A 55,700-nucleotide genomic window follows, 5' to 3' on the forward strand; every position below is an offset into this window, starting at 1 on the left:
GCGGGGTGCGGCCGCCCTCCCCGGCCCGGGCGCCGGGCGCGGGGCCGCCGCGGCCGGGGCGGCCCCGGCGGCGCCGGGGGGGCGGGCGGGCGCCCCCCGGGCCCGCCCACGCCGACGCCCTCAGGCCGTCGTCCCCGCCCCGTCCAGCTCCGCGCGCATCAAGGCGCGCAGGTCCAGCGTGGCCACCAGGCGCTGGAACGCCTCGGACCAGTAGGCGCCCGCGCCCGGCGAGGTGTCCTCGGCGTCCGGCACCGTCGCCGCCAGCGACTCCAGATGGCGCGCCGCCGCGGGGGAGAGGCAGCGCTCCGCCAGCCCCATCACGCCGCTGAAGCTCCACGGGTAGCTGCCCGCGTCCCGCGCGATGTCCAGGGCGTCGATCACCGCCTCGCCCAGCGGATCCGCCCACGGCACCGCGCAGACCCCGAGCAGCTGGAACGCCTCCGACAGGCCGTGCGCCGCCACGAAGGCCGCCACCCACCCGGCCCGTTCCGCCGGATCGAGCGTCGCCAGCAGCTGGGCCCGCTCGGCCAGCGACGAGGTGCCGGGGCCCGTGGCCGGCGGGGTCGAGGGGGCGCCCAGCAGCGCCCGCGACCAGAGCGCGTCCCGCTGCCGCACCGCCGCCCGGCACCAGGCCGCGTGCAGCTCCGCCTGCCAGTCGTCGGCGACCGGCAGCGCCACGATCTCCTCCGGCGGCCGCCCGCCGAACCGGGCCGGCCAGCAGGACAGCGGCGCCGCCTCCACCAGCTGCCCCAGCCACCAGGACCGCTCGCCCCGGCCCGACGGGGGCACCGCGGTCACGCCGTCCCGCCGCATCTCCTCGTCGCACTCGTGCGGCGCCTCCACGACGACCGTCGGCACCGCCGCCGTCCGGTCCAGGCCCACACAGGTGACCGCCCGGCCCGCCATGCGGCCCGCGAGCGCCGAGCCGGGCAGCGCGGAGAGCAGCTCGGCGGCGGTCGCCCGGACGTTGCGGCTGCGGTCGGAGAGCGCCGCCTCCAGGAACTCCTCGTCCGCCGCCGACAGCCCCGCCCGCAGCGAGTCCAGGAACATCAGCCGGTCCTCGGCCCGCTCCCCGGACCAGCTCCCCGCGAGCAGCGCCCGCCCGGCCGCCGGGTCCTTCGCCCGCACGGCGCCGAGCAGCGCGACCCGCTCCGCGAACAGCCCCTCCTCCCACAGCTCCCGCACCGCCGCGGCGTCCCCGAGGTCCCCCGGGCCCGGCAGCGGGCCGCCCGCGCCGCCGGCCCGCAGCGCGAACCGCCAGTCCGGGTTGAGCCCGGCCAGCCACCGCCCGCGCGGCCCGGCGAGGGCCAGCGCCCGCGGCCGCAGATCCGTCCGGGCCCTGGCCGCGTCGAGCAGCGCCGGCAGCGCGGAGGGCGGTGCCTTGAACCCGCGCTCCCCGGCCAGCGCCAGCCACTGCGGCAGCAGCTCGGCGAGGTCCGGCGCGGGGCCCCTGCGGCCGCCCGCCGGGGCGGGCGCGGCCCGTCCGGCCAGCAGCCCTTCGAGCCGCCGCCGGGCCGCCTCGGGCAGCGGGGGCCGGGGGTCGTCCGGAGCCGGCGCGGGCGGCCCCGCGGCCGGTCCGGGCCGCAGCCCCGCCCGCCGCCGCAGCGTCCGCCGCGCGGCGGCGTCCAGCAGCTCTCCGGCGGCCCCGGCGCCCCGCGCCCCCGCGGGCGGTCTCCGGTCGGTGCCGAGCAGCGCCGACGTCACCAGCGCCTCCCAGCCGGGGTCGCCGGACGCCCCGCCGGGCGCGGGCTCCGGCGCGGCGGCCGGGCGGATCTCGGTCTGCGGGTCGGGCGTCGGCACGGGCACTCCTCGGGCACGGTCTCGTCCGCGGGCGCGGGCATCGGGCGGGCGGGGGCTGCGGCGGGCGGTCACAGGAGCGGGACCGTTTCCGACGGGTCGTCCGGGGACCAGGCGGACAGCGGGGTGAAACCGCGGTGGCCGCACTCCCCGAAGACCGTCACGGGCCCGCCGCCCGACAGGGCCAGCAGCCGCCACAGGCCGGGACGCGACCGGTCGCCGCCGGTCAGTGGCAGCGCCTCGCCCCCGTCCGCGTCGGCGAGCTGCCAGCCGTACTCCGCCCGCGCGGGCACGACCCGGGCGAGCGTCACCGGCCAGGAGTCCAGCCACGGGTCCTCCCGCAGCGCCCGCCCGTACGCGTCCAGCGCCGCACCCACCGGGCCGCCCGGCGGCGGCGCGGCGGGCCCGGCGACCGGGAGCAGCCGCGCGCCGGGATCCGCGCGGAGCTGCCCGGAACCCGTGTGCGGGGTCAGCTCGCCGTCCACCACCGCCCCGACCGGCAGCGCGAGCGCGGGCGCGCGGCCCGCCGCCCCGAAGGAGAGCAGCAGGGCCGTACGGCCGCTCTCCGCGCCGTACAGCCAGAAGCGGCGGGTCGTCAGCCGGCCGTCCCCGGTGTCGTACCCGGCGAGGACCAGCCACCGGTCCCGCACCGCCGCGCCGCCCGGCACCGAGGGCAGGCCGACCCGGGTCCGCACCGTCGCCGCCAGCGGGGCGGGCAGCCGGTCGGCGGCCAGCCACGCGCGGTCCAGGAGGTGGGTGAGCGCGCACTCCTCCAGGAGCCGCACCGGCCAGTCCGGGCCCGAGCCCGGCAGGGCGCCCAGCTCACGGACCCGGGCCGCCAGCCCCGGCGCCTGCGCGTCCACCATGCGGGCCGCGGTCTCCTCCCACAGGCCGTACCCCCGCTGCCCGGCCGCGGCGAGCCCGCCGCGCACCAGGTCGGCGAGCCGCCGCTCCAGCTCTTCCGCGCCCGCCGTCACCCGGGCCGCCCGCCGCTCCGCCCGCCGGCGGGCGGCCTCCGGGTCGGCCGGCGTCCCCTCCGCCTTCCGTGCGGCACCCTCGGTCCGGGCCCGCCGGGCCGCGAGCCAGCGCGCGGCCCAGTCCGGCGGCTCGGCCCCGTCCGGCACGGCCGAGGCGTCCGCCGCCCACAGCAGCAGCAGTCCGAGCGCGTGCTCGCACGGGGACGTGCGGCTCGGACAGGTGCACGAGCAGGCCGGCCCGGCCGGGTCCACGACCGTCCGGTACGGCGCCCGGCCGCTGCCCTCGCACTGCCCCCAGACGACCCCCTCGCCGCCGCCCGCGCCGCTCCACGGCCCGGCCGCGCCGAGCCTGCTCCCCGCTCTGCGCGACGCCTCGTCAGGAGCCAGTGCCAGCACCTGCTCAGCCGTCCAGCGCACCCCCATGGCATTCATGTACTTGACGGTATTCTCCGCCACTGACAACGCAGTTGACCTGCACAAATGCCACCGGTGGCCGCCCCGGCGACGCGTCTGTTTTACCGGTCCTTTACGGTGCTCTGCGAGGTCGCTCGAACCAGCGTGCGACCTTACGTCCGCACCACCGTGCAGGGGGAGTACCACCATGAACCGCACCGTCCGCACCGCCGTCTCGGCCCTCGCCGTCACCGGCCTCGCGTTCGGGCTCGGCGCCTGTTCCGCCGCGGCCGACAAGGCCGCCGACGAGGTCGACAAGGCCGTCGCCGAGAGCTACGAGGTGACCTACGAGGTCACCGGCACCGATCTGCTGTCCATCGACTACCACGCCGGCGACGGCAGCGCGATGCAGCCGCAGGTCGAGACGGAGAAGAAGCCCACCGCGCCGTGGACCAAGACCGTGAAGCTGCACGGCATCATGCCGCCCGCCGTCATGCCGGTCTCCACCAAGCCCGCCGACCTCGTCTGCAAGGTCGTCTACCAGGGCAAGGTCATCAAGGAGGCCAAGGGAGAGCAGGCCATGGCCGGCGGCTGCGTCGCCGCTTCCCCGGTCTTCAACTGACCTTCACCGCCCCGCCCTTCGGGCCCCCGCGCCCGCCCCGACCGCGGCGACAGCCGATTGTCAGTGGCGTGGTGCACCGTGGATCGCACAACAGGTCGAACGATCTGGAGGGGGATCCATGACCGTGCCCGAAACCATCCCGCAGCCCGGCGCCGGTGCCGTGACGGACACCGGCCCTGGCCGGCCGCGGCCCGCCGCCGAGGCCCTCCGGCCCCACGCCGAGGCCCTCCGGCCCCACGCCGAGGACGCCTTCGCCCACGAGCTCGCCGCGCTCGCCGCCGCCGACGACCGCCCCCGGCCCGCCCGCTGGCGCCTCTCGCCCTGGGCCGTCGCCACCTACCTCCTCGGCGGCACGCTCCCCGACGGCACCGTGATCACACCCAAGTACGTCGGCCCCCGCCGCATCGTCGAGGTCGCCGTCACCACGCTCGCCACCGACCGGGCCCTGCTGCTCCTCGGCGTCCCCGGCACCGCCAAGACCTGGGTCTCCGAGCACCTCGCGGCCGCCGTCAGCGGCGACTCCACCCTCCTCGTCCAGGGCACCGCCGGCACCCCCGAGGAGGCCATCCGGTACGGGTGGAACTACGCGCGGCTGCTCGCCGAGGGCCCCAGCCGCGCCGCGCTCGTCCCCAGCCCCGTGATGCGGGCCATGGACCGGGGCATGACCGCCCGCGTCGAGGAGCTCACCCGCATCCCCGCCGACGTGCAGGACACGCTCATCACGATCCTGTCCGAGAAGACCCTGCCCGTCCCCGAACTCGGCGAGGAGGTCCAGGCGGTCCCCGGCTTCAACCTGATCGCCACCGCCAACGACCGCGACCGCGGCGTCAACGACCTCTCCAGCGCGCTCCGCCGCCGCTTCAACACCGTGGTGCTGCCGCTGCCCGCCACCCCCGAGGACGAGGTGGACATCGTCGCCCGCCGCGTCGAACAGCTCGGCCGCTCCCTCGAACTGCCCGCCCTGCCCGAGGGCGTCGAGGAGATCCGGCGGGTCGTCACCGTCTTCCGCGAACTGCGCGACGGCGTCACCGCCGACGGCCGCACCCGGCTCAAGTCCCCCTCGGGCACGCTCTCCACCGCCGAGGCCATCTCCGTCGTCACCGGCGGACTCGCGCTCGCCGCCCACTTCGGCGACGGCGTGCTGCGCCCCTCCGACGTCGCCGCCGGCCTCCTCGGCGCCGTCGTCCGCGACCCGGCCGCCGACCGCGTCGTCTGGCAGGAGTACCTGGAGACCGTGGTCAGGGAGCGGGACGGCTGGAAGGACTTCTACCGCGCCTGCCGCGAGGTGAGCGCATGACGGCCCTCGCCACGGCACCCGCCGCGGCGCACCGCCGCGAGCGGCCGCCCGGGCCCCTGCTGCTCGGGGTGCGGCACCACGGGCCCGGCTCCGCGCGCGGGGTGCTCGCCGCCCTGGACGCGGCCCGGCCCGCCGCCGTCCTGATCGAAGGACCCGCCGAGGCCGACGCGCTCGTCGCCCTCGCCGCCGACCCGGCGACGCGGCCGCCCGTCGCCCTCCTCGCCCACGCCGCCGACGACCCCGGCCGCGCCGCCTTCTGGCCCTTCGCCGCCTTCTCGCCCGAGTGGACCGCCGTCCGCTGGGCCCTCGACCGGGACGTCCCCGTCCGGTTCGTCGACCTCCCCGCCGCCCACACCCTCGCCGCGTCCGACCCCACCTGGGACGACAGCGAGGAGGCCGACGGCGCCGGCCGGATCGACCCCCTCGCCGAACTCGCCCGGGCCGCCGGACACGAGGACCCCGAGCAGTGGTGGGAGGACGTCGTCGAACTCCGCGGCGACACCGACCCCCTCGCCCCCTTCGACGCCCTCGCCGACGCCATGACCGCCCTCCGCGAGCGGTACGGCCACGGAGGACACCCGCGCGACCTCGTCCGCGAGGCCCACATGCGACTGCGGCTGCGCGCCGCCCGCAAGGAGTTCGGGGACGACGTCGCCGTCGTCTGCGGCGCCTGGCACGTCCCCGCCCTCGCCCGGCGGACCACCGTCGCCGCCGACCGCGCCCTCCTCAAGGGCCTGCCCAAGGTCAAGGCCGAACTGACCTGGGTCCCCTGGACCCACCGCAGGCTCGCCCGCCGCTCCGGGTACGGCGCCGGGATCGAGTCCCCCGGCTGGTACGGGCACCTCTTCGCCGCCCCCGACCGGCCCGTCGAGCGCTGGATGACCAAGGTCGCCGGACTGCTCCGCGAGGCCGACCACCCCGTCTCCTCCGCCCACGTCATCGAGGCCGTCCGCCTCGCGGAGGCCCTCGCCGCCCTGCGCGGCCGGCCCCGTCCCGGCCTCGGCGAGACCACCGACGCCGTCCGGGCCGTCCTCTGCGAGGGCTCCGACGTGCCGCTCGCCCTCGTCCGGGACCGGCTCGTCGTCGGCGACGTCCTCGGCGAGGTCCCGGCCGCCGCCCCCGCCGTCCCGCTCCAGCGCGACCTGAACCGCCTCCAGCGCTCCCTCCGCCTCAAGCCGGAGGCCGCGGAGCGCGAGCTCGACCTCGACCTGCGCGGGGAGACCGACGCCGCCCGCAGCCGGCTCCTGCACCGGCTCCGGCTCCTCGGCGTCGACTGGGGCGAGCCCGCCGCGGGCCGCGCCGGCACCGGCACCTTCCGCGAGTCCTGGCGGCTGCGCTGGCAGCCAGAGCTGCACGTCCGGGTCGCCGAGGCCGGCGTCTGGGGCACCACCGTCGAGGCCGCCGCCACCGCCCGGGCCGCGTCCCGGGCCCTCGCCGCCGGCACCCTCGGCGAGATCACCGCCCTCGCCGAGCGGTGCCTGCTCGCCGGCCTCGGCGACGCCCTGCCCGCCGTCCTCGGCGCCCTCGCCGACCGGGCCGCGCTCGACACCGACGTGGCCCACCTCGCCGACGCGCTCCCCGCCCTGGCCCGCTCCCTGCGCTACGGAGACGTGCGCGGCACCGACACCGCCGCCCTCGCCGGCGTCGCCGCCGGGCTCGCCGAGCGGATCTGCGTCGGCCTCCCGCCCGCCTGCGTCCACCTGGACGCCGACGCCGCCGCGCAGATGCGCGACCGCCTGGACGCCGTCCACACCGCGATCGCCCTCCTCGCTGATCCCGGTCCCGGCCCCGGTCCCGGCCCCGGTCCCGAACCCGATCCCGATCCCGATCCCGATCCCGAAGCCGATCCCGAAGCCGAACCCGATCCCGCCGGCGCCGCCGGGCCCGGCTCCCTCGCCTCGCGGTGGACCGGAGTGCTGCGGCGGCTCGCCGGGGCGGAGCGCGTGCCCGGCGTCGTCCGCGGGCGGGCGGCGCGGACGCTCCTCGACGAAGGCGGTCTCGGCGACGAGGAGACCGCCCGCCTCATGGGGCTCGCCCTCTCGCCCGGCACCCCGCCCGCCGACGCCGCCGCCTGGATCGACGGCTTCGTCGGCGGCTCCGGCGGCGGGCTGCTTCTCGTCCACGACGAGCGGCTCCTCGCCCTCCTCGACGCCTGGCTCGCCGGCGTCCCCGCCGAGGCGTTCACCGACGTCCTGCCGCTGCTGCGGCGCACCTTCGGCGGGTACGAGCCCGGGGTGCGCCGCACCCTCGGCGAGCTCGTCGCCCGCGGGCCCGGGGCCGGCGCCCCGGGCACCGCCGCCCTCGTCCCCGGCTTCGCCGCCGACCCCGACGCGGAGCGGGCCGACGGAGTCCTGCCCCTCCTCCACCTCGTCCTCGGCACGGAGGCACCCGCATGAGCAGCAGCCCGGTCACCGCCACCGTCCCCGCCCCCGCCACCGTCCCCGCCGCCGACGAGCGGCTCCGCCGCTGGCGCCTCGTCCTCGGCGGCGCCGCGGCCGAGGGCACCGGCCGCGGCCTGTCCGGGGCGGACGCCGCCATGGACGCCGCCCTCGCCGCCCTCTACGACAGCCGGGACGGCAGGGAGGCCCGGGAAGGCGGTGGTGAGCGCGGGGGCGGGCTCGGCGGCTCCGCGCCCTCCGTCGCCCGCTGGCTCGGCGACATCCGCACCTACTTCCCCAGCTCCGTCGTGCAGGTCGTGCAGCGCGACGCCATCGAGCGCCTCGGTCTCGCCGAGCTCCTCCTGGAGCCGGAGATGCTGGAGGCCGTCGAGCCCGACGTGCACCTCGTCGGCACCCTGCTGTCGCTGAACAAGGCGCTCCCGGAGACCACCCGGGAGACCGCCCGGGCCGTCGTCCGCAAGGTCGTGGCCGATCTGGAGGCCCGGCTCGCGGCCCGTACCCGGGCGACCGTCACCGGCGCCCTGGACCGCTCCGCCCGGATCGACCGCCCCCGCCACCGGGACATCGACTGGAACCGCACCCTGCGGGCCAACCTCGGGAACTATCTGCCCGAGCACCGCACGGTCGTCCCCGAGCGGCTCGTCGGCCACGGCCGCGCCTCCCGCGCGGTCCGCAAGGAGGTCGTGCTCTGCGTCGACCAGTCCGGGTCGATGGCCGCCTCCGTCGTCCACGCCTCCGTCTTCGGCGCCGTCCTCGCCTCCCTCCGGGCCGTCGCCACCCGGCTCGTCGTCTTCGACACCTCCGTCGTGGACCTCACGGACGCGCTCGACGACCCCGTCGACGTCCTCTTCGGCACCCGGCTCGGCGGCGGCACCGACATCAACCGCGCCCTCGCCTACTGCCAGTCGAGGATCGGTCGCCCCGCCGACACCGTCGTCGTCCTGATCAGCGACCTGTACGAGGGCGGGATCCGCGACGAGATGGTGAAGCGGGTCGCCGCGATGAAGGCGTCCGGGGTGCAGTTCGTCGCCCTCCTCGCCCTCTCCGACGAGGGCGCCCCGGCCTACGACCGCGACCACGCCGCCGCGCTCGCCGCGCTCGGCGTCCCCGCCTTCGCCTGCACCCCCGACCTCTTCCCGGAGGTGATGGCCGCGGCCCTGGAGAAGCGGCCGCTGCCGATCCCCGACACCGCCTGAGCCGCGGCGGCCCGGCCGTGCGGAATCCGTCGTCGCCCCGCCACCCGGACGGGCGTCCGCGGGCCCACTGAGGCCCATATCACACTCGGCGCCACGCGCCCCTCACCCGCCGCGCCGGCGTGGCGTGAGGGGCGCAAACCCCGCTCCCCGCCTGCCCGGTGGGCCCGGGGCGGGGGTGGGGGTCCGCCCACGGACAGCCCCGTCACCCCTACGTTCTGTGACCCGTATCACCGCTCGGTTGTGATCTGCGATTTAGGGACCCACGGCCCACGGGGATAACCTGCGAGACGGACATGCCGCGTCCACGGACACCGTGTACGCCTCCCTAGTGACAGCGCAGTCACGTTGCCCTCCGCGGCACGCCCACGCAGACAACGAACCGCGATCATCTAGAAAAGGGACGCGCGTGGACCTGTTCGAGTACCAGGCGAGGGACCTCTTCGCCAAGCACGGTGTACCGGTGCTGGCCGGTGAAGTCATCGACACGCCTGAGGCGGCGCGCGAGGCCACCGAGCGTCTTGGCGGCAAGTCGGTCGTCAAGGCCCAGGTGAAGGTCGGCGGCCGCGGCAAGGCCGGCGGCGTCAAGCTGGCCGCGAACCCGGACGAGGCCGTCGCCCGCGCGACGGACATCCTGGGCATGGACATCAAGGGCCACACGGTCCACAAGGTGATGATCGCCGAGCTGTCCCCGGAGATCGAGGCCGAGTACTACGTCTCGTACCTCCTCGACCGCACCAACCGCACCTTCCTGGCCATGGCCTCGGTGCAGGGCGGCATGGACATCGAGGAGGTCGCGGAGAAGACCCCCGAGGCCCTCGCGAAGGTCCCGGTCAACGCCAACGACGGCGTCACCCTGGAGAAGGCCCGCGAGATCGTCGCCCAGGCGAAGTTCCCGGCCGAGGTCGCCGAGGGCGTCGCCGAGGTCCTGGTCACCCTGTGGGACACCTTCGTCGCCGAGGACGCCCTCCTCGTCGAGGTCAACCCGCTGGTGAAGACCAAGGACGGCCGCATCCTGGCCCTCGACGGCAAGGTCTCGCTCGACGAGAACGCCGACTTCCGCCAGCCGGAGCACGAGGCCCTGGAGGACAAGGCCGCGGCCAACCCGCTGGAGGCCGCCGCCAAGGCCAAGGGCCTCAACTACGTCAAGCTCGACGGCGAGGTCGGCATCATCGGCAACGGCGCCGGCCTGGTCATGTCGACCCTGGACGTCGTCGCGTACGCCGGTGAGAACCACGGCGGCGTGAAGCCGGCCAACTTCCTCGACATCGGCGGCGGCGCCTCCGCCGAGGTCATGGCGAACGGCCTGGAGATCATCCTCGGCGACGCGGACGTCAAGTCCGTCTTCGTCAACGTCTTCGGCGGCATCACCGCCTGTGACGAGGTCGCCAACGGCATCGTGCAGGCCCTGGAGCTCCTCGCCTCGAAGGGCGAAGAGGTCACCAAGCCGCTCGTCGTGCGCCTCGACGGCAACAACGCGGAGCTGGGTCGCAAGATCCTGTCGGACGCCAACCACCCGCTCGTGCAGCGCGTGGACACCATGGACGGCGCGGCCGACAAGGCCGCCGAGCTCGCGGCTGCGAAGTAAGGGACGAGACACAGCCATGGCTATCTTCCTCAACAAGGACAGCAAGGTCATCGTCCAGGGCATGACCGGTGCCACGGGCATGAAGCACACCAAGCTCATGCTGGGTGACGGCACCAACATCGTCGGTGGCGTGAACCCGCGCAAGGCCGGCACGACCGTCGACTTCGACGGCACCGAGGTCCCGGTCTTCGGCTCCGTCGCCGAGGCGATGAAGGAGACCGGCGCCAACGTCTCGGTCCTCTTCGTGCCGCCGGCCTTCGCGAAGGCCGCCGTGGTCGAGGCGATCGACGCCGAGATCCCGCTGGCCGTCGTCATCACCGAGGGCATCGCCGTCCACGACTCCGCCGCCTTCTGGGCGTACGCGCAGGCGAAGGGCAACAAGACCCGCATCATCGGCCCGAACTGCCCCGGTCTCATCACCCCGGGCCAGTCCAACGCCGGCATCATCCCGGGCGACATCACGAAGCCGGGCCGCATCGGCCTGGTCTCGAAGTCCGGCACGCTGACGTACCAGATGATGTACGAGCTCCGTGACATCGGCTTCTCGTCCGCCGTCGGCATCGGTGGCGACCCGGTCATCGGCACCACCCACATCGACGCCCTCGCGGCGTTCGAGGCGGACCCCGACACCGACCTGATCGTCATGATCGGCGAGATCGGCGGCGACGCCGAGGAGCGTGCGGCCGACTTCATCAAGGCCAACGTCACCAAGCCGGTCGTCGGCTACGTCGCGGGCTTCACCGCGCCCGAGGGCAAGACCATGGGCCACGCCGGCGCCATCGTCTCCGGCTCCTCCGGCACCGCCCAGGCGAAGAAGGAGGCCCTGGAGGCCGCCGGTGTGAAGGTCGGCAAGACCCCCACCGAGACCGCCAAGCTGGCGCGCGCGATCCTCGCGGGCTGAAGCACCACGGCGAGACCGTAAGCGAGTGGGCCCCGCCCCTCCCGGGAGACCGGGCGGGGGCGGGGCCCACTCGCGTGTGCCAGAGACGGCTCCGTCGTGCCGGACGCCTACTCCGCGGCCGGGATCAGCCGCTCCGGGCCCGGGTTCGGCTCGGACCGCAGCTTGTCGCGCAGCTCCACGTCCTCCTCGCCGAGCTTCTGCGGCCCGCCGCGCACCGGGACGCCGTTCACGGTCTGGCCGGGCGCCACGTCCGGGATGTAGCGGGTCGGCGCCGTCGCCGCGCTCAGCGCCGTGACGCCGATGAGGACCGCCGTCACCCCGGCGACCGCCCGGGTCATCCGCCGGGTCCGCCGGTCGCTGCCGCCGCGGACCGTGCGCGCCCCCGGGAGCGCCGCCCCCGGCGCCTCCGCGACCAGCGCGCTCAGCCGCCGCTGGAGCGCCTCGGGGTCGGCCAGCTCCGGCACGGCCCGGCCGATCGCCGCGTGCGCGTACAGCAGCCGGTTGGCGGCGGCCGGGGTGCTGGCCTCGGTCTCGGCGGCCGTCTCCGGCAGGTCGAGCCCGAGCCCGTCGTAGAGCAGCACGGTCCGCCGGTACGGCGCGGGCAGGTCGAGCAGCGCGCCGAGCAGCGCCCGCCGTCCGGCCTCGGCCGGCGGGGGGTCGGGGTGCTTGTGGGTGCGGCGCAGCCGGTGCCAGGGCGAGAGGGCGTACTCGTACGCCGCGGCCCGCACCCAGCCGACCGGGTCGGCGTCCACGGCCACCTCGGGCCAGTGTTCCCAGGCGTGCTGGAAGGCGTGCTCGACGGCCTCCTGGGAGAGCGCGCGGCGCCCGGTCAGCAGAGAGGTCTGGTGGACGAGCCCGGGTGCCGCGTACGCGTAGAGCGCGTCGAACGCCTGCTCGGGGGTGAGTCCGGACGGTGTGCGCTCCGGCGTGTGCGCCATCTCCTGCGCCTCCTGCTCCGGTGCGGGGTCCGCTCCCGGGTGCTCCTCGGGCCGCGCCGGGCCGCGCCGGCCGGGGCCGGAGGCGGCGATCGCGGGCGCGGGGGAGGGGGCCCTGGGGGGTCTGGCGGCGCGCTTGGCGGCGGCCTTGGGCCGCACGTTGGCGGTGGGGGCGGGCGTCGGAGCGGCGGCCTTCGGGGAGGCGGCCGGAGCCGGAGCCGGAGCCTGAGCCGCGGCGGGAGCCGGAGCCGCGGCCTGAGCGGTGTCCGGAGCCGCCTGGTCCCGGTCTCGGGCCCGCTCCCGGTCCGGGGGCCGCTCCTGGTCCGCCGGCGGGCCGGCGAGCAGCTTCGCGTACGTCTCGCGCTTGCGGCCGCGGGGGGAGGAGCGCCCGGTCTCCCATGCCTTGACCGTGGCCTTCGTGACGCCCATGGCCTCGGCGACCTGCTCCTCGCTCAGGGCGAGCGCCTCGCGCAGCCTGCGCCGCTCCTTCGGTGTCGGCAGCGATGGGGCGGTGGAGGGGGGCGCGGTGTCGCCGCCCCGGCTCGTCTGGCTCATCGGAGTCGACCTCCCGCTGCGTACCTATGGGCGGAAAAGTACATAAACGTATATTGGGCGACACAGCGGATGTTTGCCTGTTACGCCGTGAAAGCGCGTGTCGTTGGCAGCATGGCCCCGTGACCCACCTGACCGAGCACTCCCTGGTCCAGGGCGGGCGTTCCGCCGCGTTCGCCACCGCCTGCGTCCGCGGCGGGGTCGCCGCCGGACTCGGCGCCGGCGCGCTCGCCGTCCTGGTGATCGCCGCCTGGATCGGCTCGCCCCACCCCGACAGCGGCGCCGGCGGCGCCCTCCACCTCGCCGCCGGGCTGTGGCTGCTCGCCCACGGCGTGGACCTCGTCCGCACCGACACCCTCAGCGGACTGCCCGCGCCCCTGGGGATCGTGCCGCTGCTGCCGGCCGTGCTGCCGCTCTGGCTGGTCTTCCGGACCGCCCGCTCCACCCTCGACCCGGCCGACGCGACCCGCCCGCGGCCCTCGCCCGCGGGTGCGCTCGGCGCGATCTCCGGGGGATATCTGCTGGTCGCGGCCGTGATCGTGGTCTACAGCGAGAGCGGCCCGCTCCCCGCCGACCTCGTCACCGCCGGGCTGTGGCTGCCCGGCGTCGTGCTCGGCGCGGCCGGCGCCGGCGTCTGGACCGCCCTGGGCAGGCCCCTGCCGGGCCGGGAGGAGGCCGCCGCCGCGCTGCGCGGGGCCGGGACCGGCCTGGTGACGCTCCTCGCGGGCGGGGCGGTGCTGGCCGGGACCTCGCTGGCCTGGCACGCGGGCGCGGCCCGGGCCTCGTACGAAGGACTCGCGGGGGAATGGTCCGGACGGGTGACGCTGGCCCTGCTCGTCGTCGCCCTGCTGCCGAACGCGGCGGTGTGGGCGGCGGCCTACGGGCTCGGGCCCGGCTTCGCCCTCGGCACGGGCGCCCTCGCGACCCCGCTGGGTCTCGTGGGCGACCCGGCCGTCCCGCCCTTCCCGCTCCTCGCGGCCCTGCCGCCGGACGGGCGCGGCGGCTGGCCGCAGTGGGCCGCGGTGGCCGTGCCGCTGGTCGCGGCGGTGGCCCTGGGCCGCTCGGTGGGCCGGTCCACCGGCACCGGCCGGGCCCGGGAGACGGCGCTCGCGGCACTGGGCGCGGCCTGGGCCTCCGGCGCGGTGGTCGCCGTCCTGGCGGGCGCGGCGGGCGGCCCGCTCGGCTCGGGCCGGCTGCTCGCCTTCGGCCCGGTGTGGTGGCAGGCGGGCGCGGCGGCGGTGCTGTGGGGGGTGGGCGTCGGTCTGCCGGCGGCGCTGGCGGTACGGGCCTGGGGCCGCCGGGTGCCCCGCGTGCGGAAGCCCAGGACCCCGAAGCCGCCCAAGCCGCCGAAGCGGCCCAAGCGGCGGAAGGCGCCGGAGCCGGCCCTGGCCGGGGCGGTCACGGGCGCGCAGGCCGCCGTCCCCGAGCCGGAGGATCCCCTGGGCCCCGGCTTCGACTTCTCCCTGGAGGGCGACGAGGGCTACGAGCCGTACGACTACCTCCCGGCGTCCTGGGAGACCCCGCAGACCCCGCAGACCCCGCCGACCCCGCCGACCCCATAAGCCCCGCAGAGCCCGCGGACCCCGCAGAGCCCATAAACCCCGCAGAGCCCGCGGACCCCGCCGGTCCCCTCCGCCCCGGCGGCCCCGAGGACGGAGCCGCCCCGGCCGTCGGGGACGGCCGGGGCGGAGCGAGGGGAGCCGGGGAGGCGGATGCGGCTACTCGCGCACCCCGAAGCCGTCCCGCAGCGGCTTGGGCAGCAGGTCGTTGCAGGAGAGCGCGCCCGCGTGGGTGAGGGCGTCGTCCCGGCACTCGTAGAAGTCCTTGTAGACCAGCTGCATCGTGAAGCCGAAGCCCACGATCAGCAGGGCGACGGCCGAGGCCACCAGGCCGCTGATCGCGGCCGTCCGCATCGAGCGGACCGGGTTCGGGGAGCCCGGCGCCGCGGACGGCCGTCCCGAGGGCTGGGACGCGGCCTGTGATTCCGGCGACACCTCGGCCGGGGCCTTCGGCTTCGCGCGCAGCGAGCTGATCGACCAGTACAGCGAGAGGGCGCCGAGCAGGAGGGCCAGCTCCGGGATGTCGAAGATCGCGAAGAAGAAGGCCCACATGCCGCCGAGGATCGCGTACCGCGCCCGCCGCTGGGCCGGGTCCGTCGGGTCCCAGCGCAGCCCCTGCCGCTCGGGCCCCTGGCCGCCGGAGCCGCCCTGGCCGCCCTGGCGCTCGGGTCCGCGCCCGAAGCCGTCCGACGAACGGCCCGGCTGGCGCGGGCTCCAGCGCCCGTCGGACGAGCCGGTCACGGGCGACGACGGCGCGTCGTCCTCCCCGTCCGGCCCGCCCCGGCCGTCCTGGCCCTCCGGGCGGCGCGGCTGCCACGGCTCGTCGGGCTTGCCCTCGGGCGGCGGGGCGAACGGGTTGTTGTCGTTCGTGGACTGGCGATCCGGCATCTGCTGGACGTCTTCCCTCTGTCGTCGTGACCGTCGTCGCACCGGGTGGCACACCGGCGTCGGACCCTGACGCTACCCCCCTGCTCCGCCCCCGTCCCGTGGGGGCCGTCCGGTGTGCCGGTATCGTTGCTGACGGTCGAGCCATTCGTAGGGTTCCCCGTATCGACGGGCACGATTCGTTCGTAGGACCGTACAAACACCACGGAAAGAGTGACCCAGTGGCTGCCGCCCGACTTGTCGTCCTGGTCTCCGGGTCCGGTACCAACCTCCAGGCCCTGCTCGACGGCATCGCCGCCGACCCCGAGGGCTACGGCGCCGAGATCGTCGCCGTCGGCGCCGACCGCGAGGCCATCGCGGGTCTGGAGCGGGCCGAGCGCGCCGGGCTGCCCACCTTCGTCTGCCGGGTGAAGGACCACGCGACCCGCGAGGAGTGGGACCGCGCCCTGGCCGAGGCGACCGCCGCGTACGAGCCGGACCTCGTCGTCTCCGCCGGGTTCATGAAGATCCTCGGCAAGGAGTTCCTCGCCCGCTTCGGCGGCCGGGTCGTCAACACCCACCCGGCGCTCCTCCCCAGTTTTCCCGGTGCCCACGGGGTGCGTGACGCGCTCGCCCATGGCGTGAAGGTCACCGGGTGCACCGTCCACTTCGTCGACGACGGCGTCGACACCGGCCCGATCATCGCCCAGGGCGTGGTCGAGGTGCGGGAGTCGGACGATGAAGCCGCGCTCCACGAGCGCATCAAGGAAGTCGAGCGCTCGCTGCTCGTCGACGTCGTGGGGCGCCTCGCCCGGCACGGCTACCGCATTGAGGGACGAAAGGTTCAGATCGGTGAACACGGACACCGTTAAGCCCATCCGCCGCGCGCTGGTCAGCGTCTACGACAAGACCGGTCTGGAGGAGCTGGCCCGCGGTCTGCACGAGGCCGGTGTCGAGCTCGTCTCCACCGGCTCCACCGCCGGGAAGATCGCCGCCGCCGGCGTCCCGGTCACCAAGGTCGAGGAGCTGACCGGCTTCCCCGAGTGCCTCGACGGGCGCGTCAAGACCCTGCACCCGCGCGTGCACGCCGGCATCCTCGCCGACCTGCGCCTGGAGTCGCACCGCGAGCAGCTCGCCGAGCTGGGCGTGGAGCCCTTCGACCTGGTCGTCGTGAACCTCTACCCGTTCCGCGAGACCGTCGCCTCCGGCGCCACCCCGGACGAGTGCGTCGAGCAGATCGACATCGGCGGCCCGTCGATGGTCCGCGCCGCCGCCAAGAACCACCCGTCGGTCGCCATCGTCACCAGCCCCGAGCGGTACGCGGACGTCCTCGCCGCCGTCAAGGCCGGCGGCTTCGACCTCACCGCCCGCAAGCGTCTGGCCGGCGAGGCGTTCCAGCACACCGCCGCGTACGACGTGGCCGTGGCCTCCTGGTTCGCCGACGACTACGCGGCCGCCGACGACTCCGGCTTCCCGGACTTCCTGGGCGCCACCTACGCGCGCAAGAACGTCCTGCGCTACGGCGAGAACCCGCACCAGGGCGCCGCGCTCTACGTCGACGGCACGGGCGGCCTCGCCGAGGCCGAGCAGCTGCACGGCAAGGAGATGTCGTACAACAACTACACGGACACCGACGCCGCGCGCCGGGCCGCGTACGACCACACCGAGCCCTGCGTCGCGATCATCAAGCACGCCAACCCGTGCGGCATCGCGGTCGGTGCCGACGTCGCCGAGGCCCACCGCAAGGCCCACGCCTGCGACCCGCTCTCGGCCTTCGGCGGCGTCATCGCCGTCAACCGCCCGGTCTCCGTCGAGATGGCCGAGCAGGTCGCCGAGATCTTCACCGAGGTCATCGTCGCCCCGGCGTACGAGGACGGCGCCGTCGAGATCCTCGCCAAGAAGAAGAACATCCGCGTGCTGCGCGCCGAGGGCGCCCCGAGCAACCCGGTCGAGGTCAAGCCCGTCGACGGCGGCGCCCTCCTCCAGGTCACCGACCGCCTCCAGGCCGAGGGCGACGACCCGGCGAACTGGACCCTCGCCACCGGCGAGGCCCTCTCCGCCGAGGAGCTGGCCGAGCTCGCGTTCGCGTGGAAGGCGTGCCGCGCGGTCAAGTCCAACGCGATCCTCCTCGCCAAGGACGGCGCCTCCGTCGGCGTCGGCATGGGCCAGGTCAACCGCGTCGACTCCGCCAAGCTCGCCGTCGAGCGGGCCGGCGAGGAGCGCGCCCGGGGCTCCTACGCGGCCTCCGACGCCTTCTTCCCCTTCCCCGACGGCCTGGAGATCCTCACCGCGGCCGGCGTGAAGGCGGTCGTCCAGCCCGGCGGCTCGATGCGCGACGAGCTCGTCGTCGAGGCCGCGAAGAAGGCCGGCGTGACGATGTACTTCACCGGCACCCGCCACTTCTTCCACTGACGGGACGCGGTCGTGGAGCCCTCCGCCCCAGGAGGGCTCCACGGCCGTCTCTGGTCTAATGGACTGGCCCCGGGCCGGCCGGCAGTAGTGGAGACGTGGTGTTGGACGTACTGAACAAGCCCGCCGCGGACCCCGCCGGCGAGCGGCCCGCCGAGGGCACGGACCCGGCACGCGTCCCCTGGCTCCCGTACGTGGCGATCGCCGCCGTCCTCACCGGTCTGTACTTCCTCTACTCCTGGGTGCAGTACGACCACTTCCGCACCCCCTCCTGGGACCTCGGCATCTTCGGACAGGCCGTCCGCTCCTACGCCGAGTTCACGGTCCCCGTCGTCGACATCAAGGGCCCCGGCTTCCCGATACTCGGCGACCACTTCAGCCCGGTGACGGCGCTCCTCGCGCCGCTCTACTGGATCTGGCCCTCACCGGTCTCCCTGCTCTTCGCGCAGGCCGCGCTCTTCGCCGCCTCCGCCGTCGTCGTCGGCCGCACCGCCCAGCAGATCCTCGGCAGCCGGGCCACCGGCATCGCCCTCACGGTCGCCTACGGGCTCTCCTGGGGCCTCCAGGAGGCCGTGAAGTCCGACTTCCACGAGATCGCCTTCGCCGTCCCGCTGCTCGCCCTGGTCTGCCGCGCGCTGCTCCTCGGCCGCTGGACCGCCGCCGCGGCCTGGGCGGCGCCGCTCGTCCTGGTCAAGGAGGACATGGGGCTCACCGTCGCCATGGTCGGCGTCGTCCTCGCCCTCAAGGGCCAGAAGAAGCTCGGCGCGGCCCTCGCCGGCTTCGGCACCGCCTTCTTCGCCCTCACCGTCCTGGTCCTCATCCCCGCCGCCAGCAAGCTCGGCCAGTACGACTACTGGGCCAAGATCGAGAAGACCGGCACCGGCGCCGAGACCTCCCTCGGCCAGATCGTCAGCTCCGCCCTCACCTCCGGCGAGCGCTGGGAGATGGTCCTCTACCTCCTCGCGATCACCGGCTTCCTCGCGCTGCGCTCCCCGCTGGTGCTGCTCGCCCTGCCCACCCTCGGCTGGCGCTTCGTCTCCCAGGACGCCAACCACTGGGGCATGCACTGGCACTACAGCGCCGTCCTGATGCCGATCGTCTTCCTGGCCCTGGTCGACGCCGTCCGCGCGTCGCGCACCTCGCCGCGCGCCTGGCTCGCCGCGTACGGGAAGGTCGCCGTCGCCGCCTCCACGGCCGTCGCGCTCGCCCTCGCCGCGAATCTCCCGCTGCGCGACCTGCTGAAGCCGGAGACGTACGCCGCCGACACCCGCGCCGAGCAGGCCCGGGCCGCGGTCGCGGCCGTCCCGGAGGGCGCCAGCGTCGAGGCCGACGTACCGCTCCTCGCCCACCTCACCGCGGACCACAAGGTCTACTGGGTCGGCACCGCGAAGGGCGCGACCCCCGACTACCTCGCGCTCGACCTGCGCGGCTGGTCCGGCCAGACCTCGGACCCGGCGGTGACGGCTTCGCAGTTGCACCCGGAGGCGGCGTACGAGATCGTCCACCGCTCGGACGGCTTCGCGGTGCTGAGGAAGAAGTAGGGGACGAAGCCGGGGAAGCGGCGGAGGCGAGGCGGCGGACACGCCGAAGGGCCCGGTTCCGGGGAGAACCGGGCCCTTCGGCATGGCGTGCGGGTCAGAAGCGCGGGCGCTTGAACCAGGCCCCGGTCTCCGCCTTCGAGAAGAAGACGATGATCAGGATGCCGAGCACGAGGCCGATCAGCGAACCGTTCCGGTTCGTGCCCTCGACCGTCGCCTGGGCCTGCGACAGGCCCAGGTTCGACAGACCGCCCAGGGTGAGCAGCGAGCCGTAGACGATGCCGGACACCCGGATGCCGTTGCCGCCGTTCGCGCACTTGGCGGCGATGACGACGCCCCAGATGCCGAGGGCGAGGAGGAACACGCCCATGCCGACGAAGAGCCCGGTCGCCGCGGCGGCGGCGGAGGAGTTCGCGCCGGCGTCCGCCTCCTTCACCAGGACGGTGCCGCCGACGGCGATGCCGATGCCGACGAGGATCTGCAGGATGCCCATGATCCAGAGCATGACGCGGGCCGCCTTGAGGCCGCCGGGCATGACCGGCGCCATGCCGTACGGCGCGGCCGGGTAGACGCCGTACGGCGAGGCGGGCGGGGTGGCCGGGTAGCCGTAGGCCCCCTGCGGCGGGACGCCCTGCGGGGCCTGCGGGTAGCCGTAGCCCGGCTGGCCCTGGGGCGGCTGGCCGTAGGGGTTGTTCGGTTCGCCGAAGCTCATCGGGGGTTCCTCCGTGAAGGTTCTGTGCGGGGACGGACGCGGCCCGCGAGGAGGGACTTTCACGGCATGTGAGCGGATTCCCCCCGGCACTTTCCGCGGCACTGCGCTGGTCATCGTCGTCGTAGCCGCGAGGTGTTGTCCAGTCGGTACGCACCGGAGTTGTGCAAGTGCAATCCTTCGTTCCGGCCCGCGCCGCCGCGCCGGTACCCGTGGCGGGAGCCGGGAGCGAGCGAATTGGGAGAAGGCGGGGGTCATCCGGGAGGATGTCCTTCATGAGCGCCCAGATTCTCGATGGCAAGGCCACCGCGGCCGCGATCAAGTCCGACCTGACCGTCCGTGTGGCGGCCCTCAAGGAGAAGGGCGTCACGCCCGGTCTCGGCACCGTCCTGGTCGGGGACGACCCGGCCAGCCACAAGTACGTCGCGGGCAAGCACCGCGACTGCGCGCAGGTCGGCATCGCCTCCATCCAGCGCGAACTCCCCGACACCGCCACGCAGGAGGAGATCGAGGCGGTCGTCCGGGAGCTCAACGAGGACCCCACCTGCACCGGTTACATCGTCCAGCTGCCGCTGCCGAAGGGCATCGACGAGAACCGCGTCCTGGAGCTGATGGACCCGGTGAAGGACGCCGACGGTCTGCACCCGACCAACCTCGGCCGGCTCGTCCTCAACGAGCCCGCCCCGCTGCCCTGCACGCCGAACGGCGTCATCACCCTGCTCCGCGCCCACGGCGTGGAGATCAACGGCGCCGAGGTCGTCGTCGTCGGCCGCGGGGTCACCATCGGGCGCCCGATGCCGCTCATCCTGACCCGCCGTTCCGAGAACGCCACCGTGACGCAGTGCCACACCGGCACCCGCGACCTCTCGGCCCACCTGCGGAACGCCGACATCATCGTGGCCGCCGCCGGCGTGCCGCACCTGATCAAGCCGGAGGACGTGAAGCCGGGCGCGGCCGTCCTCGACGTCGGCGTCTCGCGCAACGCCGAGGGCAAGATCATGGGCGACGTGCACCCGGACGTCGCCGAGGTGGCCGGCTGGATCTCCCCGAACCCCGGCGGCGTGGGCCCGATGACCCGCGCGCAGCTGCTCGTGAACGTCGTCGAGGCCGCGGAGCGCGCGGCCGCGGCGCTCTGAGATGACCTCGGGGAGCCCGGCTTCCCCCGGGGCCCCGGACGGCCCGCGGGAGCTGCCGCGCGGCCGGGTGTCGAAGGTGCGCCGGGTGCGGGGTTCGCGCCGGCCGCCGACCGTGACGACCGACACCGCCCGGCCCGAGGGCGGCGGCCGGGCGGCGGCCGGCGGCGCCCCGGCGCCGGCCCGCCAGTGGCCGCTGCTCTTCGTGCTCGGGACGGCGGCCCTCGGGCTGCTCGTGGTGGGGACGGATCCCTTCCCGCATTCCTCCCGGATCGGGACCATGATGGTCGGGGCCGCGCTGCTGCTCGGCGCGGTGCTGCGCCGGGTGCTGCCCTCGGTGGGCATGCTCGCGGTCCGCTCCCGCTTCACCGACATGATCACGTACGGGGTGATGGGCTCGCTGATCGTGCTGCTCGCGCTCATGGTGCAGCCGAGGCCCTGGCTGAAGATCCCGTTCCTGGAGGACATCCTCCATCTGACGGTGACCTGACCCGGGGCACACGCGTACGACGGCGCCCGCCCTCTCCCCCGTGGGAGGGCGGGCGCCGTCCGTGATCAAGGGTCATGTACGCGCCAACGAAGGGCAAGTTCGCGCCGCCCGCTGTGGCACGGAGGTGACCATTCCGGTACATCCGGACCCCTCGGCCGGGGTCCCGCTCGGCCCCCGGAGCTGCCATCCTTCGAGGGAGCCGGGAGGGCTGGGACCACCAAGGGGGCGCACATGTCGGCGTGGAAGCCGCTGTCCGACGAACTCGATCCGGACGTGCGGACGTTCACCGACCGCCTGCGGCTGGTCATCGACCGCAGCGGCCTCGGCGTCGTCGCCGTGGCCGAGCGCACCGGACAGGGACGGGCCGACTGGGACGCCTACCTGAACGCCCGCCGCCCGGTGCCGAGGAGCGCCGTCGTCGCGCTCTCCGACATCACCGGGGCCGACCTCGGCCCCCTCACCGCCCAGTGGGAGCACGCCGACCGTGCCTGGAAGCGGATCCTGCGCGAACGCGCGGTCCCGGCCCAGGCACCGTCCCCGTCGCCGCCGGACCAGGGTGAGGACGGCGCACGGGACGGCGTACGGGACGGGGCCCAGGACGGCGTGCGGGACGGGGCCGGTGCCCGGGAGGGCGTACGGGGCGGGTGGCCCGTGCCCGAGGTCGTGCCCGCCGACCGGACCCTGCGCATCCGGAAGGTCGTACCGCCGGATCAGGCTCCCGCCCCGGATCAGGCTCCCGCCCCGGATCAGGCTCCCGCCCCGGACCGGGCTCCGGACCCGACTCGGCCGCAGGCCGCGGTCCCGGCTCCGGCCCCGACGCCGGCGCAGGCTCGGATCCCGGCTCCGGCGCCCGCCCCGGCCGCGACACCCGGTCCCGCCGCCCCACCCGGTCCCGCGGCCTCCGCCACCGCCCCGGCCACCGCCCCGCGCGGGCCCCGGCGCGGGTCGCCGCTGCTCTACGCCGCCGGGGTCGTCGGCGCCGCGCTCGTCGTCACCGCCGCCGTCCTCCTCGTCGACCTCGGCGGCTCCGGCGCGCCGCCGCCCGCCGCCGCCCCGCCGCCCGCCACCACCACCGCCCCGGCGCCCGCGCCCAGCCTTCCCGAGGGCGTCCGCTGCCAGGGGGCCGACTGCGGCGGCGAGGACCCCGAGCGGATGGGCTGCGGCGGCCCGCTCGCCGTCACCGTCGCCCGCACGCAGATCGGCGGCGCCCTCGTCGAGGTCCGGCACAGCGCCGTCTGCGGCGCCGCCTGGGCCCGGATCACCGGGGCGGCCGAGGGCGACGAGGTCAGCGTCCAGGCGGGGACCGCCATCCAGGTCGCGAACGTCCTGGGCGGCGCCGACACCGACGCGTACACGCCGATGATCCCGGTCGCGTCCGGCGGCGCGGTCCGCGCCTGCGCGGCCCGGACCGACGGGAGCGACGGCTGCACGGGGGAGTGAAACGCGCCCGGGGTGAGCCGCACCACAAGGGGGTGGGGGTGCACAGGGGTCCGGGTCCGATAGCCTGACCGCCGGATATCTCTTCACATCGAGACATCGATCGATCAGGGAGCGGTATCCAGACTCAGGGGCAGGGAACCCCACCGCCAGCTGTCTTACGGAGATCGCCATGACCCGCACTCCCGTGAATGTCACCGTGACCGGCGCGGCCGGCCAGATCGGCTACGCGCTGCTCTTCCGCATCGCCTCCGGCCACCTGCTCGGCGCGGACGTGCCGGTCAAGCTGCGCCTCCTCGAGATCCCGCAGGGCGTCAAGGCCGCCGAGGGCACCGCCATGGAGCTCGACGACTGCGCGTTCCCGCTGCTCAAGGGCATCGACATCTTCGACGACCCGAACAAGGGCTTCGAGGGCGCCAACATCGGCCTGCTCGTCGGCGCCCGTCCGCGCGGCCCGGGCATGGAGCGCGGTGACCTGCTCGCCGCCAACGGCGGCATCTTCAAGCCGCAGGGCGAGGCCATCAACGCCCACGCGGCGGACGACGTCAGGATCCTCGTCGTCGGCAACCCGGCCAACACCAACGCCCTCATCGCACAGCAGTCCGCGCCGGACGTCCCGGCCGAGCGCTTCACCGCGATGACCCGCCTGGACCACAACCGCGCCCTGACGCAGCTGGCCCAGAAGACCGGCGCCTCCGTCGAGGACATCAAGCGCCTCACCATCTGGGGCAACCACTCCGCCACCCAGTACCCGGACATCTTCCACGCGGAGATCGCCGGCAAGAACGCCGCCGAGGTCGTGGGCGACGAGGAGTGGCTGGCCAAGACCTTCATCCCGACCGTCGCCAAGCGCGGCGCCGCGATCATCGACGCCCGTGGCGCGTCCTCGGCCGCCTCGGCCGCCAACGCCGCCATCGACCACGTCCACACCTGGGTCAACGGCACCCGCGAGGGCGACTGGACCTCCATGGGCATCCCGTCGGACGGCTCCTACGGCGTCCCCGAGGGCCTCATCTCGTCCTTCCCGGTCGTCTGCAAGGACGGCGCGTACGAGATCGTCCAGGGCCTGGACATCAACGAGTTCTCGCGCACCCGCATCGACGCCTCCGTCAAGGAGCTGTCGGAGGAGCGCGACGCGGTCCGCGAGCTCGGCCTCATCTGAGTCCCGCTCCCGCACGCGTGACGGAGCCCCCGGTCGGACGACCGGGGGCTCCGCCCTTTTCCGCGGCTGCGCGGGGGCCGGTACGCGGCTCCGCGGGGGGAGTCAGCGCGAGCGCGGGGTGTAGTGGCCGGGGACCATGCGGGTGGTGACGGCGATCCGGTTCCAGGAGTTGATGACGATGATCGCGCCGATCACCCGGGCCAGCTCCTCCTCGTCGAAGTGCTCGGCCGCCGCCGCGTACACCTCGTCGGGGACGAAGCCGTCGGTGAGCACGGTGACCGCCTCGGTGAGGGCGATCGCGGCCAGCTCCCGCTCCGTGTAGAAGTGCCGGGACTCCTGCCAGGCGGCGAGCTGGACGACCCGCTCCACGCTCTCGCCCTCGGCGAGCGCGTCCTTGGTGTGCATGTCGAGGCAGAAGGCGCAGTGGTTGATCTGCGAGGCCCGGATCTTGATCAGGTGGTACAGGACCGGGTCCACGCCCTTGGCGGCCTCCTGCTCCAGCCGCCCCATCGCCCGGTAGAACTCGGGCGCCCGCTCGAAGAAGGGCATGCGGGGCGTGTGCACGGGGGCGAGGGACGGGGCGGGGGTCTGCGCTGTGGTGGTCATGCAGCCACCGTACGGAGCGGATGGCATGCCGCTATGGTCCATTCCCATGCGGAACGACTGGGCCACTTTCGGCGCCGACCTCCACCTCGACCTGCGCGGCACCCGGCTGCGGGCCGGCCTCATGGACGCCCTGCGCGAGGCCGTGCGCAGCGGACGCCTGGCCCCCGGGAGCCGGCTGCCGTCCTCGCGCCAGCTCGCGGCGGACCTCGGCGTCGCCCGGAACACCGTCGCCGACGCGTACGCCGAGCTGGTCGCCGAGGGCTGGCTCACCGCCCGCCAGGGCTCCGGCACCCGGGTCGCCCGCCGCGCCGAACCCCGGCCCGCCCCCGAGCCCGCCGGCCCGCCCGGCGGGACCGCGGGCGCCCGGGCGCCCCGGGAGGGCCTCGCCCCCGGCGGCACCCCGTGGCGGCCGCCCGCGGGCCCTGCCGCACGCGTCCCCCGGCGGTCGGCGCCCACCCCCGCCTACGACCTCCGGAGCGGCACCCCGGACCTCGCCTCCTTCCCGCGCGCCGAATGGCTCAAGGCGTACCGGCGGGCGCTGGCCGCCGCCCCCAACGAGGCTTTCGGGTACGGCGATCCGCACGGCCGCGTCGAGCTGCGCACCGTCCTCGCCGAGTACCTGGCGCGCGCCCGGGGGGTGCACGCCCGGCCCGAACGGATCGTGGTCTGCGCGGGGTTCGCGCACGGCCTGATGCTGCTGGGGCAGGTCCTGCGGGCGCGCGGGACGCGGGCCGTCGCGGTGGAGTCGTACGGGCTCGGCCACTACGCGAAGCTCCTGCGCGACGCCGGGCTCGCCACCCCCGCCCTGCCCTTCGACGAACGCGGCACCCGCGTCGACACGCTGACGGGACGCGCCGGGCCGGAGGGGGATCCGGGACCGGAGCCCGGCGCGGTGCTGCTGACCGCCGCCCACCAGTTCCCGCTCGGCGGGGCCCTGCCGCCCGACCGGCGGACGGCGGTCGTCGACTGGGCGCGGGCCACCGGCGGGCTCGTCCTGGAGGACGACTACGACGGCGAGTTCCGCTACGACCGGCAGCCCGTCGGCGCGCTCCAGGGGCTCGACCCGGAGCGGGTCGTCTACCTCGGCACCGCCAGCAAGTCCCTCGCCCCCGGGCTGCGGCTCGCCTGGATGGTGCTCCCGGAGGACCTGGTGGACGAGGTCGCCGCCGCCAAGGGGGAGGTCGTCGACTGGGTGTGCGGCACCCCCGACCAGCTCGCCTTCGCCGAGTTCCTCGCCTCGGGGGCGCACGACCGGCACGTACGGGCCATGCGGCTGCGCTACCGGCACCGCCGCGACCAGCTCGTCGCCGCGCTCGCCGCGCACGCCCCCGGGATCAGGGTCGGCGGGATCGCGGCCGGCCTGCACGCGGTGCTCTCGCTGCCCCCCGGCACCGAGCAGGCGGCGCTGCGCTCCGCCGCCTGGCACGGCCTGGCGGTGCAGGGCCTCGGCCAGTTCCGCCAGCCGGACGCGACCGGCTCCCTGGAGGGCCTCGTCGTCGGCTACGGCACCCCGCCGGACAGCGGCTGGCAGGGCGCCCTCCAGGCCCTCTGCCGGGTCCTGGAGGGCATCGGGGACGGGGAGGGCGCCGGGGGAGGAGCGGGCGCCGGGGAGGGCGGGCGGGGCGCCGGGGTCTCTGAGAGGGTGGGGCCGTGACGTCGCACCCCACCCCGGACGAGCGCCCCCGCCCCGACGCGGAGGCCGCCGCGCGGGAGTTCACCGTGTACCGGCCCCGGCTCTTCGGGCTCGCCTACCGGATGCTCGGTTCCGCCGAGGAGGCCGAGGACACCGTCCAGGACGCCTATCTGCGCTGGAGCGGCGCCGACCGGGCCGCCGTCACGCACCCCGGGGCCTGGCTCGCCAAGGTCGTCACCCACCTGTGCCTCAACCGGCTCACCTCCGCCCGCGCCACGCGCGAGCGGTACACCGGCACCTGGCTGCCGGAGCCCGTCCTCACCGGGGCCGCCCCCCTCGGCGCGCCCGGAGCCGGGCCGCTGGAGGCCGCCGAACGGCACGACGACGTCTCCACCGCCCTGCTGCTCCTGCTGGAACGGCTCACCCCCGCCGAGCGCGCGGTGTACGTGCTCCGCGAAGCCTTCGGCTACCCGCACCGGGAGATCGCCGGCGTCCTCGACCTCGGCGAGGCCAACTGCCGCCAGCTGTACGGCCGGGCCGCCCGGCGGGTCGCCGAGCCCGGTGACGACGCCGCCGCCCGCTTCGACCCGCCCGCGCCCGGACGGCGGCGGGAGCTCGTCGACTCCTTCGTCGCCGCCGCCCGCGAGGGCGACCTCGCGGGCCTGGAGAAGGTCCTCGCGCGGGACGTCGTCTGGTGGAGCGACGGCGGCGGCAAGGTCCGGTCGGCGCTCCGGCCCGTCCGGGGCCGCGACCACGTCGTCCGCTTCCTCGCCGGCGTCGCCCGCCGCACCGAGGAGGGCACCCGCCTCACCGTCGCCGAGGTCAACGGGGAACCGGGGATCGTGGTGCATGTCGCCGGGCGGATCGTCGGCGTCGCCACGGTGGCGGCCCGCGCGGACGGCTCGATCACCGACGTGTGGTTCGTGACGAACCCTGACAAACTCGGCCATGCGACCCGACGGTTCGCCGCGTACCCGGAATCCGGCGGCTGAGACTGTCACATCCGCGGGGGCCCGCCGGTTCTCAGCGGGTGAGGGGCGTTCCGAGGGGAGCGCCCGCGTCCGGAAGGAGACCCGCGGATGACCGCCACGCGGAAGACGATCCTGGTGACCGGGGCCACCGGCACCCTCGGCAGGCCGCTGTGCGCCCGGCTCGCCGCCGACGGGCACGAGGTGCGGGAGCTGAGCCGCGGCTCGCGGACGTACCCGGTGGACCTGCGGCGCGGGACCGGACTCGACGCGGCGCTCGCGGGCGCCGACACCGTCGTGCACTGCGCGTCCAGCCCGCGCGGCGGCGACGAGGAGGCGGCCCGCCGGCTGATCGCGGCGGCCCGCCGGGCCGGGGTCGGTCACCTCGTCTACATCTCGATCGTCGGCGTCGACCGGGTCCCGCTCGCCTACTACCGCGCCAAGCACGCGGTGGAGGGGCTCGTCGAGGCGTCCGGACTCGGCTGGACCGTGCTGCGGGCCACCCAGTTCCACGACCTGGTCGTCCAGGTCCTCGCCGCCGCGGCGAAGGTGCCGCTGGTGATGCCGGTCCCGGCGGGCGTCTCCGACCAGCCGGTCGACGTGCGCGAGGTCGCGGACCGGCTGGCCGAGCTGGCCGAGGGGGACCCGGCGGGCCGCGTCCCCGACCTGGGCGGGCCCGAGATCGTCCCCTTCGCGGACCTGGCCCGCGCGTACCTCGCCGCGACCGGCCGGCGGCGGCGGATCCTGCCCGTCCGCCTCCCCGGCCGCACCTACCGCGCCTTCGCCGCCGGGGGCCACCTCGCCCCCGCCCGGGCCACCGCCAGGACCCCCTTCCGCGCCCACCTCCAGTCCCTGACCCCCTGACCCCTCCGGCCCGGCCCCCGGCCCTCCGCACCTGGCCCTCCGGCCGCGCCCGCAGGGCCGGTGCGCGCCACTCCCGCGGGCCGGGTGCGCGCCACTCCCGCGCGCCGGGCCGACCGGTCCGCGAATCCGCCGTCACGGGCGGTCCGTGTGCGGCGGGGGAGGCGGGGGGTCGCCGAAGCGGGCGAGGACGAGGGAGGCGGCCACGGCCAGGGCGAAGCCGGTGACGGCCAGGCCGCCGAGGCCCTCGCGGGTGCGGTCGCCGAGCCAGACGACGCCCGCCGCCGCGGGGCCGAGCGTCTCGCCGAGGACCATGCCCGCCGTCGCCGTCGTCACCGCGCCCCGCTGGAACGCCGAGGTCAGCAGCAGGAACGCCGCCCCGCCGCCGAGCAGCAGCGCCCACAGCGCCGGGTCCGTCAGGTCGACGTCGTCCAGGAGCCGTACCGCCACCTCCACCACCCCGAAGCCGATCCCGGACCCGAGGCCGAGGACCAGCGCCCGGGGCCGGTCGGGCAGCCGTCCGCCCGCGACGCCGAGCAGCAGGACCCCGGCCGCGATCCCGAGCAGCACCCACGGCAGCGCGGGCGGCCCGGACCGGTGGCCCTCCCGGCCCGCCGCGAGCGCCAGCAGGGCGAGTCCCGCGCAGACCGCCGCCACCGCGCCCCACTCGACCCGGCTCAGCCGCACCCCGAGCATCCAGGAGGCCAGCGCCGCCGTGACGGCGAGGCTCGCGGCGAGCGCGGCGCCGACCGCGTACAGGGGGAGGGCGCGCAGGGCCACGACCTCCAGCAGGAAGCCGAGTCCGTCGAGGGCGAGCCCGACGACGTACCGCCACTGCCGCAGCGCCCGCCAGAGCAGTCCGACGTCGACGCCGCTGCCCGTCCCGGGCTCGGCCGCGCGGGCCGCGGCGGCCTGGAAGACGGTGGCCGCGCCGAAGCACAGGGCCGATCCGAGCGCGCAAACCATACCGAAGAGCACAAAGCGACTCTAGGTGCCGAGGCCGGAAAGCGGCGGCCTACACTGTGCGGTCGCGAGGCCCGCGGTCATACGAACGGCCGCGCGGACGTGCCACGCGCACACGAAGGTGCGCGGCCACGCGAAGGGGAGGGCGAGGGACATGCGGAGGCTCAGGTCGAGCACGGTGGTGCTCGGCGGTATGGGCGTGCTCGCGGCGACGATCACCGCCTGCGGCGCCGAACCCGACCGCCGGTGCGCGGACCCGGTGACGCTGGAGGAGCTGCCGGGCTACCGGTGCGACACCGGCGGTTCGAGCGACGACGACGATGACGACAACGGCTCGGCCACCCGCGGCGCCTACTACTACGGGGGCTACGTCCGCGACGCCCGCGTGGCGGGCGGCAGCTTCGACCGGAAGGCCGTCGACACCGGCGGCTTCGGCTGCTCGTCCTCCGGGTCGAGCGGCGGCTGAGGCGGGCGGACCGGCACCATGGAACGGCACACCATCGAGCCCCGTCCGGGCTGGCAGGAGACGGTCGAGGAGCAGGGGCTCGTCTATCCGCTGACCCGCTATCCGGACGGTTCGCTGCGCCCGTACTGGGACGAGAGCGCGTACTACTCCTTCACGCTGCCCGAGGTCGAGGCGCTGGAGGAGGTCGTCGAGGAGCTGCACGCCATGTGCCTCGCGGCGGCCGCGCACATCGTCGAGCGGAACCGTTTCGCCGATCTCGGGATCACCGATCCCCGGATCGCCGGGCGGGTCGCCGAGTCCTGGCGCCGGCGTGCCGAACTCCCCTCCCTCTACGCCCGCTTCGACCTCGTCTACGACGGCACCGGCCCGGCGAAGATGCTGGAGTACAACGCGGACACCCCGACCTCCCTGGTGGAGGCGGCGAGCCCGCAGTGGTTCTGGATGGAGGAACGCTTCCCCGGCGCCGACCAGTGGAACTCGCTCCACGAGCGCCTGGTGGACGCCTGGAAGCGGCAGGCGAAGCTGCTGCCGCCCGGCCCGGTCCACTTCGCCCACTCCGAGACCGACGAGCTCGGCGAGGACCTCATGACGGTCGCGTACCTGCGCGAGACCGCCGAGCAGGCCGGACTCGCCACCGAGGCGCTCTCCGTGGAGCGGATCGGCTGGGACCGGCTCTCCCGCCGCTTCGTCGACGAGAAGCTGCGGTTCATCCGCAGCTGCTTCAAGCTCTACCCGTGGGAGTGGCTGGTCACCGACCGCTTCGGCAAGCACGTCCTGTCCACCCTGGACAACGGCGGCGGCTCCGGAACCACCTGCTGGATCGAACCCGCCTGGAAGATGCTGCTCTCCAACAAGGCGCTGCTCGCGATCCTCTGGGAGCTCTACCCCGGCCACCCCAACCTGCTGCCCGCCTACCTCGACGGGCCGCGCGAACTGGCGACGACCACCGGCTGGGCGGCCAAGCCGCTGCTCGGCCGGGAGGGCGCCGGCGTCACCCTGCACGAACCCGGCGGCGAGCCCGTCGTCCGCGACGAGCCCTGCTGCTACCAGGGCCTGGCCCCGCTCCCCGACTTCGACGGCAACCGCACGCTGCTCGGCGCCTGGGTCGTCGAGGACGAGGCCGCCGGGCTCGGCATCCGGGAGTCGGCGGGCGCGATCACCGACGAGTACGCCCGCTTCCTCCCGCACGTCATCCTCTGACCGCGCGTCATCCTCTGGACCCCGCGGTCCCGGGGGCTACTCCGGCACGTACTCCCGCAGCGGCGCCGGCTTCAGTCCGGCCACCTCGGCGAGGGCCAGGGCCCGCTCCAGGTCCTGCTCCAGCGTCTCGTTGAAGTGCAGCAGGATGATGTCGCCGGCCCTCAGGGACGGCGTCGGCGGGGTCCACTGGCCCCAGGTGGTCAGGTCGTACGTCCACGTCACCACGGCCTTCGCCCCGCAGGCGCGGGCGGTGGTCCGGGTGGTCGCGTCGTACGCCCCGTACGGCGGGCGCAGCAGCCGCGGCCCGTCGCCGAACTCCGCGAGCTGCGCGTCCCGCGCCCCGCAGACCTCGGCCCGCTGTCCGGCCGCGTCGAGCGTGGTGAGGTCCGGGTGGCCGACCGTGTGGTTCTCGATCCGCACCCGCCCGTGGTCGAGCAGCCGGTGGAAGTACCCGGAGTCGTACGCGTACGCCCCCGGCAGCAGGAAGAGCGAGGCGGGCACCCGACGGTCGAGCAGCAGCTTCGCCGCGGCCGGGTCGTGGAACCAGCCGTCGTCGATGGTGATGAAGACGACCGGGTCGGTGGTCTCGACCCGGGAGACCACGGGCGCGGGCCCGGGCCAGGCCGCCTCCGGGGCGGCGTGCGCGGGGCCGCCGACGGCCCCGAGGAGGGCGAGCGGGACGAGGGCGGCGAGCGCGCCACGCAGCGCGTGACGCAGGCGGAGTCTCGGCATGGCCGCATCATTGGCCTAGACCAACTCTGGTGTCAATGGCCCGAGTTGCCCCGGGGCGACGGACCCGCCGCCGCCCCGGAACCGGACCCGGTCAGTCCGACAGCACCGCCCGCAGCTGCTCCAGACCCCAGTCCAGGTCCTCCTTCGAGATCACCAGCGGCGGCGCGATCCGGATCGTCGAGCCGTGGGTGTCCTTCACCAGCACCCCCCGCTCCATCAGCCGCTCCGAGATCTGCCGGCCCGTGCCCCGCGCCGGCACGATGTCCACGCCCGCCCACAGGCCGCGGCCCCGCACCGCCTCCACCGCGCCGCCGCCCACGAGCAGCCCCAGCTCCGCGTGCAGATGCTCGCCCAGCTCCGCCGCCCGCTGCTGGTACTCCCCGGTCCGCAGCATCGCGATCACCTCCAGCGCCACCGCGCAGGCCAGCGGGTTCCCGCCGAAGGTCGAACCGTGCTCGCCCGGCTTGAACACCCCCAGCACGTCCGCGTCCGCGACCACCGCCGACACCGGCACCACACCACCGCCCAGCGCCTTGCCCAGGATGTACACGTCCGGGACGACCCCGTCGTGCTCACAGGCGAAGGTCCGGCCCGTCCGGCCCAGACCCGACTGGATCTCGTCCGCCATGAACAGCACGTTCCGCCGGGTCGTCAGCTCCCGCACCCCGCGCAGATAACCGGCCGGCGGCACCAGCACGCCCGCCTCGCCCTGGATCGGTTCCAGCAGCACCGCCACCGTGTTCTCGGTGACCGCCGCCTCCAGCGCCGTCAGATCGCCGTACGGCACGATCTCGAACCCCGGCGTGTACGGACCGAAGTGGTCCCGGGCGTCGTGGTCGGTCGAGAAGGAGACGATCGTCGTCGTCCGCCCGTGGAAGTTGTTCCCCGCCACCACGATCTTCGCGTGCCCGTCCGGCACGCCCTTCACCTCGTACCCCCACTTCCGGGCCGTCTTCACGGCCGTCTCGACCGCCTCCGCGCCGGTGTTCATCGGCAGCACCGTCTCCTTGCCGCACAGCTCCGCCAGCCGGGTGCAGAACTCGGCGAAGCGGTCGTGGTGGAACGCCCGCGACGTGAGCGTCACCCGCTCCAGCTGGGCCTTCGCCGCCTCGATCAGCCGGCGGTTGCCGTGCCCGAAGTTCAGCGCCGAATAGCCGGCGAGCATGTCCAGGAAACGACGCCCCTCGACATCCGTCATCCAGGCCCCCTCCGCGGAGGCGACGACGACGGGCAGGGGGTGGTAGTTGTGGGCGCTGTGCGCCTCCGAGGCAACGATCTCGTCTTGCGTTCTCGACACGGGATCTCCGATCGTCCTGCGGCCGGGGTGTGTTGTGGCCCCTTCTTATCGTCGCTCGCATCCCGGACGAAGAAACCTCGCAGGACGGCGCGCCCGTTACTCTGTCCCCACGCACGGCGACTGGCGTACGGGGAACCGACCCCGGGGGAGCCGCGCGCGCTCCACCACACGAGGTGCCGCTCGCCTGGGCATCACGGGACCGCCCCGCGTCCCGTGCGACACCTCGCCCGGGACGTTCCGACGTACTCCCGGAGGAACACGTGACCACCCCGCCGCCCGCCCCGCACCGTCCCGCCGGCCACCCCGCGCTCCGCGCCGCCGACCCCGAGCTCGCCGCCCTCGTCGGCGCCGAGGAACGGCTCCAGGCCGACACCCTCCGCCTCATCCCGAGCGAGAACTACGTCTCCGCCGCCGTCCTCGAAGCCTCCGGCACCGTCCTCCAGAACAAGTACAGCGAGGGCTACCCCGGCCGCCGCTACTACGAGGGCCAGCAGGTGATCGACCAGGTCGAGACCCTCGCGATCGAGCGCGCCAAGGCCCTTTTCGGCGTCGATCACGCCAACGTCCAGCCCTACTCCGGCTCCCCGGCCAACCTCGCCGTCCACCTCGCCTTCGCGCGGCCCGGCGACACCGTCATGGGCATGGCGCTCCCCATGGGCGGCCACCTCACCCACGGCTGGGGCGTCTCCGCCACCGGAACCTGGTTCCGTGGCGTCCAGTACGGCGTCCGCCGCGACGACGGCCTCATCGACTACGACCAGGTCCGCGACCTCGCCCTCGCCGAACGCCCGAAGATCATCTTCTGTGGCGGCACCGCCCTGCCCCGCACCATCGACTTCGCCGCCTTCGGTGAGATCGCCCGCGAGGCCGGCGCCGTCCTCGTCGCCGACATCGCCCACATCGCCGGCCTGATCGCCGGCGGCGCCCACCCCTCCCCGTCCGGCCACGTGGACGTCATCTCCACGACCACCCACAAGACCCTCCGCGGTCCGCGCGGCGCCATGCTGATGTCCACCGAGGAGCACGCCAAGGCGCTCGACAAGGCCGTCTTCCCCGGCCTCCAGGGCGGCCCGCACAACCAGACCACCGCCGCCATCGCCGTCGCCCTCCGCGAGGCCGCCCAGCCCTCCTTCCGCGACTACGCCCACGCCGTCGTCGCCAACGCCAAGGCCCTCGCCGACGCCCTCCTCGCCCGCGGCTTCGACCTGGTCTCCGGCGGCACCGACAACCACCTGATCCTGATGGACCTCACCCCGAAGCAGGTCCCCGGCAAGACCGCCGCCAAGGCCCTCGACCGCGCCGGCATCGTCGTCAACCACAACACCGTCCCCTACGACACCCGGAAGCCCTTCGACCCCTCCGGCGTCCGCATCGGCACCCCCTCCCTCACCTCCCGCGGCCTGACCCCGGCCCACATGGACCAGGTCGCCGACTGGATCGACCGCGCCGTCACCGCCGCCGCGGCCGAGGACGAGGCCACCCTCGCCACGATCCGCGCCGAGGTCGCCGACCTGATGGCAGCCCACCCCGCGCCGGGCCTCCCCGTCTGACCCTCCGGCCCGCTACCGGACGGAGGCCGCCACCCGCAGCGCCTCCGTCCGGTCCGGTATCCCCTCCAGCCGCAGCGTCAGCCCCGCCGACGGGCGGACCCACAGCAGCGTCGGCCCGGCCGCCCGCACCTCCTGCCGCCACCGGCCCTCGACCGAGGAGAGCGGGAAGGCCAGCCGGTGCGGCTCGGCGAACCAGTACGCCGCCGTCCCGTCCGCGAGCACCACCGGCTCCGGCTGCACCCGGACCTCCTTCACGAAGCCCGGGTCCAGAGCGCCGGGGAACACGTCCAGCCGGACCACCGCCCCGGCCGCCGACCGCCAGCAGACGCCGACCACCGCCGCCGGCTCCCGCCCCGTCACCGACGTGACCGCCCCGGCCACCCCCTCCGGCAGCGGCGGAGCGAACCCCGCCCGCCGGGCCGCCTCCGCCACCGGCACCGGATCGGGACACCCCGGGACCTCCTCCGCGGCCACCGGCGGCGCGCCCGGCGCGTACTCCACCGCGACCCCGCCCACTCCCAGCCACTCCACCACCGCCGCCCGCACCGGCGGCGTCAGCACCGCCACCACCAGCACCCCGGACAGCGCCGCCAGCAGCGCCCGCCACCGCCGCCGCAGCCACCCCCGCCACCCGGCCCGCTCCGGCTCCGGCTCCACCACCGGCACGGGCACGTGCTCGGCCAGGAGCTGGGCCAGCACCCGCTCGGCCATCGACTCCCCGTCCACGTCCGGCACCCGCAGCGACCGCCCGAGCTCCCTCAGCTCCCGCGGCAGCCCCCCGGGCCGCTCGTCCTCACGCACGCTCCCCACCTCGCTTCGCCTCCCGCGCCCCCATCGCGAGCCCCAGCTTCTTCAGCGCCCGGCTCAGCCGCGACTTCACCGTCCCCCGCGGCCACCCCAGCGCCTCGGCCGTCTCCGCCTCGTCCAGCTCCAGCAGATAGCGGTGCACCACCACCCGCCGGTGCTCCTCCGGCAGCCCGTCCAGCGCCGCCCACAGCCGCCGGCGCCGCTCGCCGTCCACCGCCGCCACCGCCGGGTCCGCCGACTCCGGTATCAGCGGCTCGCCCGCGAGCAGCTCCGCCTCCCGCCCCGCCACCGCCCGCTGCCGGCCCGCCGAACGCAGTGTGTTCCTCGTCTCATTGGCCACGATGCTCAGCAGCCACGGCCGGAAGGACGCCCCCTCCCGGAACCTCCCCAGCGAGCGGTACGCCTTGAAGAACGCCGCCTGCACCACGTCCTCGGCCTCCGCACCCGCCCCGCACGCCACCGCCGCCCGCAGCGCCACCGCCGTGTGCGCGCGGACCAGCTCCGCGTACGCCTCCGGCTCTCCGGCGCGCACCCGGGCGATCACGGCGCTCTCGTCGACGACGGCCGAGCCCCCCTCCCGTGTCCTCACACTCTTGGTACACCGGCAGTCGGGGATCGGTTCCCACACCTGAGAGAATGATGTGCATGGCCTCTGATGCACGTCCTCGCGCGCTCTCCGGAATCCAGCCCACCGCGGGCTCGTTCCACCTCGGCAACTACCTCGGTGCGATCAGGCAGTACGTCGCGCTGCAGGAGACCCACGACGCCTTCTACATGGTCGTCGACCTGCACGCCATCACGGTCCCCCAGGACCCGGCCGAGCTCCGTGCCAACACCCGGCTCGCCGCCGCGCAGCTCCTCGCCGCCGGCCTCGACCCCGAGCGCTGCACCCTCTTCATCCAGAGCCACGTCCCCGAGCACGCGCAGCTCGGCTGGGTCATGAACTGCCTCACCGGCTTCGGCGAGGCGTCCCGCATGACCCAGTTCAAGGACAAGTCCGCCAGGCAGGGAGCCGACCGCGCCACCGTCGGCCTCTTCACCTACCCGATCCTCCAGGTCGCGGACATCCTGCTCTACCAGGCCACGCACGTCCCCGTCGGCGAGGACCAGCGCCAGCACATCGAGCTGACCCGCGACCTCGCGGAGCGCTTCAACGGCCGCTTCGGCGACACCTTCACCGTCCCGGCGCCGTACATCGTCAAGGAGACCGGGAAGATCTACGACCTCCAGGACCCGACGATCAAGATGAGCAAGTCGGCGTCCACGCCGAAGGGCCTCATCAACCTCCTCGACGACCCGAAGGTCACCGCGAAGAAGGTCAAGAGCGCCGTCACCGACACCGACACGGTGATCCGCTTCGACCCGGAGAACAAGGCCGGCGTCTCCAACCTGCTCACGATCATGTCCACCCTCACGGGCACCGGCATCGCGGAGCTGGAGAAGAGCTACGAGGGCAAGATGTACGGCGCCCTCAAGACCGACCTCGCCGAGGTCATGGTGGACTTCGTCACCCCCTTCCGGACCCGCACCCAGGAATACCTGGACGACCCGGAGACGCTGGACTCGGTCCTGGCCAAGGGCGCGGAGAAGGCCCGTGCGGTCGCCGCCGAGACGCTGGCGCAGACCTACGACAAGATCGGCTTCCTGCCCGCCAAGCACTGACGCCGCAGGAACACGGCACAGGGTCCGAGGACCCTGGCCATCGAGGTGGTGCAGGCCGCACACTGGCAGCCGCACCACCACACACCGACCCGATGAGACGACGGAGGAGAACGACGTGGGGACCGTAACGCTCGGCGTTTCGATCGCGGTCCCGGAGCCTCACGGCAGCCTGCTCCAGGAGCGGCGCGCGGGCTTCGGCGACCCCGCCGCGCACGCCATCCCCACCCACGTCACCCTCGTCCCGCCCACCGAGGTCGACCAGGACCGGCTCCCGGAGATCGAGGCGCACCTCACCGACGTCGCCGCCGACTGGCTCCCCTTCGGGATCCGGCTCGCCGGCACCGGCACCTTCCGCCCGCTCTCCCCGGTGGTCTTCGTCACCCTCGCCGAGGGCGTGGCCGGCTGCGACCGGCTCCAGGCCCGCCTCCGCGAGGAGGCCGGGCCGCTCGTCCGCGAGCTCCAGTTCCCGTACCACCCGCACGTCACCGTCGCCCACGGCATCGCCGAGGAGGCCATGGACCGGGCCTTCGAGGAGCTCGCCGGCTACGAGGCCGCCTGGACCTGCTCCTCCTTCGCCCTCTACGAGCAGGGCGCCGACGGCGTGTGGCGGAAGCTGTACGACTACGAGTTCGGCAGCGGCCGCCCCATCTCCGCCGTCCCGGCCCAGGGCGGCAGCCCGGTCCGCTCGACCTCCTAGGCCCGACCCCGGAACCCCGCTCCGGCCGGTTCCCCAGGACAGCCCCGGAGACGCAGCCCCGGCACAGCCCCGGAGACACACCCCCGGCACAGCCGGGGCCCCGTACCGGCGGCCCCCCGTACCGGCGGCCCCCGTACCGGCCGGTGCCTCAGACCGGAAGCCGCCGGTGCAGCGGCCGCGGCACGTGCCGCAGCGCCGACGCCACCAGCCGCAGCGGACCCGGCACCCACACCGTCTCCGACCGGCGCCGCAGCCCCAGCTCGATCGCGCCCGCCACCGCCTCCGGCGTCGTCGCCAGCGGCGCCTCGGGACGCCCCGCCGTCCTCGCCGAGCGCACGAAACCGGGCCGCACCACCATCACGTGCACCCCCGTCCCGTGCAGCGCGTCCCCCAGCCCCTGCGCGAACACGTCGAGACCCGCCTTCGACGAGCCGTAGATGAAGTCCGCCCGCCGCCCCCGCTCGCCCGCCACCGACGACAGCACCACCAGCGAACCGTGCCCCTGCGCCTGCAGCGCGCCCGCGCACACCAGCCCCGCCGACACCGCACCCGTGTAGTTGGTCTGCGCGACCCGCACCGCGGCGGCCGGATCGGACTCGTCGCGCGCCTGGTCGCCGAGGACCCCGAACGCGAGCAGCACCAGATCGACGTCGCCCTCCGCGAAGACCCGCCCGAGCCGTTCCGCGTGCGCCTCCGTGTCCAGCGCGTCGAACGGCACCACGTACACCTCCGCCCCCAGCGCGCGCAGCGACCCGGCGGCCTCCGCCAGCTCGGGGGAGGGGCGGCCGGCCAGCCAGACCGTCCGGGTGCGGCGGGCGATCAGCCGGCGCGCGGTGGCGAGCCCGATGGCGGACGTGCCGCCGAGCAGCAGCAGGGACTGAGGGGCACCGAAGGCGTCCTTCACGACATCACTCCTGAACGGTTTCAGAGGCCGAGACGGCGGGAGAGGTCCGAGCGGAACACGGACCGGGGATCGAACGCGGCCCGCAGCCCACGGAAGGCGTCGAGCCGCGGGTACATGACGGGCAGCAGCGCGGGCCGCAGCCGGGCGTCCTCGGCGAGACAGACCCGCCCGCCGGCCGCCGCCACCCGCTCGTCCAGGACGTCGAGGAACCGCCCGAGCCCCGGCGCGCCGGCGGGCACGTCGAACCCCAGGCACCAGCCGCGCACCGGGAACGCCAGCGGCCCCGCCCCGTCCGCGTACACCCGCTCCACGCGCGCGTGCCGGGCGCCCCGCGCGGGGGAGCGCCGGCCGGCGAGCAGCCCGAGGATGCCGCGCAGTGCCTCCTCCCGCCCCTCCGGGACGGCGCACCGGTACCGCACGAAGGCCGCCCCGGCCCCGGAGCCGTAAGACGGGGCCACGCGCGCGCGTGCCAGCCCCGGCAGCGGCCGCAGCCCGCCCGTCCACAGCCCGGGGAAGGCCGGCGGGACCGCCAGCGGCGCCCGGCGGGCCCGGTGACCCCGGGGGAGACCGGCGTACGGCACCGGCGTGGCGGTCGTGAGGACGGCGCGGCCCCGGCCCGTCAGCTCGACCCGGGCGCGCGCGTACGGCTCCCGGGGCGCGCCGCCGCCCGTCCAGTGGGCGAGCAGCGCGTCGGCGTCCCGGAAACGGAAGGTCCGCTCGCGCAGGAACGCCGTCCCGACGGGCCGCAGCGCCAGCGTCGCGGAGAGGACCACCCCGGTCAGGCCGAGCCCGCCGACGGTCGCCTCGAAGAGCGGCTCGCCGCTCCGGACCGTCCTGGACTCCCCGTCGGCGCCGAGCAGTTCGAGCGCGACGACCCCACCGCCGTACCCCGAGGCGATCGCGCCGCCGGCCGTCCAGCCTCCCGCGCCGGTCCGCGGATGGAGACCGAGCGGGAGCAAGGCCCGGGCCAGCGCGCCCAGTTCCGTACCGGCCTCGCAGACCACCAGGCCCGCCGCCGGGTCCAGACCGAGGATCCGGTCGAGCGCGGTCAGGTCCAGGACGGTCCCGCCCGCGTTCTGCGCCGCGTCGCCGCCGGACCGGCCGCGGCCCCGGGCCACGGCACCGCGCGGCCCCGGGCGGAGGACCGCCCCGGCGGCCTCGGCGGCCGAACGGGGCCGGGCGAGCAGCGCGAGCGAGGGTGCGGTGCGCCCGGCGCCCGTCAGGGGCACGAAGTCGTCGTCCAGGACGAGGGGTTCGACAGCCATGAGGGCGACGGTATCGCCGCGTCTGTCGCTTATGCCGCTATTACCGTCCCCCGACGCGCGGTGTCGGTCCCCACCCGCCGCCCACGGCCGGGGGATCCTCGACCCATGGACTGGCTGACCAAGCTCCCCGTCATCGGCCCCTGGGCCGTCCGGCTCATGAGGACGCACGCCTGGCGCTCCTACGAGCGGCTCGACGAAGTGCACTGGAGCAGGCTCGCCGCCGCCATCACCTTCCTCTCCTTCCTCGCCCTCTTCCCGCTCATCACCGTCGCCGCCGCCATCGGCGCCGCGCTTCTCACCGACGACCAGCTCGCACGGATCGAGGACAAACTCTCCGACCAGGTCCCCGGCATCTCCGACCAGCTCGACATCGGCGGACTCGTCGCCAACGCCGGCACCGTCGGACTCGTCGCCGGCGCCCTGCTGCTCTTCACCGGCATCGGCTGGATCGGCTCGATGCGGGACTGCCTCCGGGCCGTCTGGGGCATCGACGACCTCGACGAGGGCAACCCGGTGCTCCGCAAGGGCAAGGACGCCGTCATCCTCGTCGGCCTCGGCGCCGTCGCCCTCTGCTCGCTCGCCGCCTCCTGGCTCGGCTCCACCGCCGTCGGCTGGACCGCCGACCGCCTCGGCATCTCGGGAGGCGGCGCGGGCGGCATCCTGCTCCAGGGCGCCGCCGTGCTCGTCGCGATGGTCGCCGACTTCCTGATCCTGATCTACGTCCTCAAACTGCTGCCGGGCGTCGACCCGCCGCGCCGCCGGCTCGTGGTGGCCGCCCTGATCGCCGCGGCCGGCTTCGAACTCCTCAAGCTGCTGCTCGGCGGCTACATGCGGGAGGTCGCGGCGAAGTCGATGTACGGCGCCTTCGGCGTGCCGGTGGCGCTGCTCCTGTGGATCAACTTCACCGCGAAGCTCCTGCTCTTCTGCTCCGCCTGGACGGCGGTGGGCTCGCTCGGGACCTCCGGCGCGCCTACGGATTCACGTCCGGATCCGGAGCGGCCGTCCGGTAACGACGACGGCGGACCGCACCCCCCGCCGCGGGCCAGCGACGGTTGACGAGGAAGACCGCCGCCGCGACCAGCACCAGCACTCCGCCCGCGATCGCGAGCGCGATCCCGACCCCGCCCGAGCCCTCCCCGGCGGCCGCGACGGCCGGGCCGCCCGTCTCCGGACGCTCCTTGCCCGGCGCCGGCGCCCCCGACTCCGTACCGCCCACCGGCCGGGCCGACGGCACCGCGCTCTTCGGCGCCACCAGCTCACCGACCGGCGTCACCTTCCCGGACGCCGCGAAACCCCAGTCGAGCAGCCGCGCGGCCTCCTTGTAGACCGCGTGCTGCTCCTTCGACGACGGGTTCATGACCGTGACGAGCAGCACCCGCCCGTTCCGCTCCGCGACCCCGGTGAAGGTGGCGCCCGCGTGCGTGGTGTTGCCGTTCTTCACCCCGGCGATGCCCGGGTACGGGGCGATGCCGAAGTCGCCGGTCAGCAGCCGGTTGGTGTTCTGGATCTCGAACGTCTCGCGCTTCTTGCCCGGCTTCGCCTCTCCGGGGAAGGCCGCGCGCGGAGTCGCCGCGTACTCCCGGAACTCCGCCTTCTGCATGCCGCTGCGGGCGATCAGCGTCAGGTCGTACGCCGACGAGACCTGCCCCGGGGCGTCGTAGCCGTCCGGCGACTTGACGTGGGTGTCGAGCGCCTGGAGCTCGGCCGCGTGGGCGTTCATCTCGCCCACGGTCTTCGTCAGGCCCTGGTTCATCTGCGTCAGGACGTGCACGGCGTCGTTCCCGGACCGCAGGAACACCCCCAGCCACAGGTCCCGGACCGTGTAGGACTGCTTCTCCTTTATCCCGACGAGGCTGGAGCCCTCGCCGAGCCCGGCCAGGTCCGCCGCCGTGACCAGGTGGGTCTGCTTCTTGTCCTTGAACTTCGGCAGCAGCGTGTCCGCGAAGAGCATCTTCAGCGTGGACGCGGGCGCGAGCCGCCAGTGCGGGTTGTGCGAGGCCAGCACCGCCCCGCTCTCCGCGTCGGCCACGATCCACGACCGCGCCGACAGCTCCTTCGGCAGCACCGGCGCCCCGGTCCCCAGCTTCACCTGGGTCCCCGGCAGCCCCAGCAGCACCCCGCCGACCGACGACATGTCCTGCGGCGGCTTGGGCTGCTCCTCCTTCTTCTCCTTCTCCTTCTCCGTCTCCGGAGCCTTCGAGACCGCCCCCGGCTTGACGGGTTCGTCCGCGTGGGCGGGCCCGGCGGCGATCGCGAGCGGAAGCAACAGAGCGGCGGCGACCGCGGCAGCGGTCCTGTTCGAAGCAGACACGATCGAGAACGTACAGGCACGCACCCCCGATCCGAACCCCACGGTCCCCTTCCCCCACCCCTCTCCACCCGGACGCGGGCCCCCGGGGGCGGACGGTGATACTGAGCCCATGAAGCTCAGCCGCCGCGTCTCCTGGTTCCTGCTCGCGTTCGGGGTCTGGAGTTGGTTCATCTGGATCACTTTCGTCAAGAATCTATGGAACGACGGGAGCGGTCTCGCGTTCGACGACGCCGGGGACCCGACGGCCTACTTCTGGGTCCATCTGCTGCTCGCCGTGACGTCCTTTGTCCTGGGGACGGTGATCGGCGTGATCGGGTTGCGCGGGGTGCGTGCCTCCCGCCGCTCCGACTGACACAAGAGAGGTACCGGGCGTGATCGCCTTCCTGCCCTTCCTGGTCGTGGTTCTCGCGCTGCTCGGCGCAGTCCACTGGTACGTGTGGCGTCGTCTGGTCCGGGACGTCACCGTGCCCGGCGGCCGGGCCCGGCGCCTCGGCACGGTCCTGGTGGTCGTGCTGCCGCTGCTCTCGATCGCCGCGCTCGTCTCCGGGCGCGCCGGGGCGCCGTTCCTGTTCCAGCAGGTCGTGGCCTGGCCCGGGTTCCTGTGGCTGGCGCTGCTGCTGTACGTGGTGCTGGCGCTGGTCGTCGGCGAGGCGGTGCGGCCGGTGCTGAACCGGGTGCTCGCCCGGCGGGCCGCCGCGGCAGCCGCCGCCCCCGCGCCGGTGGCCGCGCCCGCGCCCGCGCCCGTACCCGTACCCGTACCGGAGCGGGGGGAGGCGCCGGAGACGGAGGCCGGGACCGGGGCCGCGCCGGAGCGGGAGGAGGCGCCGGGGGCCGCCGGCGGGGTGCCGGTCGCCGAGGTGTCGCGGCGGCTCTTCGTGGCGCGGGTCGTCGGGGGTGCCGCGGCGGCGGTCGCGGCCGGGACCGTGGCGAACGGGGCGTACGGGGTGCTGAGCGGGCCGAAGGTGAAGCGGGTGACCGTTCCGCTGGCCAAGCTGCCCCGGGCCGCGCACGGTTACCGGATCGCGGTCGTCTCCGACATCCACCTCGGGCCGATCCTCGGGCGCGCCCACTCCCAGCGCATCGTCGACGCGATCAACGCCACCCAGCCCGATCTGATCGCCGTCGTCGGCGACCTCGTCGACGGCACCGTGGCGGACCTCGGGCCCGCCGCTGAGCCGCTGGCGCGGCTGCGCGCCCGGCACGGCTCCTTCTTCGTCACCGGCAACCACGAGTACTTCTCCGGCGCCGACGCCTGGGTCGAGCACGTCCGCGAGCTCGGCATGCGCCCGCTGCGCAACGAACGCCTGGAGATCGCCGCGGGGTTCGACCTGGCGGGCGTGGACGACGTGGCGGGCGAGAGCGAGGGGCGGGGGCCCGACTTCGGCCGCGCGCTCGGGGACCGCGACCGGTCCCGGGCGGCCGTCCTCCTCGCCCACCAGCCGATCGTCATCGACGACGCCGTCGCCCACGGGGTGGACCTCCAGCTGTCCGGTCACACCCACGGCGGCCAGCTCTGGCCCGGCAACGTCCTCGCCGAGCTCGCCAACCCGACCGTGGCCGGTCTCGAACGCTACGGGGACACCCAGCTGTACGTCTCCCGGGGTGCCGGCGCGTGGGGGCCGCCGGTCCGGGTCGGCGCGCCCTCCGACATCACGGTCGTCCAACTCGCCTCGAAACAGGCGTAATCGGGGATTGTCACTCCCTGCGCCGGGGTCGATACGTGCTGCTCATCGACTTAAATTCGCATTTCCCGGACATATGCATGCCGTGTGAAGGTTTCCTCTTCCCCCGGTGAAACCCGTGTGATTGGGTGGCGCAAACGCGACGATTCGGGGGTCGTCGCCCTTTGGGGTTTTTGCACGAAAAAAGGAAGCACGGCAATGCGGTCGACGGTCCGTCTCCGGATCCTCATCACTTGTGGAGTACTGGTGGCCGCGGGGGTGGGGGGCTGGCAACTCCTGCCCTCCGACGAGGGTCGTACCGACCCCGTCCCCGTGGGCACCACGGACCAGGTCTCCTCGCTCGACCCGGCCGGCGCCTACGACGCCGGCTCCTGGGCGATCTACAGCAACGTCTACCAGTCGCTGCTGACCTTCAAGCCGGGCTTCACCACCCCGACCCCGGACGCCGCCGAGAGCTGCAAGTTCGTGGGCGACAAGCTCGCCACGTACCAGTGCACGCTCCGCGGCGACCTCACCTTCCCCAGCGGGCGCACGGTGACGGGCGAGGACGTCAAGTACTCCTTCGACCGGATGCTGAAGATCAAGGCCGAGCTCGGTCCCGCTCCGCTCTTCCCCACCCTGAAGAACGTGACGGCCGACGGCCGGACGGTCACCTTCAACCTCAGCGGCCGGGACGCCACCTTCCCGCTGAAGCTGGCCACCGGCGCCGGTTCGATCGTCGACCGCGAGCGCTACCAGGCCGACACCCTCCGCCAGGACAACGGCGTCGACGGCACCGGCCCGTACATCCTCAAGGAGTACAAGCCGGGCCAGAGCGCCCTCCTGGAGCCCAACCCGAAGTACCGCGGCGCGCTCGCGGGGACCGGGCGTCCGGTCCTGGTGAAGTACTTCAAGGAGTCCGAGCAGCTGGCCGAGGCGTGGAAGTCCGGGGACGTCCAGGTGACGCACCGCCAGCTCCCGCCGTCCTTCGTGGAGAATCTGGACACCAACGGCGGCACGCGCCTCACCGAGGCGGAGAGCGCCGAGATCCGCAACATCGTCTTCAACACCCGGGACGAGTCGCCGATGGGGACGAAGGCGGTGCGCCAGGCGATCGCGGCCCTCCTCGACCGGCCGACCATCACCACCGGCGCCTACAAGGGCACGGTCGAGCCGCTGTACTCGCTGATCCCGCAGGGCTTCGTCGGCCACAGCACGGCCTTCTACGACCGCTACCCCGCGCCGGACGAGAAGAAGGCGAAGAAGCTGCTGAAGGACGCCGGCGTGCGGACGCCGGTCGCGTTCACCTTCGGTTACCGCCAGGACGCCACGTACAAGGCCGAGACCGTCGAGATCAAGAAGCAGCTGGAGGAGTCCGGCCTCTTCGAGGTGAAGCTGGTGGAGGCCGACTGGCCGACCTTCCAGAAGGGCTACGCCAACGGCGCCTATGACGTCTACACGGTGGGCTGGCTCCCCGACTTCCCCGACTCGGACAGCTTCACCGCCCCGCTCGTGGGCACCGGCAACGCCCTCGCCAGCGGGTACTCCAGCAAGTCCGTCGACAAGCTGATCACCGACACCCAGCAGTACAGCGACCGCTCCCGGGCCACCGGCGACTTCAAGGTGATCCAGGACGAGATCGCCCAGGACGTGCCGCTGATCCCGCTGTGGCAGAAGAAGGACTACGTCCTCGCCACCGAGGCCGTCGGCGGCTCGCAGAACCTCTCCGACGGCACCGGCATCTGGCGCCTGTGGGAGCTCGCCTGGCTCTGATCCGGGAGGATCCTCCGCGGACCTACTCCGCGGAGGACCCCCGCGAGTCCTTCTTCGGGGCGGTCCTTCGGGGCCGCCCCGACGCCGCCATCCCGGCCGCCGTCGGCATGAAGTCCGCGAGCAGTTCGTGGGTCTCCTTGACCAGCGGGCGCAGGATGCGGAAGCGGGAGAGCGAGATGGCCCGGGCGGTCACCGGCGACAGCCGTTCCACGAGCCGCCGGCTGTTGGCGGCGCCCTCGGAGCGGTCGTACACCCAGAACAGCACCAGGCCCATCTGCTGGAGCCAGAGCAGCTGCGGCAGCGCCTCGGAGAGTTCGGGGTCGACCTTCACGGAGGCGCCGGAGATGACCCGGCGGTGGACCTGGATCGCCGCCTCGCGGGCCCCCTCCGATTCCGGGGAGAACGGCGAGAGCGGGCTGTCGGGGTCGGCCGCGTTCTTGAAGAACTGGGCGGCGAACTCGTGGTACGGCTCCGCGATGTCGAGCCAGGCGAGCAGGACGCCCCGGATGCGGGCGACCAGTTCCTTCTCGCCGCCCTCCAGGACCGACTCGACCGCGGCCTGGTGCTCCTCGGCGATCCGGACGTAGAAGCCCTGGACCAGGTGCTCCTTGGACGCGAAGTAGTAGTAGGCGTTCCCGACCGAGACCCCGGCCTCCTGGGCGATCGCCCGCATGGTGGTCTTGTCGTACCCCCGCTCCCGGAAGAGCCGCAGCGCGGTCTCCAGGATGAGCGTCCGGGTCTGCTCGCTCTTGGGGGCCTTCGGAGCGTCCGGGGCCTTCGGAGCGTCCGGGGCCTTGCGGGCGTCCGGGGCCTTCTTCTCTTCCTTCGCGTCCTTCACGGGGCCGAGCCTAGTCGGGCGGACCGGACACCTCGCAGTGCCCGGCTCCGCAGGGCCCGCCGCCGGACCGCCCGTCCTGCCGCTCGGGGCTGTCGAGGGCCTCGCGCCACCTGGCGGCGGTGAGGACGGCGGCGCGGGCGAAGGGCTGTCCGGCCCCGTGCGGCACGTCGGAGAGGAAGACCCTTCCGTCGCGGCTGAGGGTGCGGGCGACCCAGATGGTCAGGGCCACGCCGATCAGCAGGTAGGCGATGTACGCGACGACAGTGAGGTCCATGCCCCACGCTCCCTTGAACGCGTTCACATGCTGGCGGACATGACCGTAGACCTCCTCTTGAACGCGTTCAAGTCGCAGCGTGAAAGGTGTGGCCGACGCTGTCATGAGCATCTAGAGTCACGCGGATGACGCTCTCTCATGACACGGCCGGCACCGGCCCCCAGACCGTCGTCCTGCTGCACTCCGGGGTCTGCGACCGCCGGATGTGGGACGGGCAGTTCCAGGCCCTCGCCGGGGCGGGGCACCACGTCGTCCGCTGCGACCTCCGCGGCTTCGGCGAGACCCCCGCCGACGCCCCGCACGTCCACGCCGACGACGTACGGGACCTCCTCGACCACCTCGGCGTCGAGCGCGCCGTGCTCGTCGGCTCCTCCTTCGGCGGCGAGGTCGCCCTGGAGTTCGCCGTCCGCCACCCCGGCCGGACCACCGCGCTCACCCTGCTCTGCGCCGCCGCGCCCGTCGAGCACGAGGCGGGACCCGAACTCCGGGCCTTCTTCGGGCAGGAGGACGCCCTCCTGGAAGCCGGTGACATCGAGGCCGCCACCGCCCTCAACGTCGGCCTGTGGCTCGGCCCCGACGCCGGCGACGACGCCCGCGCCCTCGTCCACGCCATGCAGCGCCGCGCCTTCGAGCTCCAGCTCGGCGTCCCCGAGGAGCACGAGGCCGGCCCCTCGGGCGTCACCGAGCGGGACCTCGCGGCGATCGCCGCGCCCGCCCTCGTCGTCACCGGCGCCCACGACGTCCCCGACTTCCGCGCCATCGGCGAGAAGACCGCCGCCCTCCTCCCGGCCGCCCGCCACGTCGAACTCGACTGGGCCGGCCACCTGCCGTCCCTGGAACGCCCGGAGGAGACCCTCCGCCTCCTCCTCGACCACCTCGCCGAGGTCAGCGCCCCCGCCGCAGCTGGGCGGTGATCGTCGGGTCGGTGATCCGGTCGTCGGCGGCCAGCAGGAACGCCTTCGACAGGATCACCGACAGCATCCCGCCGTCCTCCTCGAACGGCAGGAACACCTTCCCCGCCGCCCGCCCGGCCTCCCGCGAACGGTCCACCACCACGCACAGATACGTGTCCGAGGGCTCCATCAGCACGTTCCCGGAACCCAGGTGGATCCGGTACGCCCCCCGCTCCCCCCGCACCCGCAGGAACCGGTCCGTCAGCTCCACCCGGTCCGCGATCCGGGTCCGCGGCAGCAGCCGGGCCAGCGTCTCCCGCCGCACCCGCGCCCCCTCGCCCAGCTCCCCGAAGCCCCAGCGGGTCCAGTAGTCGCCGTACGCCCGGTCCGCGCCCCGGTCCCGCCACTCCGGGTCCGCCCCGACCGACGCCACCCCCACGAACAGGTCCACGTCCCGCAGCGCCTCCGACAGCGCCAGCGGCGGCACCTCCTCCAGCGGCGCCCGCTCCCAGGCCCGCGGCCCCGCCGCCCCCGCCTTCCGCTCGAACCGCACCTGGTCCGTCGCGCAGAGCAGGGCGACCCCGTCCGAGTACGCCCCTTCGTCGACCAGGTCCACGAAGAAGCGGGCCCGCCACCGCGTCCCCTCCGCCGCCGGCAGCTCGCCCGGCGCCGGCAGCTCCTTGACCAGCTCGGACGAGTCGCCCTCGGAGAAGTACCCCAGGTGCCGTCCCGCCCAGCCCCGTCCGGTCATCAGCGCCCGGGCCTGCCCGTACCGCAGCACGTGCCCGGCGAAGCGGTTCGAGTACGAGGCGGTCTCCCGCTCGGCCGGCGTCAGCGGGTAGACCTCCCGGAAGACCTGCTTGAACGGCTGCCGCCCCTCCCGGTCGAGCAGCGCCGCCCGCCACTGGGCGACCTCCTCGTCCGCGGCCCGCAGCGGATGCCACAGCCGCAGCCGGTCGGCCGCCCCGACCGGCCGCGCGGTGCCGTCCGCGGCGGCCAGCGCCCAGCCGCCGCCGGTCCGCTCCGGCACTCCGGCCGTCCAGCCCCCGGCACCGTCCCCGGCCTCCCAGACGAGCGCCCGCGCCACGGCCCCCGTCACCGGATGGTCCGCGTAGTACCGCCGCCAGTCCTCCGCCGGCCAGGTCGTGCCCGCCGCCAGGTGCTCCTCCAGGCGGGCCCGCTCCTCCGCGAGCAGCGCCGACAGCTTCCGCAGCCCCGTCCTGACCTCCCTCAGCGCCTCGCCGCGGGTCTCCCGCACCTCCTTCGGCGCGGTCTTCAGGAGCCTCCCCTCCGGGCCCCTGAAGGAGAGCAGGGCCGTGCCCGGCTCCCGTACCGCCAGCTCCGCCGTGTACGCCCCCAGCGCCACCTCCCGGGTCCCGCGCCCGTCGAGCCCGAGCGCGGGCACGGCCCGCTCCCGCAGCATCGACGCGGTCACCCCGGCCCGCGCGGAGACGGTCTCGCGGGCGCGCGCGATGCCCTTCGCCACCGTCCGGTTGACCACCCGCCTCGGCAGCCGCCCCAGCTCGGCCACGGCCTCCCCGGCCAGCCCGGCCGGGCACTCCCCGAGCACGGCGACGGCCGCCGTGGCGAGCGGCTGGCTGCGGCACATCCCCCCGGATCCGCCGAGCCCCGTCCCCGCGTTCAGCGCCACGGCCCCCACCAGCGGCACCACCCACTCCTCCCGGACGTCCAGCGAGGCCCACAGGAGGCCGCGGACGAGGGAGGTGTTGGCGGCGCTCGCCAGGGTGGGGATGCCCATGCCGACGAGGTCCGGGTCCCTCACCCGGTGCTCGGTCTGGGCGGTGACCCCCTCCAGGAGCAGCCGCACCACCTCCGTGCCCCGCTCGGCACCGGCCAGCAGCTCCGCCGCCCGCCGCCGCCAGACCCGGGTGGCGCGCGGCTTGTCGAGCAGCGCGCAGTGCGCCAGGAACGCGGCGACCCCCGCCCCCGCGAGCGGCTCCGCGTGCGCGGCCCGCATCGCCGGGCCGTAGTCGTCGAACCCGTCCAGGACGTGACGGGGCAGCAGGCCGGTGTCCACCCGCGTCTCGCGCGCGAGCAGGGCGTCCATCCGGTCGCGGAGCGGGCCGAACCCGTCCTGGGAGGAGAGGCGCAGGCCCTCGGCGACCCGGCGCAGGGCGCGGACGTGGGTCCGCGAGAAGTCGCCCGCCTGCTCGCAGGCCGCCACCACGAGCGGCACCAGGGCCGTGAAGTCCGTCCGCAGCTCGTGCGGTGCCACGCCCGCCCCGCCGCCCAGGACCCGGGAGAGCAGCAGGTCCGCGTCGGCGGCCGACCAGGCGAGGTCCCGGCGCGCCAGCCCGGCGAGCGCGTCCGTCACCACCTGGCCGCCCTTCCCGCGGCAGGCGCGCAGGTGCAGGGCGAGCGCGGCCTCCCGCAGCTCCGCCCCCTCCAGCGCGTCCAGCAACTCCCGCAGCGCGTCCGGCCCTCCGGCCGTCGCGCGCGCCACCGTCTCGCCCATGCCGGCCCCCGGGCCGGTGATCCCCACCATGCCGACCACGGTAGGGCCCGCCACCGACAACGCCTCAGCGCGGTCTGCGCACCCCCGGCACCAGGGCCGTCGCCAGGCAGCAGCCGGCGACCAGGACGGCCGCCGCGACCAGCGGGACGGCCGGGCCCCACGCGTCGGCGGCGAGCGGCGCCAGCGTGTAGCCGACCGGCATCGCGGCGAGCGAGAGCAGCCAGTCGTACGAGACCACCCGGGCCAGCACCTGCTCGGGGACCGCGCGCTGGACGACCGTGTCCCAGACGGGGTTGAGGAAGCCGAGGCCGGCCTGTGCGAGCCCGTACGCGCCGATGACGGCCCAGGCGGGCGCCCCGGCGGCGAGCAGCAGCAGCGGCAGCGCGTAGGTCGCGAGGGCGAGGTTGGCGGTGAGGACGGGCCGGGAGGGCTTCAGCCGGTCGGCGAGGAGCGAGCCGGCGAGCAGTCCCACCGCGCCGACCTGGAGCAGCAGCACCCAGGCGCCCGCGCCGCCGAGCCGGTCCACGGCGATCGCGGGGCCGAGGGTCATCAGGACGGCGGCGGCGCCGTTCCAGGCGCTGTGGGCGACGAGGCTGGTCCAGTACCAGTCGCGGGACCTGACCTCCCGCCAGCCCTCGCGCAGGTCGGCGACGATCGACCGGCGGGGGATCGGCACCCGCTCGACCCGCAGGACGGCGAGGAGCGCGGCGCTGACCGCGAAGGAGACGGCGTCGAGGACGAAGGCCCAGCCGGGGCCGACGGTGAGGATGAGGGCGCCGGCGAGCGCGGGCCCGCCCACGCGGGCGGCGCTGTGGGCGATCGCCATGGCGGCGTTGGCCCGGTGCAGGGCCTCCTCGGCGACGGTTCCGCGCACCAGCGGGGAGCCGGTCGGCACGGCGAACGCGCCGGCGGCGCCGCCGGCGGCCGAGGCGGCGGCGATCAGCCACAGGGTGGGGCTGCCGCTCAGGAGCTGGAGGCCGACGAGGAGCTGGGCGGCGCACCGGACCAGGTCCATGGCGAGGGCGATGGCGCGGGCGTCGAACCGGTCGGCGAGGACTCCGCCGACCGGCAGCAGCACGAGTTTCGGCACCATCGCGCACGCGAGCACGAGCGCGAGCGCGCCGGTGGAGCCGGTGGCTTCGAGGACGGCGAGGGCGAGGGCGGCGGGGACGACGGCGTCTCCGGTGAGCGAGAGCACCCGCCCGGCGAAGAGGAGGCGGAAGGGCCGGGTGCGCAGCGGGTGGCGGACGGCCGGCGGAGCGGCGGTGTCAGGCGACATGGGGGCAGGGTATTTCGGTGCCGAATAATTCGGCAACGAAATATCGGTGCCGGTCCGGGCCGGGCCCCCGCACGTACGATCACCCCATGAACCAGCCGGAGCCCGCAGCGCCCCAGCGACAGGACTGGACCGACGGCCACGTGGCCCGCTGGCAGCCCGTCCTGCCCGAGCTCGACCCCGTCGTCGAAGGCGCGGTCACCCGGATGAAGAAGCTCTCCGTCTACCTCCGCCGGGTCCGCGAACAGTCCCTCATCGACTTCGACCTCGAACGCCACGAGTTCGACACCCTGCACAAGCTGGCCGGCCGCGGCGGCTCCGCCGCCCCCTCCGAACTGGCCCAGGACCTCGACCTGGCCCCCGCCTCGGTCACCGGCCGGCTCGACGCCCTGGAGAAGCGCGGCCTCGTCCGGCGCACCCCCTCCACCACCGACCGCCGCCGGGTCGTCGTCGAGCTCACCGACACCGGCCGCACCACCTGGCTCGGCGCCATGGACGTCCTCGGCCACGAGGAGGAGCGCCTCCTGGGCGTCCTCACCCCCGCCGAGCGCACCGCCCTCAACGACCTCCTCCGCCGCGTGATGCTGGCCGCGGAGGCGGACCCGGCCGCCCCGCACTGGCACGGCTGACCCGCACCGGCACGGCCGACCCGCGCGGAGCCGCCCGACCCGCGCGGAGCCGGCCGATCCTCCCCCGTCACGACCGCCCCGCTGTCGGTGGCGGGCCCTACGCTCCGGGGTCATGGGAACAGTCACCTTCGTCGACGAGACGACCCTGGGCGCCCGCACCGCCTCCGCGCCCCTCGCCGTGCCCGAGGAGCGCCTGCCGCTGCGCGAGCTGATGGCCCGCCGGGTCGCCCTGGAGACCGGCCCGGAGGGGTACGAGGCCGCGCTCGCCCACGCCCTGGACGCCTTCGCCCGCAACGGCTTCCTGGTCCTGGTCGGCGACCGTCAGATCGAGGACCCGGACGAGACGGTCACGGTCGGCCCGGCCACCGAGGTCGTCTTCCTGAAGCTGGTCCCGCTGGTCGGCGGCTGACGCCCCCTCCGGGCCCCGGGCACGGCGAAGGCCCCGCCTCCCGGAGGGGAGACGGGGCCTTCGAGGCACGCGGGAAGGTCAGAAGCGACGCGTGATCAGCGCGCGCTTCACTTCCTGGATCGCCTTGGTGATCTCGATGCCACGCGGGCAGGCGTCCGTGCAGTTGAACGTGGTGCGGCAGCGCCACACGCCGTCCTTGTCGTTCAGGATCTCCAGGCGCTGCTCGCCGCCCTCGTCGCGCGAGTCGAAGATGAAGCGGTGCGCGTTGACGATCGCGGCCGGACCGAAGTACTGGCCGTCGTTCCAGAAGACCGGGCAGGACGACGTGCACGCGGCGCACAGGATGCACTTGGTGGTGTCGTCGTAGCGCTCGCGGTCCTCGGGGGACTGCTTGCGCTCGCGGGTCGGCTCGTTCCCCTTGGTGATGAGGAAGGGCATGACGTCGCGGTACGCCTGGAAGAAGGGCTCCATGTCGACCACGAGGTCCTTCAGCACCGTGAGGCCCTTGATGGGCTCGATGGTGATCGGCTTCTCGGGGTTCAGGTCCTTGATCAGCGTCTTGCAGGCGAGCCTGTTCTTGCCGTTGATCCGCATGGCGTCGGAACCGCAGATGCCGTGCGCGCAGGAGCGACGGAAGGTGAGCGTGCCGTCCATGTCCCACTTGATCTTGTGGAGACCGTCGAGCACACGCTCCTTCGGGTCGATCTCGACCTGGAAGTCCTCCCAGACCACCGCGTCCGAGACCTCGGGGTTGAAGCGGCGGATCCGGAAGGTGACCGTGATGTACGGGGAGGCGGCGGACTCCGCCTCGACCTTGTCCAGAACGGGGGTGGCCATCAGTACTTACGCTCCATCGGCTGGTAGCGGGTCGTCACGACCGGCTTGTAGTCGAGACGCACGGTCTCGGAGCCGTCCTCGCCGACCTCGCGGTACGCCATCGTGTGGCGCATGAAGTTGACGTCGTCGCGGTTCGGGTAGTCCTCGCGGTAGTGACCGCCGCGGGACTCCTTGCGTGCCAGGGCCGAGACGGCCATGACCTCGGCCAGTTCGAGCAGGTTGCCCAGCTCGATGGCCTCCAGGAGGTCGGTGTTGAAGCGCTTGCCCTTGTCCTGGATGGACACGTTCTTGTAGCGCTCGCGCAGCTCGGCGATCTTCTCGACGGCCGTCTTGATGGTCTGCTCCGTGCGGAACACCATCACGTTGGCGTCCATCGTCTCCTGGAGCTCGCGGCGCACGTCGGCGACCCGCTCGGTGCCCGTGGAGTTGCGCAGGTTCTCGATCTGCGTGACGACCAGCGACTCCGGGTTCTCCGGCAGCTCGACGTAGTCGTGCTTGTGGGAGTACTCGGCGGCGGCGATGCCCGCGCGGCGCCCGAAGACGTTGATGTCGAGCAGCGAGTTGGTGCCGAGGCGGTTGGCGCCGTGCACCGACACGCAGGCGACCTCGCCGGCCGCGTACAGGCCCGGGACGACGGTGGTGTTGTCCGACAGGACCTCACCCTCGACGTTGGTCGGGATGCCGCCCATGGCGTAGTGCGCGGTGGGCTGGATCGGGATCGGGTCCGTGTACGGCTCGATGCCGAGGTACGTACGGGCGAACTCGGTGATGTCCGGGAGCTTGGCGTCGAGCTGCTCCGGCGGGAGGTGCGTCAGGTCCAGGTAGACGTGGTCGCCCTCGGGACCGCAGCCGCGGCCCTCGCGGATCTCCGTGTAGATGGAGCGGGAGACGACGTCACGGGACGCGAGGTCCTTCATGACCGGCGCGTACTTCTCCATGAAGCGCTCGCCGTCCTTGTTGCGGAGGATGCCGCCCTCACCGCGGGCGCCCTCCGTCAGCAGGATGCCCATGCGCCAGATGCCCGTCGGGTGGAACTGGAAGAACTCCATGTCCTCCAGGGGCAGGCCGCGGCGGTAGCAGGCGGCCTGGCCGTCACCGGTCAGGGTGTGGGCGTTCGACGTCACCTTGAAGAACTTGCCGGTGCCGCCGGAGGCGTAGACGACAGCCTTCGCCTGGAAGATGTGGATCTCGCCGGTGGCCAGCTCGTACGCGACGACGCCGGCGGACTTCTTGACGCCGTCGACCTCGACGATGAGCTGGTCCAGGACGTAGAACTCGTTGAAGAACTCCACGCCCTCCTTGATGCAGTTCTGGTACAGCGTCTGGAGGATCATGTGGCCGGTGCGGTCGCCCGAGTAGCAGGCGCGGCGGACCGGGGCCTCGCCGTGGTTGCGGGAGTGACCGCCGAACCGGCGCTGGTCGATGTCGCCGTTGGGCGTACGACCGAAGGGCAGGCCCATCTTCTCCAGGTCGAGGACGGCGTCGATGGCCTCCTTCGCCAGGATCTCGGCGGCGTCCTGGTCGACCAGGTAGTCACCGCCCTTGACCGTGTCGAAGGTGTGCCACTCCCAGTTGTCCTCCTCCACGTTGGCCAGCGCGGCGGCCATGCCGCCCTGCGCGGCGCCCGTGTGGGAGCGGGTGGGGTAGAGCTTCGTCAGCACGGCGGTGCGGCTGCGCTTCGTCGCCTCGATGGCGGCGCGCATGCCGGCGCCGCCGGCGCCGACGATGACGGTGTCGTACTTGTGGATCTTCATGGCGTGGTTACCTCAGCCCCGTGCCTAGCGGATGTTCGGGTCGAAGGTGAAGATCACCAGCGTGCCCAGAAGGATGGTGAACACCGTGGCGGTGTACAGCAGGCCCTTGAGCCACAGACGCGTGTTGGGGCGCTCCGCGTAGTCGTTGATGACGGTACGGAGGCCGTTGGCGCCGTGCAGCATGGCGAGCCACAGCATCAGGAGGTCCCAGACCTGCCAGAACGGGGACGCCCAGCGGCCGGCCACGAAGGCGAAGCCGATCTTGGAGACGCCGCCGTCCAGGAAGAGCTGGATCAGCAGGTGGCCGAGGACGAGGACCACGAGGACGACACCCGAGAGCCGCATGAAGAGCCAGGCGGCCATCTCGAAGTTGCCGCGGGTCGCGCGCGGGGTCTTGCCCGTGCGCTTGCGGGGCGCCTCGATGTACGGGGCGGGGTTGTCCGCGTCGTAGGCGGCGCCTTCGACGGGACCGATCGCGGAAGTGGTGTCAGCAGACATGCGTGGCGTCAGCTCCCGAACAGTTCACGTGCGGCGTGCCCGAGGATCGGGTACAGCGAGAAGGCCATCAGCACGACCCAGATGCCGACGACGGTCCAGAGCATCTGCTTCTGGTAGCGCGGGCCCTTGGACCAGAAGTCCACGGCGATGACACGGAGACCGTTCAGCGCGTGGAAGAGGATGGCGGCGACGAGGCCGTACTCCAGAAGAGCGACGATCGGCGTCTTGTAGGTCGCGACGACCTCGTCGTACGCCTCGGGAGAGACGCGGACGAGAGCGGTGTCCAGCACGTGTACGAACAGGAAGAAGAAGATGAGGACGCCGGTGACTCGATGAGCCACCCAGGACCACATTCCTTCCCGGCCGCGGTACAGCGTTCCAGCCGGCACGGAAAAACCCTCCGGGAGCGGGGATCGGGGCCCGGCCGGCTTCTCTGTCGGTCTGGCCCGGCCGGGTACGGTCCACCGGCCCCGGTCATCGTAGCGACGACTTGTCGGTTCGCTCG

Annotated in this window: 50 protein-coding genes, 1 pseudogene and 1 riboswitch; of the genes and pseudogenes, 29 read left to right on the forward strand and 22 right to left on the reverse strand. The window is 74.5% G+C overall.

Annotated elements, in window-relative coordinates; all coding sequences use genetic code 11:
- Positions 1–120: 120 nt before the first annotated feature.
- Positions 121–1,773, reverse strand: a complete 1,653-nt coding sequence (locus tag ACFVU3_RS35010; RefSeq protein WP_390072861.1) for a DUF5691 domain-containing protein — start codon at positions 1,771–1,773, stop codon at positions 121–123.
- Between the two features lie 95 nt (positions 1,774–1,868).
- A complete protein-coding gene (locus ACFVU3_RS35015) occupies positions 1,869–3,206 on the reverse strand; it encodes an SWIM zinc finger family protein (RefSeq protein WP_390072791.1) in 1,338 nt (445 codons plus the stop codon).
- Between the two features lie 169 nt (positions 3,207–3,375).
- On the opposite strand from ACFVU3_RS35015, the gene ACFVU3_RS35020 reads away from it, so the two are divergent.
- The 6 genes from ACFVU3_RS35020 to sucD all read left to right on the forward strand — a co-directional run bounded on the left by ACFVU3_RS35020 (position 3,376) and on the right by sucD (position 11,167).
- A complete protein-coding gene (locus tag ACFVU3_RS35020) occupies positions 3,376–3,789 on the forward strand; it encodes a hypothetical protein (RefSeq protein ID WP_390072793.1) in 414 nt (137 codons plus the stop codon).
- A gap of 118 nt (positions 3,790–3,907) precedes the next feature.
- Positions 3,908–5,086: an AAA family ATPase gene (locus ACFVU3_RS35025; RefSeq protein WP_390072795.1), complete on the forward strand. Its 1,179-nt coding sequence runs from the start codon at positions 3,908–3,910 to the stop codon at positions 5,084–5,086.
- Complete coding sequence (locus tag ACFVU3_RS35030; protein WP_390072797.1) at positions 5,083–7,482, forward strand: DUF5682 family protein; 2,400 nt, start codon at positions 5,083–5,085, stop codon at positions 7,480–7,482. The genes ACFVU3_RS35025 and ACFVU3_RS35030 overlap by 4 nt, the downstream gene beginning before the upstream one ends.
- Positions 7,479–8,681, forward strand: coding sequence for a VWA domain-containing protein (locus ACFVU3_RS35035; RefSeq protein ID WP_390072799.1), 1,203 nt, complete (start codon positions 7,479–7,481; stop codon positions 8,679–8,681). The genes ACFVU3_RS35030 and ACFVU3_RS35035 overlap by 4 nt, the downstream gene beginning before the upstream one ends.
- Positions 8,682–9,087: 406 nt before the next feature.
- Complete coding sequence (sucC, locus tag ACFVU3_RS35040; RefSeq protein WP_190226560.1) at positions 9,088–10,266, forward strand: ADP-forming succinate--CoA ligase subunit beta; 1,179 nt, start codon at positions 9,088–9,090, stop codon at positions 10,264–10,266.
- A 16-nt stretch (positions 10,267–10,282) separates the two neighbouring features.
- Entirely contained in the window at positions 10,283–11,167 is an 885-nt protein-coding gene (gene sucD / locus ACFVU3_RS35045; RefSeq protein WP_200426104.1) for a succinate--CoA ligase subunit alpha, read from the forward strand.
- A gap of 107 nt (positions 11,168–11,274) precedes the next feature.
- Here sucD and ACFVU3_RS35050 read toward each other — a convergent pair whose 3' ends face one another.
- Positions 11,275–12,657 (reverse strand): helix-turn-helix domain-containing protein, encoded by a 1,383-nt coding sequence (locus ACFVU3_RS35050; protein ID WP_390072800.1) that lies wholly within the window; start codon positions 12,655–12,657, stop codon positions 11,275–11,277.
- A gap of 119 nt (positions 12,658–12,776) precedes the next feature.
- On the opposite strand from ACFVU3_RS35050, the gene ACFVU3_RS35055 reads away from it, so the two are divergent.
- The gene (locus tag ACFVU3_RS35055) at positions 12,777–14,216 is read left to right on the forward strand and encodes a DUF6350 family protein (protein WP_390072802.1); all 1,440 of its coding nucleotides are present in this window, start codon (positions 12,777–12,779) and stop codon (positions 14,214–14,216) included.
- Between the two features lie 156 nt (positions 14,217–14,372).
- Here ACFVU3_RS35055 and ACFVU3_RS35060 read toward each other — a convergent pair whose 3' ends face one another.
- On the reverse strand, positions 14,373–15,101 hold the full coding sequence (locus tag ACFVU3_RS35060) for a hypothetical protein (protein ID WP_390072804.1): 729 nt from the start codon (positions 15,099–15,101) through the stop codon (positions 14,373–14,375).
- A gap of 218 nt (positions 15,102–15,319) precedes the next feature.
- On the opposite strand from ACFVU3_RS35060, the gene purN reads away from it, so the two are divergent.
- The 3 genes from purN to ACFVU3_RS35075 all read left to right on the forward strand — a co-directional run bounded on the left by purN (position 15,320) and on the right by ACFVU3_RS35075 (position 19,027).
- Positions 15,320–15,949: a phosphoribosylglycinamide formyltransferase gene (gene purN / locus ACFVU3_RS35065; protein ID WP_390072806.1), complete on the forward strand. Its 630-nt coding sequence runs from the start codon at positions 15,320–15,322 to the stop codon at positions 15,947–15,949.
- Positions 15,930–17,489, forward strand: coding sequence for a bifunctional phosphoribosylaminoimidazolecarboxamide formyltransferase/IMP cyclohydrolase (purH, locus tag ACFVU3_RS35070; protein ID WP_390072808.1), 1,560 nt, complete (start codon positions 15,930–15,932; stop codon positions 17,487–17,489). Before purN ends, purH begins: the two co-directional genes overlap by 20 nt.
- Positions 17,490–17,587: 98 nt before the next feature.
- A complete protein-coding gene (locus tag ACFVU3_RS35075; RefSeq protein ID WP_390072810.1) occupies positions 17,588–19,027 on the forward strand; it encodes a DUF2079 domain-containing protein in 1,440 nt (479 codons plus the stop codon).
- Between the two features lie 94 nt (positions 19,028–19,121).
- Here ACFVU3_RS35075 and ACFVU3_RS35080 read toward each other — a convergent pair whose 3' ends face one another.
- On the reverse strand, positions 19,122–19,736 hold the full coding sequence (locus ACFVU3_RS35080; protein ID WP_390072812.1) for a DUF3824 domain-containing protein: 615 nt from the start codon (positions 19,734–19,736) through the stop codon (positions 19,122–19,124).
- A 272-nt stretch (positions 19,737–20,008) separates the two neighbouring features.
- Here ACFVU3_RS35080 and ACFVU3_RS35085 point away from each other — a divergent pair, with 272 nt between their 5' ends.
- From ACFVU3_RS35085 to ACFVU3_RS35100, 4 genes are all read left to right on the forward strand, one after another.
- Positions 20,009–20,869 carry a bifunctional methylenetetrahydrofolate dehydrogenase/methenyltetrahydrofolate cyclohydrolase gene (locus ACFVU3_RS35085; protein ID WP_390072814.1) on the forward strand — a complete coding sequence of 287 codons (861 nt, stop codon included), beginning with the start codon at positions 20,009–20,011 and terminating at the stop codon, positions 20,867–20,869.
- An 85-nt stretch (positions 20,870–20,954) separates the two neighbouring features.
- The gene (locus ACFVU3_RS35090) at positions 20,955–21,356 is read left to right on the forward strand and encodes a DUF3017 domain-containing protein (protein ID WP_390072816.1); all 402 of its coding nucleotides are present in this window, start codon (positions 20,955–20,957) and stop codon (positions 21,354–21,356) included.
- A gap of 231 nt (positions 21,357–21,587) precedes the next feature.
- Positions 21,588–22,796, forward strand: a complete 1,209-nt coding sequence (locus ACFVU3_RS35095) for a DUF2690 domain-containing protein (protein ID WP_390072818.1) — start codon at positions 21,588–21,590, stop codon at positions 22,794–22,796.
- Positions 22,797–22,965: 169 nt separating this feature from the next.
- Positions 22,966–23,955: a malate dehydrogenase gene (locus ACFVU3_RS35100; RefSeq protein ID WP_390072820.1), complete on the forward strand. Its 990-nt coding sequence runs from the start codon at positions 22,966–22,968 to the stop codon at positions 23,953–23,955.
- Between the two features lie 102 nt (positions 23,956–24,057).
- Here ACFVU3_RS35100 and ACFVU3_RS35105 read toward each other — a convergent pair whose 3' ends face one another.
- Positions 24,058–24,561, reverse strand: coding sequence for a carboxymuconolactone decarboxylase family protein (locus ACFVU3_RS35105; RefSeq protein WP_390072822.1), 504 nt, complete (start codon positions 24,559–24,561; stop codon positions 24,058–24,060).
- A 46-nt stretch (positions 24,562–24,607) separates the two neighbouring features.
- Here ACFVU3_RS35105 and ACFVU3_RS35110 point away from each other — a divergent pair.
- The 3 genes and pseudogenes from ACFVU3_RS35110 to ACFVU3_RS35120 form a co-directional block, all read left to right on the forward strand.
- Positions 24,608–26,122, forward strand: a pseudogene (locus ACFVU3_RS35110) (PLP-dependent aminotransferase family protein); the annotation flags it as partial.
- A gap of 89 nt (positions 26,123–26,211) precedes the next feature.
- Positions 26,212–27,186 carry an RNA polymerase sigma-70 factor gene (locus ACFVU3_RS35115; RefSeq protein ID WP_390072823.1) on the forward strand — a complete coding sequence of 325 codons (975 nt, stop codon included), beginning with the start codon at positions 26,212–26,214 and terminating at the stop codon, positions 27,184–27,186.
- An 87-nt stretch (positions 27,187–27,273) separates the two neighbouring features.
- A complete protein-coding gene (locus tag ACFVU3_RS35120; RefSeq protein ID WP_390072825.1) occupies positions 27,274–28,026 on the forward strand; it encodes an SDR family oxidoreductase in 753 nt (250 codons plus the stop codon).
- A gap of 132 nt (positions 28,027–28,158) precedes the next feature.
- Here ACFVU3_RS35120 and ACFVU3_RS35125 read toward each other — a convergent pair whose 3' ends face one another.
- Positions 28,159–29,001: a hypothetical protein gene (locus ACFVU3_RS35125; RefSeq protein WP_390072826.1), complete on the reverse strand. Its 843-nt coding sequence runs from the start codon at positions 28,999–29,001 to the stop codon at positions 28,159–28,161.
- A 139-nt stretch (positions 29,002–29,140) separates the two neighbouring features.
- On the opposite strand from ACFVU3_RS35125, the gene ACFVU3_RS35130 reads away from it, so the two are divergent.
- Positions 29,141–29,452 (forward strand): hypothetical protein, encoded by a 312-nt coding sequence (locus ACFVU3_RS35130; protein WP_390072828.1) that lies wholly within the window; start codon positions 29,141–29,143, stop codon positions 29,450–29,452.
- Between the two features lie 18 nt (positions 29,453–29,470).
- Positions 29,471–30,652 carry a glutathionylspermidine synthase family protein gene (locus tag ACFVU3_RS35135; RefSeq protein WP_390072829.1) on the forward strand — a complete coding sequence of 394 codons (1,182 nt, stop codon included), beginning with the start codon at positions 29,471–29,473 and terminating at the stop codon, positions 30,650–30,652.
- Between the two features lie 36 nt (positions 30,653–30,688).
- Here the strand turns inward: ACFVU3_RS35135 and ACFVU3_RS35140 are convergent, their stop codons facing one another.
- Positions 30,689–31,384, reverse strand: coding sequence for a polysaccharide deacetylase family protein (locus ACFVU3_RS35140; protein WP_390072830.1), 696 nt, complete (start codon positions 31,382–31,384; stop codon positions 30,689–30,691).
- 91 nt (positions 31,385–31,475) lie between these two features.
- Positions 31,476–32,681 carry an ornithine--oxo-acid transaminase gene (gene rocD, locus ACFVU3_RS35145; protein WP_390072831.1) on the reverse strand — a complete coding sequence of 402 codons (1,206 nt, stop codon included), beginning with the start codon at positions 32,679–32,681 and terminating at the stop codon, positions 31,476–31,478.
- A 106-nt stretch (positions 32,682–32,787) separates the two neighbouring features.
- Positions 32,788–32,878, forward strand: a riboswitch (ZMP/ZTP riboswitch).
- Positions 32,879–32,941: 63 nt separating this feature from the next.
- Here rocD and glyA point away from each other — a divergent pair.
- Positions 32,942–34,231 (forward strand): serine hydroxymethyltransferase, encoded by a 1,290-nt coding sequence (gene glyA, locus ACFVU3_RS35150; protein ID WP_390072832.1) that lies wholly within the window; start codon positions 32,942–32,944, stop codon positions 34,229–34,231.
- 12 nt (positions 34,232–34,243) lie between these two features.
- Here glyA and ACFVU3_RS35155 read toward each other — a convergent pair whose 3' ends face one another.
- Together ACFVU3_RS35155 and ACFVU3_RS35160 are read right to left on the reverse strand one after the other, a co-directional pair.
- Entirely contained in the window at positions 34,244–35,032 is a 789-nt protein-coding gene (locus ACFVU3_RS35155) for a hypothetical protein (RefSeq protein WP_390072833.1), read from the reverse strand.
- Complete coding sequence (locus ACFVU3_RS35160; protein WP_390072834.1) at positions 35,025–35,627, reverse strand: RNA polymerase sigma factor; 603 nt, start codon at positions 35,625–35,627, stop codon at positions 35,025–35,027. The genes ACFVU3_RS35155 and ACFVU3_RS35160 overlap by 8 nt, the downstream gene beginning before the upstream one ends.
- A gap of 56 nt (positions 35,628–35,683) precedes the next feature.
- Here ACFVU3_RS35160 and trpS point away from each other — a divergent pair, with 56 nt between their 5' ends.
- Positions 35,684–36,700, forward strand: a complete 1,017-nt coding sequence (gene trpS, locus ACFVU3_RS35165) for a tryptophan--tRNA ligase (RefSeq protein ID WP_390072835.1) — start codon at positions 35,684–35,686, stop codon at positions 36,698–36,700.
- Between the two features lie 115 nt (positions 36,701–36,815).
- Positions 36,816–37,397 carry a 2'-5' RNA ligase family protein gene (locus tag ACFVU3_RS35170; RefSeq protein WP_390072836.1) on the forward strand — a complete coding sequence of 194 codons (582 nt, stop codon included), beginning with the start codon at positions 36,816–36,818 and terminating at the stop codon, positions 37,395–37,397.
- A 148-nt stretch (positions 37,398–37,545) separates the two neighbouring features.
- Here the strand turns inward: ACFVU3_RS35170 and ACFVU3_RS35175 are convergent, their stop codons facing one another.
- The gene (locus ACFVU3_RS35175; RefSeq protein ID WP_390072837.1) at positions 37,546–38,301 is read right to left on the reverse strand and encodes a decaprenylphospho-beta-D-erythro-pentofuranosid-2-ulose 2-reductase; all 756 of its coding nucleotides are present in this window, start codon (positions 38,299–38,301) and stop codon (positions 37,546–37,548) included.
- 20 nt (positions 38,302–38,321) lie between these two features.
- Complete coding sequence (locus tag ACFVU3_RS35180) at positions 38,322–39,566, reverse strand: FAD-binding protein (RefSeq protein WP_390072838.1); 1,245 nt, start codon at positions 39,564–39,566, stop codon at positions 38,322–38,324.
- Between the two features lie 105 nt (positions 39,567–39,671).
- Here ACFVU3_RS35180 and ACFVU3_RS35185 point away from each other — a divergent pair, with 105 nt between their 5' ends.
- A complete protein-coding gene (locus tag ACFVU3_RS35185) occupies positions 39,672–40,622 on the forward strand; it encodes a YihY/virulence factor BrkB family protein (protein WP_390072839.1) in 951 nt (316 codons plus the stop codon).
- Here ACFVU3_RS35185 and ACFVU3_RS35190 read toward each other — a convergent pair.
- Positions 40,537–41,877, reverse strand: coding sequence for a D-alanyl-D-alanine carboxypeptidase family protein (locus ACFVU3_RS35190; protein ID WP_390072840.1), 1,341 nt, complete (start codon positions 41,875–41,877; stop codon positions 40,537–40,539). The genes ACFVU3_RS35185 and ACFVU3_RS35190 overlap by 86 nt on opposite strands.
- Before the next feature lie 109 nt (positions 41,878–41,986).
- On the opposite strand from ACFVU3_RS35190, the gene ACFVU3_RS35195 reads away from it, so the two are divergent.
- From ACFVU3_RS35195 to ACFVU3_RS35205, 3 genes are all read left to right on the forward strand, one after another.
- Positions 41,987–42,229, forward strand: a complete 243-nt coding sequence (locus ACFVU3_RS35195; RefSeq protein ID WP_390072841.1) for an SCO4848 family membrane protein — start codon at positions 41,987–41,989, stop codon at positions 42,227–42,229.
- 19 nt (positions 42,230–42,248) lie between these two features.
- Positions 42,249–43,562 (forward strand): metallophosphoesterase, encoded by a 1,314-nt coding sequence (locus ACFVU3_RS35200; RefSeq protein ID WP_390072842.1) that lies wholly within the window; start codon positions 42,249–42,251, stop codon positions 43,560–43,562.
- 195 nt (positions 43,563–43,757) lie between these two features.
- The gene (locus ACFVU3_RS35205) at positions 43,758–45,311 is read left to right on the forward strand and encodes an ABC transporter substrate-binding protein (RefSeq protein ID WP_390072843.1); all 1,554 of its coding nucleotides are present in this window, start codon (positions 43,758–43,760) and stop codon (positions 45,309–45,311) included.
- 22 nt (positions 45,312–45,333) lie between these two features.
- Here the strand turns inward: ACFVU3_RS35205 and ACFVU3_RS35210 are convergent, their stop codons facing one another.
- Positions 45,334–46,149, reverse strand: a complete 816-nt coding sequence (locus ACFVU3_RS35210; RefSeq protein ID WP_390072844.1) for a TetR/AcrR family transcriptional regulator — start codon at positions 46,147–46,149, stop codon at positions 45,334–45,336.
- Between the two features lie 10 nt (positions 46,150–46,159).
- Entirely contained in the window at positions 46,160–46,423 is a 264-nt protein-coding gene (locus tag ACFVU3_RS35215; RefSeq protein ID WP_390072862.1) for a hypothetical protein, read from the reverse strand.
- 125 nt (positions 46,424–46,548) lie between these two features.
- On the opposite strand from ACFVU3_RS35215, the gene ACFVU3_RS35220 reads away from it, so the two are divergent.
- Positions 46,549–47,337, forward strand: coding sequence for an alpha/beta fold hydrolase (locus tag ACFVU3_RS35220; RefSeq protein ID WP_390072845.1), 789 nt, complete (start codon positions 46,549–46,551; stop codon positions 47,335–47,337).
- Here the strand turns inward: ACFVU3_RS35220 and ACFVU3_RS35225 are convergent.
- Together ACFVU3_RS35225 and ACFVU3_RS35230 are read right to left on the reverse strand one after the other, a co-directional pair.
- Positions 47,309–49,822 carry a DUF4132 domain-containing protein gene (locus ACFVU3_RS35225; RefSeq protein WP_390072846.1) on the reverse strand — a complete coding sequence of 838 codons (2,514 nt, stop codon included), beginning with the start codon at positions 49,820–49,822 and terminating at the stop codon, positions 47,309–47,311. The genes ACFVU3_RS35220 and ACFVU3_RS35225 overlap by 29 nt on opposite strands.
- A gap of 34 nt (positions 49,823–49,856) precedes the next feature.
- Positions 49,857–51,071, reverse strand: coding sequence for an MFS transporter (locus ACFVU3_RS35230; RefSeq protein WP_390072847.1), 1,215 nt, complete (start codon positions 51,069–51,071; stop codon positions 49,857–49,859).
- Between the two features lie 86 nt (positions 51,072–51,157).
- Here ACFVU3_RS35230 and ACFVU3_RS35235 point away from each other — a divergent pair, with 86 nt between their 5' ends.
- Both ACFVU3_RS35235 and ACFVU3_RS35240 read left to right on the forward strand, forming a co-directional pair.
- Positions 51,158–51,697, forward strand: coding sequence for a MarR family winged helix-turn-helix transcriptional regulator (locus tag ACFVU3_RS35235; RefSeq protein ID WP_390072848.1), 540 nt, complete (start codon positions 51,158–51,160; stop codon positions 51,695–51,697).
- A gap of 112 nt (positions 51,698–51,809) precedes the next feature.
- A complete protein-coding gene (locus tag ACFVU3_RS35240; protein ID WP_390072849.1) occupies positions 51,810–52,106 on the forward strand; it encodes a hypothetical protein in 297 nt (98 codons plus the stop codon).
- A gap of 78 nt (positions 52,107–52,184) precedes the next feature.
- Here the strand turns inward: ACFVU3_RS35240 and ACFVU3_RS35245 are convergent, their stop codons facing one another.
- The 4 genes from ACFVU3_RS35245 to sdhC are packed head-to-tail and all read right to left on the reverse strand — an operon-like array spanning position 52,185 to position 55,584.
- Complete coding sequence (locus tag ACFVU3_RS35245; RefSeq protein WP_390072850.1) at positions 52,185–52,943, reverse strand: succinate dehydrogenase iron-sulfur subunit; 759 nt, start codon at positions 52,941–52,943, stop codon at positions 52,185–52,187.
- A complete protein-coding gene (gene sdhA / locus ACFVU3_RS35250; protein ID WP_390072851.1) occupies positions 52,943–54,697 on the reverse strand; it encodes a succinate dehydrogenase flavoprotein subunit in 1,755 nt (584 codons plus the stop codon). Before sdhA ends, ACFVU3_RS35245 begins: the two co-directional genes overlap by 1 nt.
- Positions 54,698–54,721: 24 nt before the next feature.
- Positions 54,722–55,195, reverse strand: coding sequence for a succinate dehydrogenase hydrophobic membrane anchor subunit (locus ACFVU3_RS35255; RefSeq protein WP_390072852.1), 474 nt, complete (start codon positions 55,193–55,195; stop codon positions 54,722–54,724).
- Positions 55,196–55,203: 8 nt separating this feature from the next.
- A complete protein-coding gene (gene sdhC, locus ACFVU3_RS35260; RefSeq protein ID WP_078623754.1) occupies positions 55,204–55,584 on the reverse strand; it encodes a succinate dehydrogenase, cytochrome b556 subunit in 381 nt (126 codons plus the stop codon).
- Between the last annotated feature and the right edge of the window lie 116 nt (positions 55,585–55,700).

The organism is Streptomyces sp. NPDC058052, from assembly GCF_042885515.1.
GTDB lineage: Bacteria > Actinomycetota > Actinomycetes > Streptomycetales > Streptomycetaceae > Streptomyces.

What these genes read in the sequence shown, in the direction of transcription:
- ACFVU3_RS35015 (WP_390072791.1), bottom strand. Translation starts at nt 3,206, where the DNA reads ATGAATGCCATGGGGGTGCGCTGGACGGCTGAGCAGGTGCTGGCACTG.
- ACFVU3_RS35020 (WP_390072793.1), top strand. Translation starts at nt 3,376, where the DNA reads ATGAACCGCACCGTCCGCACCGCCGTCTCGGCCCTCGCCGTCACCGGC.
- ACFVU3_RS35025 (WP_390072795.1), top strand. Translation starts at nt 3,908, where the DNA reads ATGACCGTGCCCGAAACCATCCCGCAGCCCGGCGCCGGTGCCGTGACG.
- ACFVU3_RS35030 (WP_390072797.1), top strand. Translation starts at nt 5,083, where the DNA reads ATGACGGCCCTCGCCACGGCACCCGCCGCGGCGCACCGCCGCGAGCGG.
- ACFVU3_RS35035 (WP_390072799.1), top strand. Translation starts at nt 7,479, where the DNA reads ATGAGCAGCAGCCCGGTCACCGCCACCGTCCCCGCCCCCGCCACCGTC.
- sucD (WP_200426104.1), top strand. Translation starts at nt 10,283, where the DNA reads ATGGCTATCTTCCTCAACAAGGACAGCAAGGTCATCGTCCAGGGCATG.
- ACFVU3_RS35050 (WP_390072800.1), bottom strand. Translation starts at nt 12,657, where the DNA reads ATGAGCCAGACGAGCCGGGGCGGCGACACCGCGCCCCCCTCCACCGCC.
- ACFVU3_RS35060 (WP_390072804.1), bottom strand. Translation starts at nt 15,101, where the DNA reads ATGCCGGATCGCCAGTCCACGAACGACAACAACCCGTTCGCCCCGCCG.
- ACFVU3_RS35080 (WP_390072812.1), bottom strand. Translation starts at nt 19,736, where the DNA reads ATGAGCTTCGGCGAACCGAACAACCCCTACGGCCAGCCGCCCCAGGGC.
- ACFVU3_RS35085 (WP_390072814.1), top strand. Translation starts at nt 20,009, where the DNA reads ATGAGCGCCCAGATTCTCGATGGCAAGGCCACCGCGGCCGCGATCAAG.
- ACFVU3_RS35095 (WP_390072818.1), top strand. Translation starts at nt 21,588, where the DNA reads ATGTCGGCGTGGAAGCCGCTGTCCGACGAACTCGATCCGGACGTGCGG.
- ACFVU3_RS35100 (WP_390072820.1), top strand. Translation starts at nt 22,966, where the DNA reads ATGACCCGCACTCCCGTGAATGTCACCGTGACCGGCGCGGCCGGCCAG.
- ACFVU3_RS35105 (WP_390072822.1), bottom strand. Translation starts at nt 24,561, where the DNA reads ATGACCACCACAGCGCAGACCCCCGCCCCGTCCCTCGCCCCCGTGCAC.
- ACFVU3_RS35120 (WP_390072825.1), top strand. Translation starts at nt 27,274, where the DNA reads ATGACCGCCACGCGGAAGACGATCCTGGTGACCGGGGCCACCGGCACC.
- ACFVU3_RS35130 (WP_390072828.1), top strand. Translation starts at nt 29,141, where the DNA reads ATGCGGAGGCTCAGGTCGAGCACGGTGGTGCTCGGCGGTATGGGCGTG.
- ACFVU3_RS35135 (WP_390072829.1), top strand. Translation starts at nt 29,471, where the DNA reads ATGGAACGGCACACCATCGAGCCCCGTCCGGGCTGGCAGGAGACGGTC.
- ACFVU3_RS35140 (WP_390072830.1), bottom strand. Translation starts at nt 31,384, where the DNA reads ATGCCGAGACTCCGCCTGCGTCACGCGCTGCGTGGCGCGCTCGCCGCC.
- trpS (WP_390072835.1), top strand. Translation starts at nt 35,684, where the DNA reads ATGGCCTCTGATGCACGTCCTCGCGCGCTCTCCGGAATCCAGCCCACC.
- ACFVU3_RS35180 (WP_390072838.1), bottom strand. Translation starts at nt 39,566, where the DNA reads ATGGCTGTCGAACCCCTCGTCCTGGACGACGACTTCGTGCCCCTGACG.
- ACFVU3_RS35185 (WP_390072839.1), top strand. Translation starts at nt 39,672, where the DNA reads ATGGACTGGCTGACCAAGCTCCCCGTCATCGGCCCCTGGGCCGTCCGG.
- ACFVU3_RS35195 (WP_390072841.1), top strand. Translation starts at nt 41,987, where the DNA reads ATGAAGCTCAGCCGCCGCGTCTCCTGGTTCCTGCTCGCGTTCGGGGTC.
- ACFVU3_RS35205 (WP_390072843.1), top strand. Translation starts at nt 43,758, where the DNA reads ATGCGGTCGACGGTCCGTCTCCGGATCCTCATCACTTGTGGAGTACTG.
- ACFVU3_RS35215 (WP_390072862.1), bottom strand. Translation starts at nt 46,423, where the DNA reads ATGGACCTCACTGTCGTCGCGTACATCGCCTACCTGCTGATCGGCGTG.
- ACFVU3_RS35220 (WP_390072845.1), top strand. Translation starts at nt 46,549, where the DNA reads ATGACGCTCTCTCATGACACGGCCGGCACCGGCCCCCAGACCGTCGTC.
- ACFVU3_RS35225 (WP_390072846.1), bottom strand. Translation starts at nt 49,822, where the DNA reads ATGGTGGGGATCACCGGCCCGGGGGCCGGCATGGGCGAGACGGTGGCG.
- ACFVU3_RS35230 (WP_390072847.1), bottom strand. Translation starts at nt 51,071, where the DNA reads ATGTCGCCTGACACCGCCGCTCCGCCGGCCGTCCGCCACCCGCTGCGC.
- ACFVU3_RS35235 (WP_390072848.1), top strand. Translation starts at nt 51,158, where the DNA reads ATGAACCAGCCGGAGCCCGCAGCGCCCCAGCGACAGGACTGGACCGAC.
- ACFVU3_RS35240 (WP_390072849.1), top strand. Translation starts at nt 51,810, where the DNA reads ATGGGAACAGTCACCTTCGTCGACGAGACGACCCTGGGCGCCCGCACC.
- ACFVU3_RS35245 (WP_390072850.1), bottom strand. Translation starts at nt 52,943, where the DNA reads ATGGCCACCCCCGTTCTGGACAAGGTCGAGGCGGAGTCCGCCGCCTCC.
- sdhA (WP_390072851.1), bottom strand. Translation starts at nt 54,697, where the DNA reads ATGAAGATCCACAAGTACGACACCGTCATCGTCGGCGCCGGCGGCGCC.
- ACFVU3_RS35255 (WP_390072852.1), bottom strand. Translation starts at nt 55,195, where the DNA reads ATGTCTGCTGACACCACTTCCGCGATCGGTCCCGTCGAAGGCGCCGCC.